We start from the raw sequence: 57,671 nt of genomic DNA, 5'->3' as shown, positions 1-57,671 counted from the left end.
ACCACCTAAAGCAACCAAAAATGGAATTCTCAATCCATAATTATCTACTAGTAGCCCCACAGAAAAAGACGATAGCAACACTCCTAGGTTTTGAAAAAAATGTACCTTACTATAATCCATAGCATAAGAATCTGGTGTACTAAATTTAAAGAGCAATACATCAAATTTTACAACTCCTTGAAAAATTGCCCAACCATAAATTATTCTACCTATTATTACTGTTATTTCTGTAGAAAGCCCTTGAAGAAATAATCCAGTAATACCTATTAATAATATTGGCACCATCTGTTGCCATACATTATTTGTTTCTTTTCTCTTCGTATTTATCCATAAAGCAATCAGCGCTACAAAACCAGGTATTGCATATACTGTTCCTGATACTAGTGTAGTATTATATACTGAAATGCTTTCCCAATAGGTTGCAAAAAATGGTCTTATCAAAAAATCGCTGAAATACAAAATCATAGTAATCAATCCAATTTTGAGAATAAAACCTCTGGGAATCATTTTTGAGTTCTGTTTAATAGACCCTTCCGGTTCCAAGATTTTGGTTGTATTGTATTTGTTACTTCTTAATAAATAAGCACTCATACCCATTTGTATAAAATCTCCAACCGCCATAATCAGAAAAATGTAACCTGCATCAATTAAATCTACTGTAGCACCTCCTATCACTGCTCCTAATATTCCACCAAGATGTACCACTACAGATAATAAACCAATGGTTTTAGGATGTTCTTTTTTAGTAATAATTTTTAGGATATACGGATATACTAGTAGATAGCTACCTTTAAATAAGATCATCACTAAAGAAATGACCCAGAAGTTTACATATGATGTAGTTGCATAACAACATAAAGCCAATATTCCTGCCACAAACTGTGTGTATATGAGAATATTAAGCTCCGTTATTTTTTTAGAAACATATGCCCAAAAAGGAAACGAAATCATCACCATAAAGCATATCGCAGCAAAATAATAACCTACCAATTCTGGATTTGTCACTCCGAATCGAGCTTCGAAAAATTGAGGATAAAAAGGATGTAATAAATAATCACTTACCACAGCTACTAAGGTCATTATGATCAAAAAGTTCTTCATTAGAATTTTTGTTAGGTTGTTGGAGTTTCTATCATAATTTCCTCTTCTTCTAACACATCAAACTGCTGGAATGCAACTCTCTTTTCTATAGCATAATAATCTGTGCCTGTTAATTCTTTGATGATATATGAATTGCGATAAGCTGCCATACCTAAATCGGGAGTTACAAATCCGTGTGTATGTAGTTCGGCATTTTGTACAAATATCTCACGCCCCAATTGATCAATAGCATAATTACGATGTACATCATATCTTCCTTTTTCATCCCATCGAATTCGATCACTAATCCCATCGACAAATGTTGGTTTTTGATATTGATATCCTGTAGCCAATACTACTCCTTCCGTTGTATGACGATAGTATTTATCTTGCTCATGCTGGTGAATTTCTAGATAAAAGGTGTTCAAAGTACTATCATACACCGCTTTCTGTAACTCTGAATTTGTTCTTAAATTTACTTTGACATCCGCGAGCAATCGTTTCGTATATATCAAATCAAATATATCAGCAATCAAATCTTGATTGATCCCTTTGTACAAATGCTTTTGACTCTTAATCAACTCATTACGTTTGTAATTAGGCAGATTATAAAAATAATCTACGTACTCAGGAGACGTCATCTCTAAAGTAAGTTTTGAATATTCTAACGGAAAGAATCTTGGCGATCTCGTAATCCAATTCAATTCATATCCTTTTTCATCTATTTCTTGTAAGAGATCATAAAAAATCTCTGCGGCACTCTGACCACTGCCAAAAACTGTAATAGATTTTTTGGATTGTAACTTCTTCTTATTTGGCAAATAAGAACTAGAATGAATCGCATCTTCTTTTAAAGAATTACAACAACTGGGTATATACGGACTTGTTCCGGTTCCCAAAACAAGTCTTCTAGCTCTATGAACTTTACGTTTATTCGTTTTTGTACATTCCGAAAGAACAGTATAATATTGCTCCTTTTCATCATAGGCAATCTCAACCACTTCGGTCCCAAATTGAACATTAGATAATTTATCAATTGCCCAACGACAATACTGATTGTATTCATTTCTTAGTAAAAGAAAATTTTCTCTAATATAAAATGAATAGATTCTTCCTTGTTCCTTGATATAATTTAGAAAACTGTATGGATTTGTAGGATCTGCTAAGGTTACTAAATCTGCCATAAAAGGGATCTGTAATGTAGTATCCTGAAGCATCATACCTGGATGCCAGTCAAATTTTTCTTTACTATCTAAAAACAGTCCATCTAACTCTGTAATTGGCTCGGACAAACAGGCTAGTCCTAAATTCATAGGACCTACGCCAATCCCAATAAAATCAAGTATCTTTTCTTCTTTCGTCATTATGCTTTCTATTTTTAATTGTGCTTTTCGCTATTGTAAGTCTTAGCTGTTTCCTTAATCATCTGAATGATATTTAACAGATCGTCAATGGTACTTTTAGGATTTAATAATGTAAATTTTAAATATGTTTTCCCATTAAATTTTGTGCTCGCTATAGAAGCTTGACCCGATTTAAACAAGGTATTTTTAATATAAAGATTCGTTTTATCAAGAAGTGCATCTGACGATACACCTGGAACTTTATATCGAAAAACTAATGTACTTAGCTCTGGTTTATGAGCCATTTCAAAATAGATATCATCTCTAACGCTATGATAAAGATCTAATGCTAGATAATGTACTTTTTCTAAAAATGCTCCTATATTTTTTTCTCCAGTCATTTTTAAGGTAAACCAGAGTTTCAACGCATCAAATCGTCTAGTAGTTTGGATTGACTTTTCTATCAAATTAGGATATTTTTCATCTCTATGTTCTAATGGATTTAGATAATCTGCGTAATATGAAACATACTTAAAGTGTTCTGTATCTCTAACTAAGAAAGCACTAGAACAAACAGGTTGAAACATTGTTTTATGAAAATCAATAGTAACAGAATCCGCATGTTTAATTCCTTCTAAAAGATGGCGATGTGTTTCAGTGAGTACATAACTACCACCATAAGCGCCATCCACATGGAACCAAATATCATATTCATTAGCGATTTTTGCAATGGTATCCAAAGGGTCAAAACTACCAAAATCGGTGGTTCCTGCGGTAGCTACAATAGCAATAGGTATATTTCCTATTTGTTTTTCTTTTTCAATGGCTTGTACTAACGCATCTGCCTCCATTTTCATCTTTTCATCCGTAGCCACAGGAATCACCGAATTGTATCCCATGCCCATAAGAGCAGCATTTTTTCTAATACTAAAATGAGCTTTATCCGAACAGAAAAAACGAAATTTAGAAACTACATCTGACCAGCCATTCTCCTTTAGATTCAATCCAAAATGTTTAAACGCATAATTATCTCGTGCTAATAACAAGGCCATAAAATTGGATTGGGTTCCACCACTGGTAAAAACACCATCAGCAGTAGATGGTAAGTTCATTTTATCACAAATCCATCGAATCATTTCCTGTTCTATATACGTTCCAGAAATACTTTGATCCCAAGTTTCTACGGCCGTATTTACGGATGAAGCGATTAAATCACCAACCAAAGCGGGAAGCAATACAGGGCAATTAAGATGCGCAACATAGTTAGGATGATGAAAAGCAATGGTATGATCGAGATACAATTCTTTAATTTCATTAAGAGCCTGATCCACTGATAAGGTTTCATTCGCGTTTGGATAGAGTAAATCTTTCTTTTCCCGAAAGTCAGATACTTCTCCTGGATAAAAATGATCTCTATCCAAAAAAGACTTTACATATTGCAGCGCTTTATGCATATATTCTTCATAGCTATATTTGGATTGAGGATCGAAAAAATGATCAACTTTTTGATCAAAAGCAAGATTGGTTTGTGTGTCGAAGAGCATATTATTTTTATTTGGTCTAAATAAGCTTGGCAAATGTAGAATCAAACAAAAGTATATTTATGACGTATTTCGGATAAAAAAAGACGTCGTAAGAATATAAAGGAGCTAATTAATCTTGAATTAACGATAGCGTAAGAGTTATTTAAAAGTATATTACGGTTTTTCACAAAAAGATCACAATACACCTATTCTATAATACTTATTAGCAAAATCACACGATCTAAAACTTTCTAAAAACCCTTTTAAATAGTATACATAACACTTTTAATCACTAAAAGATTATGAACACAAAGTAAAGTGCAACAGTAATTAGTTTTGAGCGTTTTTTTATATAATTTAGTAATCTCTCTTTATTAAAATATTTGGATAAAAAAACTACATCGAATTCTACCAAAGAAGCTAAATTCTCCAATTTGTTTGACAAGCACTATAACAGATTGTACAATTACGCTTTAAAAGTTTTAGAAGAAACCGAGCTTTCTGAAGAGTTAGTACAAGAAACATTTATAAAGCTTTGGGAAAACTTTGAGCATATTAACCAATCCGAACGTTCTATAGAATCATTTTTAATCACTACACTAAAAAATAAAATCATCGATTCTTATAGAAAGAAAAGAACTAGAGAGAAACATACAAATGTATATGCGCTCCATACTACTTTAGAAACTGAGATTGATAAACAATGGGAATTGCTAGAGCGCATCGAAAATATCTATACTACTTTGGAACAAAAAACAACAGATATTTTTAAATTATCAAGAGATAAAGGTTTCACCTACAAAGAAATTTCCCAAAAAAAAGGTATTTCTATAAAAACTGTAGAACTCCATATTTCAAAAGCCTTAGCAGCATTTAAGAAAGGCTTAAAAGATTATTTATAAAAAATAATCAAAATTTTAATAGGGTACCCCTGCTCCGCAAACGTCTTATATCTAATTAACACCTTTTGGGTATGGAGCATTTTAAAATTACAGAAACTGAACTTTGGGAATATATTTCGCAAACCGCGGATGATAATACTATTCTGAAAGTAGAAAAATGGAAAAACTCTCCCGATTTTGATAAAGCACTATTTACCAAAATAACAACCATCCATAACCATACTGCCACGAAAGACCCTTCTGTTGAAGAAGCCAAAAAACGTTTTTTTACTACAGTGAAACCCAAAACAGTAGTTTGGAAAGAAATGCTAAAGTATGCGGCTATATTTGTTATACTCATTTCTGGAGTATATTTCTACAATACCTTATCCTCCAATAAGAATCAAATAGTTGTGCAAACAACTTTTGGTGAACAAAAAAACATCAAACTATCAGATGGTTCTATTGTATGGCTAAATGCTTCTAGTAATCTATCCTATAACTCAGAAGATCCAAGAACTTTATATCTAGAAGGAGAAGCATTTTTTGAGGTAGCTAAAGATACCTTACACCCATTTACTGTAACTACAGCGAATCATATCACCGTAAAAGCTTTGGGCACCAGTTTTAATGTAAAATCATATACAGATAGTGCAATTACAGAAACAAAGCTATTAACTGGTAAAGTAGCCGTTACTTCCAATACTCAGTTCAAAGAAAGTGTATTCTTAATTCCAAATCAAAAAGTAACCTTCTACAAGAAAACTAAAGAAGTCCTAAAATCTAATATGGGCACTAATGAATCCCATATTGCCTGGAAAGAAGGGAAAATACAATTCGAAAATAAAACCTTTAGAGAAATAGCAGTCGACTTAAAAGCGCATTTTGGCACCTCAATACTCTTTAAAAATGAAAACATTGCCACTGCTAGATTTACTGGGGCTTTCGACAATACAACTCCTATAAATGAAATTTTTGAAATACTTACAATTTCAAAAAGCTTTACATATCAACTAAATACGAAAACAAATGAGTGGATAATAAAATAAAAAAAGTGGGAAAACTGGCATTTTCCCACTATAAAAGTTAAAAAATTCTAATCGCGAAATCAGTATTAATTAACAATATTCAAATGTATGAAAATATACCATTTTGGGGTCATTTCATGGCCAAAAAATAGTTATGGAAAACCCTCTTTTTTAATGAAATTATCTTTCTTTTTTTATTTGGTTTTTTGTTTTCAACTCTTGGGATTCAATGGGTTTTCTCAAAAAAATGTTACACTAGAAGAAGAAAATAGTTCTTTACAATCAATTATCAATAAAATTGAAACACAAACGTCTTACGCTTTTATATTTAGCAATGACGTAATCGATGTCAATCAAAATTTTAGTATAACTGTTATAAAAAAAGATATAACCGAAACGCTCGAGTTGCTTTTTAAGGATACTAGAATTTCTTATGAAATTAAGAAAAATCACATTATTCTTTCTAAAGCTAAAAAACAAGATGATGATTATACTATTAGCGGGATTGTTAGAGATGCGAATACAGGCGAAACACTTTTGGGTGCCAGTATTATTATCAAAAATAATAACAACGGAGTATTTACCAATGAATATGGCTTTTATTCTATAACGTTACCTAAAGGAGGCTATCTTTTGGAGATTTCTTATTTAGGCTATTCCACTAAAACCTTAGATATTCAGTTAAACAATGATTTGAGCATAAAGATAGAGCTTAGGCCATCCTCAAATGAATTAGACGAGGTAATAATACAGACAAATCAGAATAACAAAAGTCAGGTAGCACCAATTTTAGGAGGAACTACCAATTTAACAACTTCAGAAATTAAGAAATTACCATCTCTTTTAGGAGAACCAGATATTTCACGAGCAGTTTTAACTCAACCAGGTATCAGTAGTATTGGTGAGGGAACCAGTGGTTTTAATGTAAGAGGTGGAAATGTGGATCAAAATTTAATTCTACTAGACGAAGCACCTTTGTATAACACCTCTCATTTGTTTGGATTATTTTCCATTTTCAATGCAGATGCAGTTAAAATATTAAAATTATATAAAGGCGAAATACCGGCTCGCTTTGGAGGAAGAGCATCATCAGTATTAGAAATTCGACAAAAAAATGGAAGTTTAAAGAGAATTAAAGGAGAAGGTGGATTGGGATTATTGTTTTCTAAATTAACAATAGAAGGTCCTATTAAAAAGGATAAAATAAGTTTTTTAGCTTCTGGAAGACGTTCTTATTTTGATGTATTTTTTCCTTTATTTAAAGGTAACGAGGCTGTCGATAAATTTCATTTTTATGATTTAAACACAAAACTTAGCTGGAATATCAATAAAAATAATAGGTTATATGTCTCAGGTATTTTTGCTGCAGATGTCTTGAAATTTAATCAAGAAGAAGAAAATGGAGAAGGTGGATTTGATACTGATTTGGACCTAGGATGGACAAACACTACCACTACTATACGATGGAATCACACTTTTTCAAATAGATTATTTTCTAATATAACAGGTATTTATAGTAAATATGATTTCTCATTAGGGCAAAGAGAAGATCTTCGGGAAGAAGAAATTGAGGAAAACATTGAAGAAACTGTTGAGAGATCTATTGAGAATTGGATTTTTAAACCTGATTTTACTTATTATTTAAATCCTAATACCCAAATGCGATTTGGACTTTCTGGCAACTTATATCAATTCGTTCCCAAAATTACTGGTACAGCAGGCAAACAAGTTCTGGACAAAGAAAAAGCGTTAGAACTCGCCGCCTATTATAGTATTCAAAAACAATGGAATAAATTATCATTACAGACCGGTTTAAGATATTCTTGGTTTGCAAATTTTGGGGAAGAAAACATTGCTATCTACGACCCTAATCTTGCGCAAACACAAAACTCAATTGTAGGAAACAGAAGGGTAAAGAATAATGAGATATCGAAAACTTATTTTGGACTTGAACCACGCATGTCTGTAAAATATGATATTAATGATCGAAAAGCTTTTAAAATAGGATATAATAGAATTTTTCAATACGTCCATTCCATCAATAGGCAAACGATAACATTACCAAACGATAGTTGGAAACCATCTGGTGAGCATATTGCTCCCTTAAAAGTAAATCAATTTTCTGCCGGATATGCCTATGACACCAAGGATCAAAATTATAATTTTTCGATAGAGGGATACTACAAAACATTTGATGATATAATAGTTTATAAAAATGGTGCTCGATTAGGAGTCTTTGATAATTTAGAAACTGAATTAGTGGCCGCTAAAGGTTTTTCTTATGGACTAGAATTTGCCGCTCATAAGAACAAAGGAAAACTAACCGGAAATGTAAACTACACCTATTCTGTATCAAAACGGAAAACAAAAAGCAATTTCTCCTCAGAACAGATTAATAGAAATACTTATTTTCCTTCGAATTTTGATAGACCTCATATATTCAATCTTACGGCAAATTATAAATTATCTAAAAAGTGGGAAGTTGGAGCTTTTTTTACCTATCAAACAGGAAGACCCATCACCGAGCCTAATGGTAGGTTGATTATCGATGGAGATGCATTCATTACGTATTCTGATAGAAACGCTTTTAGAATCCCGAATACCCATAGAGCAGACATCTCGTTTACATATACACCTACCGATAATCCTAAAACGAACTGGAAAGGAAGCTGGAATTTTGGTTTATATAATGTGTATGGTCGTAAAAATGCGTTTTCGATTAATTCTGTTTTTGACAATAACCAATTAGAAACGTCTCAAATTTCATTTATCGCCGCACCAATTCCATTCATCTCCTACAATTTTAAATTTTAGAACCATGAAAAAACTACATATATACATAGCATTTATTTCATTATTCACATTAATAAGTTGTGTTGAGGATATTAGTCAAGATTTTGAGTTTAAAGAACAGGTATTTATCTCGGGATTATTGACTAATGAAGTGGGATTTGTTTCAATTCAGGTTCAAAAAACCGTTCCAGTAACCGACACGATCTTTAATCCTGTAAATGATGCTCAAATATCCTTATTTATGAAAGATTCATCTGATGATGTATCATTGGTTTCGGATTCTTTTACAGTAAATAATGGAACGTATACTACTTCAGAAATGATTACTCCTATTATAGGAAATACGTATTGGATAGAAACCATATTACAAGACCAAACTGTACTTATATCAGAAGAGGAAATTTTAAGACCCCCTATTCCTATTACGGATATGGAAAAGACCGATGATAGCATTCGAATTACTTTTACCGGTCCAATTGATGTACAAAATTTCTATTTAATTCAGTTAGAAATTCTTAAAGATGGTACATTAATTTCTGATGAATTGATCGTATCCAATGACAGAATCATCAATGAAGAGGAAGAAAAAATTCTTGTTATAACTGGTATGAACGAAGGCGAAACATTAAATGTAAACATCAGTAACATTAACTTCACTACGTTTCAGTTTTATAGCAATGTCATTAGTAACCAAGGAAATGAACCAGAATTATCCTCTTTGTTTTTACCTGTCAACCTAGTTGGTAATATCACCAATATGACAACAAATGAATTGGTACTAGGTAATTTTGGTGTGTCAGGATTAACTCCTATTACCATAGATTTCTAAACAACTACCTAGAATACTTTTTTAATAAATAAATCAGGATACTAACCTATCCTGATCCCATACTTTGATTTTAATCAATTACAACATTTTAGGAGGTTACCTTAATAGAGGTGTACCCTATCAGATTATTATAAACAATTCAAAAATTAAATTATTATGAAACATTACCGCATGTACACAACAGTCCTTATTTTATCATTATTTTTCATCAGCTGCGACTCTGATGATGATATCGTTATTGATGAACCTCTTGAAATATCACAAGATATTAAGGATTTAATTTATTTTAAAGGTGATGAAGATGCTCCTATCGTTCTGATCAATGTGCAAAGTGGTCCTGATACAGAACTTAGTACAGGTGAAGTAGACGAAATTTTTCAAACTTTTGATACTACCGACCTTTTAGCTGTAAACGTACACCAAGCACAAACATTAAATCCAAGCCCGTTCGAAAATGATGATATTACATTTAATCAAGCAATTAACTTTAATTCAGAAAGTGTAGAAATGCTGTACAAGGTTGTCAATTATTTTAAAAATCAAGGCAGAACAGTCTATGTATTAGGAATTTCATTTGGAGCTTTCGTGATACAAGATCTTATCGCAAAGAAAGGGATAGATGTCGCAGATAAGTATTTGATTATGGCAGGTAGATTAGATATGGAAACTGTTATGTGGGAAGCTTTTTCTGAAGGAAGGGCTGGGTATTTCGAAAACGGAACTAATCCAATTCCGGATCAAGAACCAGAAATGGATGTTATCGATAGAAACTTAAACCGATTAGCTGCCGGATTTGCAATGAATAGATACACTGAACTTCTTGATTCTTTTGATGACTTATCTAGCATTACCTACGTATACGGAGAAGTAGATCAAGCAGTTGGTAGACTTACAACTTCAGAAATTGAACTTCTACAGTCTAAAAACACAAACATAATCACAGGTTCCGGAGACCACGACCAAACGATTAATGACTTCATTGAGCAAGGTTTTGAAGAGGCGTTTGATATATCATTGCAATAATTGATAGTACTACTATCTATAAATAGTAAAAACATAGATTTTGAAGCAGTTTTAAATAAAATCGAGTATTTTACTTTAACTACAAAAAAGCCAGTTATTTTGATAACTGGCTTTACTATTATTAATAATCTTCTATCTAAAATAATCTTTTCATTAAGTGTCTTATTAATTATTTAGTAATTCTAAAGCGCGTTCTATTCCACCATCTTTTTCTTCTTGAAAGTCTAGAGTTGATAAAAATGGTACCCTGTTTTCTTGATTTTCGGGACCAATTCCAACTGCTTCAAAAACTTCTCCTTGCGCATCACTATATACTTCATTAGATAATCCTACTTCTGCTCCATTAGGTAATATATGAGTAAGAATAGTAGAAAAAGCACCTGCTGTATTTTCTCCTACTATAGTTACATACGGCAAGTCTTTTACGCATAACGCAAAGAGTTCAGCTGCACTTACACTATAAGGGCTCGTTAGTACTATAATATCATCTGTAAACTGAAAGTCCCCTTTTGGTCCTACAGAGAAAGACTTATTTTCCGTAAAGCTATCTCCTAACCTAGCTTTCTTAAAATATGAAATCCGTTCCTGATCCATAAAACGAGATACCATATCTAAAGCAGCTGTATCATAGCCTCCATCATTAAAACGTATATCGATAATTAATTTAGAAACTCCTGATTCTCTTAGGTCGTTCATTATAGTGTCTAGTACAGTATTTAATGTTGATAACTCATTACTGAAATTTGTTCCGTACCCTTCCATAGTTCCAATAACAATATATCCTACTGTATCATCGATCAATCCCCATAATATGTTCTCACTATCATCTATTTCAAAACTTCCTCCTAAATACTCCGTGACGATTGTAGTTATTTTTTGATCAACAAGATTAAAATAATCGTCCTCACTTTCTATTACCAACTCTCCAGTTAGGTTAGCATTTAATCTTTCTAATAATTTGGGGTCTCCTGAGTTAATTTCAATATCATTATCTTCATCATAGACACTTACGTGGGCATCTTCTAATAAAACAACAAGCTCTTCTAAAACATCATAAAAATTATCCTCTGTAACTTGATCTCTTAAATCTTCATATTGAGACCAGTCTACATTTCTAGTATCAAAAAAAGCATAATGGTCATTAAAAATATTCCAAAAATGATCAAAATTTACTTTTGGATCTTCTGTACTGGAAACCTGATCAGGTAAACAGTTTGGAGTTTGACTTGATAACCGAGTAAATACTATTTCTGAGTCTGATAAATCTGTAGAAGCTACAAGCTCATTTTCGTTAGCCAGTTCTAGGTGCAATCCAAAGTAATCTTCTGGAACAAAATCATCGTCCTGAATGGAACATCCTACTGTATTTATATTATAAAAAATGTTATTATCATCAGTCAACTCTAAAATGTATCCTTTTTCTTCTGACATCCAAAAACCATTCATTGGATCTTCCACAGGAAGAATGGTGGTGTCATCATCAGATTGACAAGAGAAAATAAAAAACACCATTATATATAGATACCATTTTTTACTAATTGAAAAAGAGAGTTCTTTTTTGATTGTTCGTAATATCATAATTCTGTTTTTTGATTTTTATAAAAAGTAATTTGTTTTAAAAAGATTAATCAGGTTCTATTTATTACAACTGAAGAAAATCGAACCTAATTTTTAAGGTACTCGCTGTTTTTAAAAGCGATATCCAATTTTGAGACTCACATAGGGTATCGTGTTAATACCTCTCTCCTTATCGTTCCCAAAACCAAGTCCTAAACCTAGCCCTGCTTCGTAATTAAAATGATTACCAATATTTCTTCTAATACCCCAAGTTGGAGCCAGTAGTAGATTGTTCAGTGAATTTTTATCATCTTCTGAAACATTATAAAAATGATAACTCGATCTAAACGAGACATAATTTCCACTATTACCATCTATTCTTTTACCCTTTTTCGCTCGTGCTTTCAGATTATAATACCAACGTGGTTCTAACGCTAAAGCAGGTGCAATATTCGCTGTGTTAGGGCCTCCTAAACCAATTTCACTTCGCAAAACAACTTGATTGGATAATTTTAGCTCATTATGAGCCCACATATTTAAAACTCCTATTTGAACACCAAAAATTGATGTTTCTACTGAAGCTTCTTTTATATTCTGTGAAAACCCAAAATAAGGGCTAGGAAATAACAACAAGACAAAAACTACTTTTCTCATACTTAAAATTAATTTGAAAGGTTTTATTAATAAGATTAAGTAGCGTTTTTCCATTTTTACATTTTTGAATTACTTATGTAAAAGTATAAGTGTCAAAAAAATAAAAAGTAATTTTAAGTCAGGAAAAGTCCTGAAACAATGAAATATTACGAATCAGGACTTTTGCTGAAGTTTTCTGAAGGCTCCAGGAGACATTCCTAGACTAGTATTGAAAGTTTTGTAGAAAGCACTTTTAGATTTAAAACCTGATTCCATACCAATAGCTACGATCGAATATTTATTAAATACAGGATCTTGTAATAGTTTTTTAGCAGCTTCAATACGATATTCATTTACAAACTGAATAACACTCTTACTGATTTCTTGATTTATGATCTGCGATAAATATCCTTCGCTTGTTCCCAAGCGATTTGCTAAATCTAATCTACTCAAAAGTGGATTTTTATATAACTCTTCCTCTTCGATTACTGTATATAATTCTGTAATGATTTTAGAAACAGTGGTTTCATTTATTTTCTTTTTTACAAAAGTATTAGTTGTTTTTTGTGAAACTAAATACTGGTGTATTTCATCTTTTTGGGCTATTATCTGTAGTTTAAAAATCCCATAATATAATATCCACCACGACAGAAAAGAAAGTAGTATCCACAGAAAACTAGTGATAAATTCTGAATCATATATATAAAGTTCTATGTTAGATAAAAGCCAACAAATAATAATGCATATAATAAAAAGGTTGAGTCTTAATAACCAACGCTTTTTTTCTATAGAAATCGTATTTGCTTTTTTTATCAAATATCTCCCCCAAAAAATTAATAATACATTATATAAAAAAGATAATTGATCCTTAATATCATATGTTATTGCATCAAAATCAGGATTGTAAATATTTAAAACAATATCAAAAAAAGAAACACCAAGTTCAAGAATTACAGAACCGATGAAAGGAAAGTAAAGTAATCTATACCATTTTTTTGTAAGATACTTATGTTCGATATGAATTAAAAAATATGTAAATAAAGCTACTGCAACCAAAAGCTCTAACATAATATTGTCTAAAAATTGTAAGACAAAATTCCTTATCTCATACCAACCTAAAAAGGTTAAACTTGTTAACAAGAATAGAGATAACGCCAGATATTTATTAGCACGACTTTTATAAAAAGAAGTGGTCACTAATGAGATACTTATAAAATATCCAATAATTCCACTAACAATAATCGCGAGGTCTAATAGTTTTATATCCAATCCTTGTAAAAATTAATTATAACCAATTATACTCATAACGAATTTAAAAGTATAGTGTTACATTATGTAATGATAAAAATTATAAAGACTATATCTTTAAATGTAAGATTCCTGCTAAAAAAAACAGGCATGAAAGTATTATCAAAAGAAATAGTTAAATAATAAAGCTTCATATAAATATGAAGTTTTCTCCTATAATAATTCTCAATCTAGTTTCTAATTTTAATTGAAATTGAATACCCACAATATATGCCTTCCCATTAACAAACAAAATGTTGATTACAAGCATAACTTGATAATCCTTAGCATTAAATTAAATTAAAATTCTTAATTTAAAAAATATTGGGTGTTTTAACCCTACTCTTTTATCTTCTCTAAATCTAGAATTGTATTAAGTATAAATGTTAATTTTGAATTGATAATTTCAGTTCTGGTTATATTTAAAAGTTAAAGTAAAAAATAGTTTTTTCCTATTTATTTTAAATAAGTAACTTAAACCAATAGTTCAACTACAGCAAAAATAATGGATAATCCTAAAAAAAAATTGCAACGAGCATTTAACAAAGAAGAGCAACAGTTGCTAGAAGAAATCTTAATGCACAGAAGAGATGTACGAGGAAATCATTTTTTAGATACACCAATTCCTGACGACCATATCGATACTATTTTAGAAGCTGCATTGGTAGCTCCTTCTGTAGGATTTTCTCAGCCTTGGGAATTTGTTATAATCAAAGATCAAACAACCAAACACGCTATAAAAAAAACTTTCTCTGAAAAAACAAAAGAAGCGGCTTTGTTGTTCAAAGACGAAAAACAAAAAGAATATATCAAACTTAAGTTAGAAGGGATTGTAGAGTCTCCTTTAAACATAGCTGTTTTCTACAAGCCAAAAAAAGGTCCTGTATTGGGACAAACCAGTATGCCAAACATGGGTAAATACAGTGTGGTTTGTGCAATTCAAAATATGTGGCTCATGGCTAGATCTCTTAATATTGGTATGGGATGGGTAAGTATTTTAGATCCCGAAAAAGTAAAAAAAATATTAAATGCACCATCAGAAAATCAACTAATTGGCTATTTATGTTTTGGTTACACAGACATGTTTTATAATCAACCCGAATTAAAACTTAAAAAGTGGGACCGCAAAAAAAAACAAAAAGAAGTGGTCGTTCTAGAGAAGTATAAATCTTTGTAAACGACGTATTAATCTCCCATTTATTTTACACCAGTTATTATAAGCTTATCAGGGTTAAAGAATACAAAATCTTTTACTATAATTTCTTTAGGTAAAAAATGAAGTATCAATCATTATTGCAAAATAGTGTTTAAACGAAAAATCTTTATGAATACCTTGTTAATGAAAATTGAATGCAAATAAAAAGTCAACCCTGTAAAACGGAACAGAATCCATTTCTGCTTATATCTCGTTAAGGACAAAATTCTCGTTTTATAAAGTCTTATTAAAATTATAGAAAAAAAATCTCACATTTCTGTGAAGCTCGTGCATCATCTTAATGCTACTCCAAGCTTTTTTCATGACTAAAAGTCTTCATCATTTTTTCGACATCCAGATGGATTTTTCCTTTTACTAACCAAGCGACTGCAAATGCATAAACCGCTACCCACTCTAACCAAAAGGTATAGGCAGGAAATATCTCATCCATGTTTATTTTTAGTATTTTCTCAATTGCAAAAATCACAATAAGCGCACCTACAGAAGCCCAAACGATGATACCACTCCTACGAAATAATCTGTTTCTGGATGCTGATGCATTGTGATTTAAAACAAATTTGAAAAAACTCATATAGCCTAATAAAATGAAAAATGAGGCTGCACTTAACAAATGGATAGCTCCTAGAAACCCATTAGACTCGTGCCCAAATAAATATGGAGATCCTGTAAAATATAATTGCCCCAAAGGGTTTTCTGACTTTGTAGGTATCAATACGGTAATTAAAATACAAATACCTGCAGCTGTGGTAACAAACCGATCGCTTAACAACTCTCCTTCTTTTTTAGGATAGCCTTTATAATTGATTAATATCAAGCCAAAAGCCGATAAGATTAATATAAAAAACACACTCCCTGCGGTATAATAATAATGACTCATACTAGAGAGCAAATCCTGATGTGCTGCCAGAAGTAATAATGGCAATGCCAATCCTAAAATTCCGATTGTTTTTCTTAGTGAATACAGTGATGTTTTATGTTCCATGATATACTGATTTATGTTATCCCAAAAGTAGTATCACAAGACAGCTAACGGCTATCACAAAAACGGTAAATAAAGGGAATTTTGCGACAATCTTAGAATGATCCTACTATAGGCATACTGATAGGCTACCTTCGCAGCATTTTGTACTTACTTTTATGTTTTTATTCCTAGGCCCTCATTTTTATGGTTCACTGTCGTCATTACGAAGTTGCAAACTTCGCAGAGCTGGCAGAGCTAGATCACAAAAACGGTAAATAAAGGGAATTTTGCGACATGGATATTCTATTCAGACCTGTGAGCTTTTTAATCATAAAAAAGTTAAAAGTTGATGTACTTTGATTCTTATTTGGATCATTACAATCCCTGTCACCCCTTCATATACTGTTTAGAAGTGATAACGAACTACTTCGAAGGATTAAAAGAATACTTCGAGGTAGTTCGTTAAGGCATTGATGCCCTAAGATGAAGCCCTAAAACCCTAAATCTATCTCATAAAAGCATTACATCGATCCCTAAAAGGACTTCTTTTTGGGCTCATTACCCTTGCTCTATCACTTCGAACTACTAAAGTGATTGTTGGAAGTATTGTTTTGATGCTTGGAAGTATTTAAGTAAGGGGTAGCCCCTATGGTTAGATGGGGTTGTGGGCTTTGGTAATTCTATAATATTACATTATAGAGCTACCCAGTTAAATCGCATCACTCTGTTTTTAAAACTTTTAAAAACATCTATCCCCAACCCTTCAAAAGGAAGGGTTCTTGATATAGCTTTATTAACCCTTCTCGGAAAGGAGATCAGAAAAATTTTTACAAATAAGTTGTGATCTAAATGGGTAACCCTATTACATTAATATCAACAAAATATTGCTCTTCGAAGTTTGCAACTTAAAAATTTCACGTAGCATATAATTCAACTAGTTTTCAGCTTATTCATAACGTAATACTTTTCCAAAAATCTAAATCTCTATGTGAGTATTGCAATGGTATATCAGCTTTAGTTACTTTCAACCCGTTTTATGTAATAGAAAATCTATTCCATCTTTGGGCTACTGCAAATACTACCGCTTCACTACTTTTTTTAATCTAACCATAGCGATGCTATGCTAAAATCAAGAAAAAGCCAGTATGTATTGCTTCTCAAAGCTTCATTACGAAGTGCTATTACATAAAGCGGGTTAGACTACAGACAAAGGGCTATGCGAATGTCTCTGACTTCGCAGCACTTCACCTATCTTTTTCTGTACGCAATCTCTATCGTTACTACGAAGTTGCAAACTTTACAGAGCGGTTACCCTACTCGCCACTAGCAGAAGATGCTAGCAGGAGCTCTTAGTTAAACCTCTACAGCCTTCACTACCTTAATTTTTATAATTCCTTCATCTTCCGTACTAGTGAAATCTTGCATCTTTTCACTATCTATTCTTATCTTGGTTCCTGGCAATAGCAATACCTCTTCTTCTTCTGGATGTACACTTATGCCGCTAATATCTCTACCTCCTTTACTATTTAGTTTTATTTCAATTAAAATAGGGTTTTTATACCAGTCATTTTCTGAATTTCGAACCGCAAATCCTACTGCTTTGCCCATATTTTTGCTCGTACTCATAAATTCATCAACTAACACTGTCTTTCCACTTTTTATGGAATTCCACCCCTTTACATATGTTTGCCCTGTAAAAACCGTATCATCACTTGGAGGAATATTATTGAGTCCTTCCATAGCCATATTTACATGTAATTTTAACTCAGGATAAATTTCATCGACCAATTCCGCAATCCAGTCATTAATATCATTTATGGTAAATGGCATGGCAGCTGGAACATCTCTTAAATTAATCAACCTATTCCTAATAGGTCCAAGTACCTCTAATCCTTCGACACCTTCTGTCTCTCTATTTAATCGCTGTCGTACTTGTTCCATAAATTTAGCTCGTATTGTATTTTTAGACACACGATCAGCACCTATATCAGGTTGAAGGTTCCATAAGCTTTCCTTTACTGCTTTATAAAAACTATCATTAATTCTTATAGTTGTATTTAATAAAGAATGAAGACTGCTGGAATACCCCCCTATGGCAATGGCATGTGCTTTGCTTACGTTTGTATAAGTACCATCGGTATCATTTTCCTGAGCATTTCTTAAGTTTTCTAAAGTCAAATTAGCTACATTAGCTGTTGGTGCTATTAAATGTTCAGTATTAGGATTTACCAGCGGATTTAAAGGTGAATTATATGGTATTGGTGGTAAATGAGCTGTTGCCATAGAAGTATATAATTCTTCATGTGGAAACATTTTATCATTAGCCACGTTATGCCTTAATTCTTCTGTACGTAATGGTGCTACGTTCATATACATTCTAACAACATCTTTTATATTTTTGTCTTCATTTTCACCTTTTACACCTGCAATATGAGAGCCCCTTAAAATTTCGTATAGTGAGTGATCCCAGACAGGAAGCATCCATCCCATAAGGGCAAGACGAAAATCCAAATCGCTGTTGGGTACATTCAAAAACTGATAGGCTTTTAGCATCCGCGTTGTGGTTCCAGATACCCCCGCTACTACAGGCATCCTCAATTGATCGTGTATTTTTTTATACCAACTATCATCTGGGGATATCTCAAACATGGCATTACCAGAAACCCAAGGAAGTGCTTCTTGTCTGGTTTGGTTTCTTCGAGCTTTATTTCTTGCTTTTTTACTTCTTTTTTTTCTTCCCTTGAGATTTAAGTTGTCATCTTCGTATGAGAATGCTAATTCTTCATTAGAAAGTGGCACACCCATTTCTTCAAAATCTTGGGGTGTATTCACAAATTCTCGATTAACTGGACGTGGACGATTTGTTCTATTTTTTTGACTCTCTCGAACAGAAGAGTCATTAGCCTGAATGGAAAGATTACCTAAAGCAAATACATCTTTACCAAAGGTATAACTACTATCCTCTTCCAAATTTTGACCACGCATCCCTCTGTACCCATTAAGCAATTTGGTACTAACTTTAGTTCCTAATTTAATTAGAGGTCGCATAACACCCCTATTAAGATAGTTGTTATAATACGCTACTTGCTCCTGAATTGCATCTTCTTTCAATTCCAATTCATCAATAAGGTCTGTTTGATTGTCAAAAATAATTTCATGAAGAATTTTTTTAAAACCTCTCTTTATTTCATCTCCATAGCCACTACCATAATAAGCTGCATTATAGAAAGCGGTCATTCTTTCTCTTAGGTTACCTTCTCTTAAAACTGCGTACATTTTTTTGGTGTTCAAATTAAGACCTACCTGACCTGTACTTGTTTTATCATCTCTAAAAAACACTTCTTTTAATAAATCTTCTTCATTTTCGTTCCATTCATCTTGGTAACGCCTTTCCATTATAGAAATTAGTTTATCCATCCCTGCATTTAATGCATTAATGGACAAAGGATGGGATGAACAATACGCCCCTAAACGTTGCTCATACGCTTTCGCTGTTGGAAACCATTGACTGCTATTTAAAATCTTTGCATAAGCATTTTCATAAGGTCTTTCATCAGCTTTAAATCTTTGAATTGCTTGAGTTGAAGATTGCGAAATTTTAGAAGATGACACATATTGTTTGCTAGGCAACCACCTATTAGAATTGGCTCTGTTTCCCATCACATCCGCTTCTCTCTCTAATCCAGCATCATCATTAATATTCACTTTGCTTTTTAGCTGTTTAGTAGGTTTTACACGCCCTTGTTTTTGTTGTACCAAATGCCAGGCTTCATGGGGTAGGTGTTTTTCTTGTCCTGGTGCTAAATGGATATCGGTTCCTTGCGCATAAGCATGTGCTTGTAATTGGGCTGGTTTGCTGGAGTTATAGTGCACTTTTACATCATCCATACTATAACCGGATAGGTTTTCAATACCAGATTTTAGGTTATCGGGTAAACCGGTCTTATTTTTTCGTTGGATCGGATTGTTACTATTATCCATACTATCCATTCCAGATCGTAATTTTCTTTGACTCAAAGAAGAGGTACGGTTATCTTTTAATTGTGCCGTACCTCCGTTGCTAGATTCACTAGCAACTCTCGGGGTAATCGAGTGCTGCGGTTCTTGAGTTTTATCTGTTTGTGTTTTCATAGTTTTTTGTGTTAACTATTATTCTTATACTCACTGCTTTTTACTACTAACATCTCCCTAAATCCCTCTTCAAAGAGGGACTTTACTCCCTTCCTTTGAAGACGATATCACATTAGTGATAGGCGAACTGTAGTGCAAGAAAAGGGATGGATGTTTTAATCCATTCATTAAAATTTATAATCGTATTTATATTGTGCTCTTCTCTATTACTTGGACAGCACTTGGACAACACTTCGACAAGCTCAGTGTGACTATCTAAATACTTTTACTTTGTACCTTAAAAGGTTCTCGATACAATCACCTTCCATTACACTTCAGGTGATCACTCGAACTGACGTTTTTTAACTTATAATCACTCCCTCTTTCTGTAACTCCTGCTTTATGGCTGTTTCCAGGTTCTGTTGAGAGATGGTTGTTTTTTCATTAGTTACTGCTTGCAGGGTACATTTACGTATCACGTTCATCATCAATCCACCAGAGATATCATAGTGTTCTGCAATTTTCCATAGATCTGCATTGGCATCTAATGGTAGTTTGTCTGCAAAAGATTGTTGCCATAGTTGGTAGCGTTCTTCTGTACCTGGCATTGTAAATTCAATCATGGATTGGAATCTTCTAGTAAATGCCTCATCTATATTATCTTTCAAATTACTAGCAAGAATAACCACTCCTGGAAAATCTTCTATACGCTGCAGTAAATATCCAATCTCCTGATTTCCGTATCGATCATTAGCACTGCTTACCTGAGTACGCTGCCCGAATAATGAATCAGCTTCATCAAAAAACAAGATCCAATCGTGTTGTTGTGCCTGATCAAATACTCTTGCCAGGTTTTTTTCGGTTTCTCCTATGTATTTAGAAACCGTCATACTCAGATCTATTTTATACACCTGTTTTCCTGTGCTTTTTCCTAATAATGCGGCAGCCATACTTTTACCAGTTCCTGGTGATCCATAAAACAAACTTTTGTAGCCAGGTTTTAATCGCTTGCCGAGTTCTAGAGTTTCTAAAACTGTTTGCCCATGGGTTACCCAATCCCTGATTTCCTGCAAGCTCCGTGCTGTAGATCTAGAGACGATGAGATCCTGCCACGATAACTTAGTATGCAACTTTTGTGCAGGGAAATCAGGGCTATATACTGCTTGATAGGGTATTCCCGTTAGTATGGAGGCTACATATTCATTAGATACCATCCATATACTGCTTAGTAAAGGACTGTTTCCTTTAGTCGGTGTCGTACTGATCATTCCTTGTCGAATGCCTATAAAATACTGAGTAACCAATCCATGATATATTAATCGTTTTTGGAGGTCATCTCCTGCCAATAAAAACATCGCGGTTTCTGCGGTAGGTATTAATCCCAAATGCCCTTCTACTAATACTCCTCCAAACTCACTGTACCGTCTGTCATAATCCTTGTTTTTAGTGAGTAGAATATCTAATATTTCGGGTTTTAGATGTGGTACTAATGCCAGAATTAGTAGTAGTCTTTCTGCAAAGTTGAGTTTGTGTTCTTGGATAAAGTTGGTATAACTTCCTTCCTTACTATCAATATCTGGAGGAGCTAATTCTTCAACAGATTCATATGGTGTTTCCTGTTGGAAATGTAGTTCTAAGCGAGTTTGTAATACTAAACTTAACCATGCAAGTTCAGCTTGCAAAACTTGGGCATTACTACTATTTACGTTTGTAATAGTTTTATTATGATTTTTTGTTTCTATGATTGTTGATTTTTCCATATCTCTATTTTTTTAAACTGCACTAAAGTTCTTCCTTGTAAATCGGACTTCGAGAACCTCAGCCCTCGTTTTCATATTTCTATTTTCTATTATCATTATGGACCTTCTTTTTTACATTGCCCTACACTTCGACAGCACTTCTACAGGTTCAGTGTGACAGCTCAGTATGACAACAAAATCTCAAACCCAATACCTGATACCTAACACCCTTAAATCACAACCACTCTACCACCAGAATTTCTTGCATCCATGGTAACTTTATGGTATGAAATCCCCATGGTATTTTTTCTAATGTAATATCATGAGTTTCTCTTTTTACTTGCAATAACCAATGCCCATCTCTAGTTCTCAAAGAACCTTGTCTACACAAATAAGAAGCTCTAAATCCATCAGAAGATAGATTTTTCCATTTAGGTCCTTTTGCTATCACAGCAATTATCAGACCTGCGGCGATTTCTTTTTCTTCGGCTGATAATTTAATTGGCGATACTACCGTATCGATATCTAGACCGCATACAATTTTATTGAGTAGTAAATCACCTTCAAACAATTCTTCTTCTTTGGTATCACATAAATACTGTAATACACAAATTGCTTTGTTGCGAGCTGCTTCATCCATAAAATTCTTATCCTTCATAATTCCTATATTCTCAAAAAAGCGTTCTAAAAATGGCCAGAACAATACCAATCCTGCATTTTGTACGGATATAAAATCCGTATCATCAAATGGTGAAGACAACTGTTCTGTTATGATAGATTTTGGCTTTGATCCTAAATGTTTCAATTCCCTTTGTAACCCTTGCAGATGCAATGCTAAAGGCGTCAACAAATTATTGACATCTAGTTCTTCTATAGTTTCCTTAGAAGTATTGCCTACATCGGTAAGTAATGATTTCGTCTCTTTCAACATCTTTATCGATAGTTGATCAAAAAAAGGATGATTTACCAAAGATGATACTTGCTTAAAAAATTCCTTTCCTATTGCATTTTGTGCATACAAGGCAATACAGGAATCCACTAATCTTTTGATCTGATAAGCATACCGACTATTATCTGCTATAAGTTCTTCTTTCTCATCAATATCAAGATCTAGAAGTACCTCTTTTGTACATTCTTTTAGGAATGTGAAATCGGTAGTAGCTACAGAATATTTTAAGAAAGCTATTTTCCAAAAGCTATTAGTTGTTTTCTCCCTTTCTAAGGTATATCTCTTCTGAATGTTATCCAGAATACTGTTTTTAATCCTCAATATCTGAGAAGATGAAAGATCAGTAACAAGTCTAAAAGAAGCTAATAATTGATCTTCTGTACTCGCATATATAAAGCGGTTTAAGTAGGTAGGATTCCATGGAAACTCTCTTAACAATCTCATAAATGTGCTACTTGGTTGTTGTAACAATAGTGACAATTGCTCCTGAAAATCATTTTTGTTTCCTTGTTTTGACCACCAAGGTAATACACCTGTCTTTAGATAATAAATGATAGCTCTTAATGGTGTTTCTTCATGAGTATTATCACTATTTTGTTTTTCTAAAGCTGCATTTGCTCGTTGATATGCTATGAGTTCTTCTTGTAATTTTTCGGTAAAAGCAGTTTCGAAATTTTGCAAAGACACATTTCCTAAATCCAATGTTAACCGATCGATCTGAAGCGATGATTCTGATACATTCGCTTGGCTAAGCACACGATCCAGCACAGTCGTCAATTGATTTCTACACAACGAACTCAATTCATGCTGTATCTTCGATGTATCCGAATGTTTCGGTACATGTATTTCTAAAATCTGTTTATTAACTATGTGTTTTTGCTGTACCATAATCCGTTCTTTTATCCGTTTTGAATTTCAGTAAGGAAACGATGATACGCATGATCAAATTCTTGCATCTCCTTTTCATCCAACCACTGAATATTGGTTCTGATATGCACAGGAGTTTCTTCTCGAATGGTTAAGGCAATGAATTTTTTGAAGTCCTCATCCTGATATCTTTCTATCCATGAAGGAAGCATAAACGTGAGCTGCAAAGAATACGGATCTTGTGGAGTATTATTGGACATCCATCGTCCTGTTTCCTCTTCCTCAGCAAAAGGCACATCGATTTCAAAACCATCGTTGGATATAGAAATAATGGTATGCTCTCCATTATAATGGGTTGTTTTGGTAATTTCTATAAGGTCTCCAACTTGTAAAGAATGTGCTCCTATATGACAAAAGGTATGATTGGAATTAGTTGCCGCTCTAAAACTTTGAATCGCAGCCGAGCGTAAATAATATCGTATATCATGCATACGCTTCCAAACCGCTCCTGTTTCTGATTCCTGAAAAGGTGCTTTGATCTCAAAAAAGTCATCACCAACTGCTAATACAGTATAGATACTATTATAACTATCATTGTTGGTAATTTCTACTTCTTCTCCTGGTAGCACATCATGATCACCGATGACACATCGTGTAAACTCTTCTGTGATAGCAGCCTCAAATGTTGTGATTGGTGATGTACCGTAACCCGCTACAAAAGGATAGGGATAGGATTTTCTAGATCGCAACAAAATATGTTCTACCATATGTAAACCTGCGGCTTCCCCATTTCCGAGATTTCTACGACTGTAATCCTCGATCCCTATCTTTAATGAAATTCTTTTTTCTAACCCAGAGACATTTTTGGTATCCCAAAGATCACTTTTGATATCATATCCTTTTGCTTTGCAACCACTAACCACAGGATATTCTTTTAAAAATCGTGCTTTGTCTTTAATCAATTTTTTATCCGAAGTATCCTGATTATCAGTAGTATCTTTTAATACCATTCCGTAAGAGGTAAACTTCTCGGCAAATCGAGCTAACAAATGATTCAAGAATTTATTTTTTCTTAATAATCCTGTATTGGTATCAGCAGTCATTTCCTCTAAATACGAAGTATAACTACCTGGACTGTCTAGCAACTCTGAAATTCCAGGAACACAATTCAACAAATTTTGATTAAAATATGTACTGGTATCGTTCCCATCAAAACTCATTAGTTTTTTGAAATTTGCTAACTGAGAAAAATAATTAGCAAGGGTTTGCTCAAAAAACAGTAGATATCCACTCAATTGTTTTGCTTGTGCTTTTCTGATAGCAGAAGCGGTATCTGGTAATCCTATTTCTCCAATACCATAATTCATCGGAAATTGATTTTGAATCGGATAGTATTGATCTAATGATGGTGCATCGGATATAGGTAGAACGATGTCTTTTTCTATTAACGATCCTAATCTAGAGACTTCTTCTGTTCTTTTTTGATTATATAACTGTTTGATTCGTTCTATATCAACACTTACTGTAAGGCCTTTAGACGTAAAAGATAATTGCGATAAGGTGCCATCAACATCTAGAATAGGTGTTTTGGAAGTATCTAATGGTAAGAGCCAATTTTTTATCGTATTAGTTCCTGTAGCAAGTGCCAGTTTATCGATAACCAAAATACCCGGTTGATCCATAATTTCTTTAATCACATCCGAGGTTTGGATTTCCTCTTTACGATAGGCTTTGGCGATATCCTGATCTTCCATAAAACCATGATGTAATCGAGGGCCATCAAAAATTTCATCCGTTGTTTTACCTTTTTCTAGTTGTTGTTGCAAGGTGTAAAAAGGAATACGAGGCGAAAAATGAGTGCCAACACGATGTAACATATTTGCAATAAGTTCATGGATATCGTCTACGTTATCAGCAATTTCGATCACACCTTGTAATCTTACCCCTTGTGTATCCAATAGTTTGATTTCTTCAAAATCTTCACAAATAGAACGACAACTATATAATTTTTCTCGAACTGCAGTTATTATTTTACTACCAGGAATATCAAATAATCCATCTTTTTCTATAAACACACGAAACAATCCTTTGGGAATACTAGGTACAAGTTCATTAGCATTTTTGGGAACTACTTTTTCTACCCATGCATTCTTAACTCCTTCTATATCAATCACCATCTTACGAATATCCATAAGGGTCACAGGATTTGTAGTCAAAATGGTCGCTGGACTATATAAACTCTTATGGTCATTCCCTATCAAATCCTGGATATCAAATTCCATACGATATGCAAGATCGGTTACGGCATAGCATACTTGTTCTAAAATCGTAATACCAGGATCATGGATATTATGATCGGTCCATGTATCTCCTGCCATTTTTTGGATCAATTGTATTCCTTCTGTTCTCAGGAATTCATAGCTCAACGCACTGTCTTGCGGTACTGCTTTAGGTATGGTGATGGTATCTGTCATTGTAAAAGGTAATTATTGTTCGTATTCTCCAAATTGATATGTAACTGTCGCCGTAGTTTTTGAAATGATTATAATTTCATGATGTATGCTAATACAAAATATGGTGGACGGTTTTCATGAGCTTTATTGCCTCCTGTTGATTGTAAATTTGCTTTGGCAGTTTTAATAGAAACACCTGTTTTATTGCTCTGAATTGTTCCAAAATTATTTAATGCAAACTCTTTACCAGCACCTGGATTATTATCCATTGTATCAGTAGTATCCCTACCAGTAAACCTAACCAATCCATTAAAACTTCCATGATTATGGTTATGACCAGGATCCGTTATGTTATGGTTATGCCCTTTATCTAAATGGGTATGACTTGGCATTTGTGCTTCAGTAAGCGTTACTTCTTTTGCACCTCCTTTTTTCCCAATTTGATACTCTGGATTGTTCTTTTCCATTCCTACGATAAATTTTCCTGATAAATCTGGCGTATTATTGGTTCCATCACACAATACCCAACCTTTTGGGATATCTTGTCCAGACCACATAGAAATCAATCCTTTAGGCAAGCGTGTATCTACATAGGTCTTTACTGCTTTTTGGGTAGCAAGCTTATCATGACTGGTTGTAGTATTATCCAATTCTTCGTCATCAGAGATATTTGATGCTTTTAGATCTCCTTCTACCTGCAATGTTCCTTTTATAGCAACTCCTTGTTTTTGAGAAACCTTAAAAATAGTAGTGGGGGTATTGGTGGTATCCGTTATAGAAATTAATGGAGCTGTATCTTTCCCTTCAACTGTAAGTTTGGCTGTTGGCTCTATAGTTCCTATACCAACATTTCCCTCTCCTGACTTAATAAATAGTCTACTTTGTCCCGTAGTATCTTTGATATTAAAACCAGGCTGATTGCTATTGGGTGTATCAGAATTTACTCTTGGATTTAGGTTAATAGACCATTGCGGATTGTCATCAGAAAAACTCTCATATAGATCCAACACTTCTTGCGTACCCACTCGCTCTCCTTCTGCCTGCACAGATAATGGGTTTCCTTGTACTTTTGCGACACCATCTTCTGCTTGATTCAACACAGCTTCTATAAAATCTGCAAACTCCTCTTGTGTAGGTTTGTCATTAATCTTAAAATATCCTTTAAGTTCTGTTCTATTTTTCTTGTTGATTTCCACTTCTTATTTTTTTAGGATGTTAACTTTTAAATACCAGTAGTTGTTTTTTATTACTAGATTATAATTTCATGATATATGCCAATGCGAAATACGGTGGGCGATTTTCATGAGGTTGATTGCTTCCAGTCTTATTGGTATTAAAGGAATGTCTATGCTTACCTGCAGGTTGGGTAGTTCTGGTGAATGCTTTGTAATAATCATTAGAACTTCCTGTACCAGATCCATCTCCTCTTTTAGCAGCACCTGTAAAATTATGTGCGTGTTCGCCAGCTTCTCCAGTAGTTCCTGAATGACTATGTGATGGTAATTGGCCTGTCGTTAAACTAACTTCTTCTTTCCCTCCTGTTTTTCCTATCTGATATTGTGAATTTCCTTTGTCAAATCCTACAATAAATCTCCCTGATAAGTTGGGAGTACCTTGCTGTCCATCACACAATGCCCATCCCACAGGAATACTACTAATATTTCCGGACCACATCACAATTACTCCTTTTGGCATCCTTGTATCTACATAGCTTTTTACCGCCATTTGGGTAGGAATTCTATCATGGCTAGCACCTTCTTTATCCAAATCTGTACTCGTAGAAATATTCTCTGCCTTCAATTTTTTTACCGTCATATCACCTTGAACTGATACTGCTCCTTTAATATGAGTTCCTCCATCTGCTAGAATCTCTAGCTTTCTAGTGGTAGGATCACTATTCGTTGATTTTCCAAATAATTTTAAAGTAGTAGTACCTACCTCAATCTTTGCAGATTCCTTATGCTCATTCGCATTGTTACCTCCAAAAAGAAGTGTGTTTTCAGAAATTTGCATCGCAGCGATAGGTTTGTTAGAAGTAATATTTCCTTTGACCGTAAGGGGTGCCACAGGTTCTATAGTACCAATCCCAACAGTACCTTCTCCAGATTTTATAAACAAACGACTCTGTCCTGTTGCGTCTTTGATATTTAATCCAGATTGATTGCTCGATGGTTCTTCAGCATTTATCCTTGGGTTTAAGTTTATAGACCATTGCGGATTTTCATCTGTAAAATTTTCATAGAGATCGACTACCTCTTGTGTTCCTATTCGCTCTCCTTCGGCTTGTATAGACAAGGGATTACCTTGTACTTTCGCAACCCCATCTTCAGCTTGATTAATACTAGCTTCTATAAAATCTGAAAACTCTTCCTGAGTAGGTTTATCATTAATCTTAAAATATTCCTTGAGTTCTGTTCTGTTTCTTTTATTGATTTCCATAAGACTGTATTTTATTACTTTGGTTTTAAGATTTTATTTCACAATAAAGTCTTTACTGATTTCCATATAATTAATTCCTTCAAAGCTGTCTTCTTCGAATCCATTTTCGTTAACTACATAGACTTCGTGTATTTGGGCAGCTACCATAATCATGTCGGGTTGCGAGGGCGTTACGATAGATTTTCCGTCATTCAGACTTCGTACATCGGTAAATGTCTTTCCGTCTTCGCTTTGAAATAATTTTAGGTTTGCTACATAATCGATATACGGACGTTCTGCAATGAAGTTGATAATCATACTAGCATGGAGTGATCCTCCGATTTGAATTTCGCTATCTTCTCCATATGCCCAGGGAGACATGAATCGTTTGATTTCTTCTATTAACTTGTCTTTATAAAAAACTTCATCATATCCAGAATAAAATTTCACAACACATTCTGTAGAAACTTGTAAATAAGAAGGATTCGAAACGGATATCTCGGCATAGGTCGGAGCCAGATTTTCTAGATACGAATTGATCTTAAGAAGTGTATCTGCTGCTACTTTTGGAGCAAAAGGATTAAATGGTAATTTTCCTTTAATATCCGGAACTACAATCACATCTACGCCACCGATACGATCCGAAGCAGGAAGACATTTGGTCTTATAAATTTCTGGAAACTTATGTAATATCATATGTTCATAATCCCACATGGTCAGCGCTCTGTTCTTGTGCCTTAAACGTTCACTGATTCGCTTATATAAGGCATCTCCTTTTTCTACCGGTTTCCCCTTACTAGATGTAAAAGGTTGGGCAATTTTTGCTACTTCAGGTATTTGGTTGAGTTCTTCGCTAATCGTATCTACTGGCAATGGATTTTCGAAATGTACTGGCGCTACTGTTTCACTAGCGAGTGTAGCACTAATCACCTGACTCCGAATATCAATAGTGTCAGATACTCCTTCAATATTTTTAAATGTACTTATCTTGATCCAATGTAAATGAGATGGCATTAACGTACCGCCTTGGGTAGCATCTTCGGGTATTCTAATTTTTACAATTCCTGTATTTAGTAATCCATTTGTACCATCCTGTAGTAGATTAGATGGCGCTAATGTTATCCATTCATTATTTCGCAGATAACTCCATTGCACTACTGGTTTTTCTATTTCAGGATCTGCGCTCCCTTCTGCCATTTGAAATAAAATTGAAAGTACCTGTGGTGTATTTGCCTCAGTGATTCCCAGATATAATGAGCCTTCATCCTTATACGCAGGAATTAGCGTACTTTCTTCTCCAGGAGTTATATCATCATATCCAAATGGGTGTATATGAAATATCTTATTCGTAGTCCTAGGTATTGCTGTATTTGCTAGAATAGTATCACAAGACGTATATGAAATTCCTAGTTTTTTAAGCTTAGGATGATATGGCGGATTGATCTTTAGATTTTTTATTTCTACCTTCTCCGATATTGCTTGTTTGACAGACAAGGTATTAAAGACCGAATGCTGAAAGTTTATTGGAGTCAATTCTATTCTAAAATAGCGATCCCAAAGCAATGCTTCTTCGTCATCTGTCTGTATTCCAAAACGTTCTTTATATTGATAATCAGGACTTGAATTTTTAATCCTTGTAGGAATATCATTGATAGATATACTTTTTTCTTTATTAAAAAGAGGAAAACCTTCTGTTACCTCATTACCTTGTTCATCTTCAACCTTGACAGAAAGTAACAGCTCTGCATTGCGATCATGTAAAAATACATCAGCCTTAAAATCATGTTCATTCTCAATGATAGCAGCATCAAAACCTAACTTTTGATCCATAAGTTCGGCCAATTGTTCATCATTTAGTGAAGCAAGTTCTTCCTCGGTATGATCTGCCTGAATAAGCCAATAATTTTTGTAATAATCCACAAAAGATGTTGGTTGTTTTATCCATTCTAAATGTAACTGTACATCTTGCAACCGTTTCTGTGATATTTCGTCATTAGCGATGTAAAAACTGGTTCCTATTTCAGGTTGAAAGCCAAAAGGTTCAAATGGTTTGTTGGTATCGATTGTTCCTTCATCATTCTCTACAATACTATGCTGCATCTCCTGAACATCTACTCGAATATGGGCTTTTTGTAATGCCACATCTACTAAATGTTGATAGCTACTTCGTATCCTGTTTTGATCATCTTCCTCTTCTATTGAAGACTGTAATGTACAAACCATAACAGGATAATCCGATGCTATAAAAGCAGAAGAAGATGGAAATGAAATAATAGGCAAATCATTATCCTGAAGCTTCATTCGGATTCTCAGCGCATTTAGGTATACTTGATCCTTGCTGTATTTTTGCGTATTTTCTATAGGTGTTTCTAATACTCCAACCTCTTTAATTTCTACAATTTTCACATCCTTAAAGTCTACAATCTCATAAATTTTTTGAGAGGCATCTACGATGTAATCGCCTATATCGGTTACAGTAAAATTAGTAGTATCTAATCGGGTAATGGTTTGATCCTTTATTTCAACGTTTAGATTATTCTCTGATGAACTGCCTACATAATTCCCTAAAGAATACTGAACCTCATCTGGTGTAAACCATTGTTCTGCACTACTTAGGTAGGTTTGAAAAGGATCTTTTGTATCAAAAACAGCTCGTAAATCTTCTATTTTTTGGTTGCTCAGATTCAGATCTAATAATACTTCAATAGTACGTTTTCCGTCTTTGAGCAATAAGGTTGGAGAACTAATCGCAAATCCAATTTCTGATGGTTTTAAGGAATTATCTGCAATAGCAGTTAGTCTATCCCCAAAAGTTTTGAACCTTTTACTTTCTTCTTCCTCATCATACTGACTAAAAAGAAAATCCTTAGCGTTCGTAGTATCATAAATATCAGATAATTGTTCCGTTTCTGGAGAATGAATTACCACAGAACGCAGCTGACGTTCAGAAAATTCTAAAATACGGTATACTTTATTTTTATCTTCTTCGGAAATACTACTATCACTATTAGTTTGCATAACATGAATAAAATCTTGTTTTCTCAACAATAATTCTACTTCCACATATTCTAATGCTTGCTCAGAGTTCTCATTGGAGGCCTGTAAATCTTGAAGTACTTTTTCTAAAGATGTTGTTTCTCCATTGTATAAAGGCAAAGAATCTCCGGGATTTGGATTTCCATACACTTTCTTTAGCATGGCATCAAATCCATTGGTATTGTGTAATTCTTTTAAATCTAGTTGTCTCTGATGAATAATTTTTCTTTCGTACGCCTTTTCTAATAGTTCGTACTCAGGTACCCAATCTATAGGAATACCTTCTTTGTCTTGTTGATGCTTTAAAAAAATACGATCAAATTCATCTCTCTCTAAAAACAAGACTTCTTTTACATAAGCAAGTGCCTCAGCATTCTCGTTTTTTACCGCTTCCTCTAATTGAAAAAGATCTTCTATCTGTAATGCTTCTGGAAAATCTGGTAGTGCATCACCAGGATTTGGATGTCCTAATGCCATTTCCATCATATCTACAAAAGCAGCATCTTTGCTTTTTCTTCGCTCCTGATGTACATTTCGGATAGTGCGTACTTGCTTGGATACAAAAACACTTTTTAATTGTGTAATTTGGGCTTTGCTAATCACCGTATCTTCATTGGTTACATACTGTAATTCGTTCCCTTCAGTGTCTTCTCCCGCCTGTAAGATGGTTCCTTTTTCTACTTCGAGATATTGAGTATTCTCTTCTAATTCTAAAAGTACATTCACCACATCTGGCACTGCCTGTTTTGGGTCTAATTGTAGATACTTTCTGTAGTAAAAATCGAGATGCTTTTCGGTAAGTCCATTCATTTTAGACTTTACATGATTCATTAACTTAAGAAAGGTGATAAATAACACTACATGAGGCTTGGATAATTTTGCCTTCTTTTCGATGTTATTGTAAAACAACTCTGGGTTTTCTACATATGCCGCTAGTTCTCTTGCCCATTGTTTTTGTTGTATTTTTCTCCCTTCGAGAGAGTTTTGATTAAATACATTGGGATCATCTATAAGAAATGATTCCCAAGTACCCGTAGGTCTATTTTGTTCATCAAAAAACTGAAGTTCTTTGGCTAACCGCTGTGCTTCTGTAATCAATACTTCTAAACTACGCCCTTCGATAGCTACGTAATCAGTGCTCAGAGCATCCAAATTGCGATCGTTCTGACTGGTTCCATCTCTAAGAAGTATGTTATCTATATTTTGAATAGTACCCATTGTTTCTACTATTTATTTTGTTTAGGTGGCTTTTATTTTTTTATTTCCCGGTATTAACTTTCCAGTTCCCACGTACATCGGAACAGGATCTGGTGTATTAGGAGGTGAGGGTAGCGTAGCTGGAGAATCAACCTCAAAAAGCGCTATAAATAATTTCCCTTTTAGTATTATTTTTTTATTACCACTTGTCGCTTTTCTAGTTAATTGATTAGGAGCTAGGTTCATTATTTTTAATGTTCCAGATCCAGGAGTTGAAAATGGTGGCACAGTATATTGACATGTTATCTCCACTTTTTTTTCATCTCCCTGTACACAAACTTTTTTACCATTAATAGTTGTCTTTCCCGAAGCTTTTATTGTTGTTTTTGGAATTGGTGGTATTAGCGTGAGTAATCCCACTTTAGAAAACTCTACGGTATCGTCATTCATAATTATCACATCCATAATCCTAGTGTATTTGTATTCATCATTTTCTTCATTATAAATCAAATGCCACGCTAGAGGCTTCGTTGATATAGAATGGATAGATAAGATTAAATCGATTATTTGTTGATCTTACCATATAATCTATATCGATATGTACTACGCCATTTTTGGGATCTATATCTGTTACGGCAACATTATTCACCTCAATTCTTGGTTCGTATAATAGCACGGCACGAGATACCATATCACTTAACTCATTGGCAAATTTCTCATCCAATTCTTCAAACAAAAATTGCGTAAGATCACACCCAAAATCCGGGTGCATGATTCGTTCCTTTAGCGACGTGGATAACAAAATCTGAAGACTTTGCTTGATATCTTCTTCTCCTGAGGTAAGTTTGACCTCAGCGCCTCCAATTCCAAAAGCAGGAGGAAATGACCATCCGTTTCCTAAAAATTTATTATTCATAGCTCTTATATTAAATCCACTTTTTTTCCTTTTACTTTTACTTTTCCTTTAGCATTGATATCAAAGTCTCCTGCAGCTTCTATTGAAAAATCCTTAGTACTAATTATTTTAATACCATCTTTACCCATTAGAATACTATTACCATGAGCATCTTCTAATGTGATTGTTTTCTCCTTCTGATTGATAGCTAATAGCTGCTCATTGGACTGGTCTTTATCCGCTGTAGATAGTGTTATCACTTCTTTTTCCTCATCAAAAAGCAATTGATAATTAGACTTGGTAAAAATCCCTTTGTATTTATTTTTTTTCTTTTCGGTATGTGGTGCTTTGTGGCTGTGCATTGCTCCTAAAACAACTGCTTGCCTGGGATCATCATTTAAAAAACCAATCACTACGCGATCTCCTTTTTCTGGAGGAAAGAAAATTCCATGATCTACTCCAGCATCTAATGTCGTATACATGGCTAATACTTCGGCAGCTTTAGCTTCTTGATCAAAAGCTGGTATATGTACTTTAATTAGAAATCCGTGTTTCGAATCTTCTACATGTTCCAACACTGTTCCTACTTGTAATCCATTTACACCTGGTAATAAACCAGCAGCTTTTGTATCTATAATATCAGATTGCGAACTAAACCAATTGGCATCCATTCCTATTTGTAGGTAGGTATACCATCCTGAACCCATTACAAATCCATGTCGAACTCCAGTAATGATATGTTCTCCATTAAATCGACTTACATTTTCGATTTTCAACGTCTGACCTACTTTTACTTTTCCATTTCCATTCATCCTAATGGTTCCTTGTACCAGAGACAGTCTTGACTTTACAAGTTGTGCATCTGACCAAGATTGCAATTCTAATGGATCTGTAGGTACAGCATGCACCAAGTTTGTTTCTTTAGCTCCAACTGCATCTGACAATTGTGAAGTTTTATAATCAATACTAGTTAATAATTGCTCTTTACCTTTTTTGGGAATACTAAGTGCTAATTCATCCTTTTTTGTATCCAAACCAAATGAATGTACTTTCTCATATTGATGACGACTACTAATTTTTAGATCAAAATGCGCCAGATCTATCCCAAAGGTTAGGGTATGATCGGTACTTCCAATTTGTGGCGTAAAAACAGAAACCTCTCCATTATCAACTTGTACTAATTGCCCATTCGCTTCAGCTCTCGATACTATAAAATCCCAATCCGAAACATAGTACTGTACCATCTGTGGATGTGCCAAAGAAGTATTTTCTATATTCTTAGTTTTTACATCTCTGTAGGTACTGATAATATCTTTTATAAGTTTGCTATCCGTTTTATTCTGAAACACTTTGTTTTTTCGTAAAGTGGTCATTTTTATGGACGGATCGCAAAGCTCTATCGTAAGTACTGATTGGTATTGCGAGCGTTCGATTTCCTGATTGATCACAATACCTTCAAAAACCTTCGTCTCGTTTGTATTATTTCCTTCGTACCGCAAAAAGATTTCAATTTCAGCGCCTGGTATAAAAGCATTACTTTCTAAGGTAGTAAACTTTTGATTTGCTACACAACCATCGGATAGCTTAAGTTCGGCTAAAGGTATTTTGTTAAACTCTTTGCTTGTATCTATCGACAATAATTCATACAATCCTAATGGCAGGATCTTGCCGTTGCTTTTAATCGTACTTGTTACTACAGTTGATGACATCTTTTATTTTTCTATTGGTGGAAAGTAAATTTCTTGACCTGGTATTAGATTTCTTAAATCCGTTAGTTTATTTGCACTTGCTACTAATGGATAATACATCGGAGAGCCATATATTTCTTGACACATCAATGGTAATTGATCACCTGATTTTACCATACGGTAATGCGTAAGATCAGGAGATTGTAAATTCAACTTAGCTAATTGCGCTTTGGGCGTATCATCCCCAATGAAGGATACATTGAGCTCGGCTCGCAAAGGATCTCCATTTCTTTCGAACAATGTGTAATTAATATCTAAGCTAGAAAGTCTACAATTAAACTTTAATGTTTTTCCCCAACTAAGAACTAGATAGCGTGGTTCATGAATTTTACCTTTTATTTCTGTAATGTCTTTTCGAAAATTATCTATTCTTTCTGCAACACTTTTTTGGGTACCTCTTAACAATCTAAGTGCTATCTCTGCCCCATATTGATCTACATCGGTTCCATCAAAAATTAGACTCATACTAACCGTAGATGAATCGCTGTGCATAAACTTAGCATCACTCTTATTCTGAGGATTACTCGCCTTATCGGTAAACTTATTTATAAAACTTCGTCTAACGGATTCGGGATTAAACATCACCTCTAATTTCTTCTTACCAACGGTTCTTTCTTCATTATCAAAAGAAAAAATGGTAAGCTTTTGTAGTTTAAAACTTAATTCACTTAGTAATGCCATGATCTATCTATGGTTTTTCTTTTTCAATATTTTTAGTACTTGATGCACGCATTCTTGTACCACATCACATTGTTCTTTTCTGGTATCCAAAGATGAGCTACCTTCATCTGTCTGTGAAGCATCTGATATAATTGCTCGAATGACAATTTCTTTGATCTCTACTGCCATTTTTATAATCTTAAAATTTGAAATCGTGTATATGCCAACTCCATTGTATCGATGGCCACGGAATTGGATTGTGCATCCAAATCAGATACGGACCATTTTACTGGATATGCTTTTAGAAATAACCATCCTCCAATAGGAATCCCATTTTCGTTAAATAATGTGACTAGTACATTAGAAGGATTAAACTTAAAAAATGAAAATGTCGCATTGAATTCAGAAATCAGCGGAGAGCGCATCTGACCAAAACCTGGTAGACTAAAACTATCTAAACCATCGGCTAAACTACTAGCTACGAAACCTCGTTCCAGTACCAAATTGTTATAGTTAATCTTTTTGGGTACACGATGTGCATGCAGGTTTTGTCCACCTTCATTTATAGTATCCAATTGTACTTCGGTATTGATACCGCTAACTTTTTGAAATCTGACATCTATTGGATTAGGAATAACACCTCCTGATAGAAAGAACACTCCAAATCTGTGTGATAATGTAGGCTCTTTATCTGCAAAATTCATTGCTCTTAAAACATCTAACATATGGTAACTCTTTAATTGTATTTTACTCGTAAGTCATGAGCTATTAAATCGAGACTCTCTATCGCTACTTCACTGGCGCTAGCGCTAAACGATGGAGCATCTAATTTGAAAGGTAATGCTCGGGAAACCTCCCAAACTACGATGCCCATCCCAGCTTCATCACAGAGTTCTATTCTAATGTCTTTCTTTTCTCCAGATTTAATCCAGTCATATAAATCACTCCTACGTTTGATCAACCCTCTTTTTAAAGAAATATTAATCGGTTTTCTTTGGCCACGGATCAAATGATCTCCAACTGCCCAACTAAAACCATGTCGATACAACACATGATCATGGTCAATTTCTAAACCTGAAATCTCTGAGAACGACATGATTTCAACTCCGTTAATCGTTACCTGATAATTGTATACCGGTAACGGATAGGTTTCGCTAATTTTCTGTTTATCAATTGCCACAATACTTTGGTTTTTTGAATTTATATTGACTTACAATTCTGGTTTTGTTTCCTAGAATAGAACTTGCTTAGTTTATTTATTTACTATGCTTCTTCCATAGTCACTCTAAAAGCCATTAAATCCATAGATTCTATAGCTACATCATTAGAGCTTGCATCAAAAGAAGGAGCTGTTAATTTAGTTGGAAAAGCATCTATAACTTTCCAGCTCACTACAGTACTACCGGTCTCATCTAAAAGATGCACTACGATATCTCTTTTATCTACCTGATTCAATTGTATATCATTGATCCAATCATAAAAGACAGGAATGCTCTTTCCTTTTACCAATCCTTTCTTCATAGATATATTTACCGGTTGAATCTGCCCAGGCATATACATAATATTCGGTCCTACTTTTCCTCCTGTAGCGAAGCTTTCCTTATATGTTGTTGTTTCGAAGGATAATTCTAAACCAGATACCTCCGAAAAACTTATAGATACTCCATTGATATCTACCCTATAATTATAGGTTACTAAAGGGTAATCTATCTTTATTTGTTCTTTAGTTAAAGCCATTGTTTTACTTTTTACTTATTCATTAAATTTTGTACGCTTATTATGCTTCTTGTAGTTTATGAGAGAATTTCAGTATGATAAACTCTGCAGGACGCACAGCTGCTAATCCAATTTCTACAATCATCTTTCCTTCCAAAATATCCTGTTGCGTCATAGTTTTTCCCAATCCGATATTCACAAAATATGCTTGCTCTTCTGTCGCTCCAGCTAATCCACCTTGTTGCCAAACTCCGTATAAAAAACTTTCGATCATAGCCTTCATCTTCAACCAAGTCACGGCATCGTTAGATTCAAAAACTGCAAACTGAGATGCTTTCTTGGTAGATTCTTCTATCATATTGAATAATCTTCGTACTGGTACGTATCGCCATTCATTATCATTTCCGGCAAGTGTACGAGCTCCCCAAATCATGGTTCCTTTTCCAACAAAACTTCGTATAGCATTGATGGATTTACCACTTGTAGCATCAACATTTAGTTTTTCCTGATCTTTAGAAGTAATTTTCGAGATAGGACCGATAACAGCATTTAAACTTACGTTTGCTGGTGCTTTCCATACACCTCTTTCTCTGTCTGTGGTAGCGTATGCACCAGCTACTGCCGCACTTGGTGGTAACGTGATACGTTGTTTTGATACTTCACTGATAATTCTGCTGTATAACTCAGAACGAGATTCCTTGAAAGTTGATAAACTAACAGAAGCATTATCACCACCAGTAGTAATAAGATCAGTGGTTCCTGTAGAAGATTCTACAACTGTTGCTCCATCTAACAAAATAATATCAAAATCACCTTTGTTTGAAAATGTATTCCATTCATTTATAATCTCACTAGCAGGAGTTCCTTCTCCAACATTGATGGTTAATACAGCGTCAGCAATACTAAAAGAAGGTATGCTCCCTGTTCCTTTATTAATCTTAACTTTTGGTGCATCTTGAGAAGATCCACTGTACTCAACTCTAATCGCGCCAGCTATTTCTAATTGTAGGGTTTCAGTTGCCGAAGAACCTGATACTTCTACAAGATCTTCTTCATAACGATAGGTAAGTGATGTTTGTAAATATGGGGTATAAGCAGCACCATATTTTAGATTATTTGTACCTATTCCATCTCTAAAAGATGTTCCGTTTTCATCATCTTTTTTAATATCGAAAATGCAAAACCTGTCCTTTAAATCCTGGCACTGTGCCAAGGCATTTTGACATACTTCATGATAATCGGGCGCATCTAATTTTGTTGCTTCTCCAAGCATAATCAGAGTAGGTTCGTCTTCCTTACTCAAAACTTCTAACCCATTTAAGAATGATTCCTTATCATAATCATCATTATAATTTCCTACTGAAATGATATAACAATCACCACCACCATTTTTAAAATATAAATCGATTGCATGATATAAAGTATGCTTCGGAGCTTCTACTTCTATATTTTCTACAGCATCATCATCCGAAATGCTTACCATAAAAGATGCTGATTGTGCACCTCCAAAAGCTTCTTTAAACTCTAATAGAGTAGATACTCTAATCGCTTTGTTTCTAATATCTTTTCCGTTTTTTACTGCTTTTTCCGTATATCCAATAAAAGCTGGCACCGCAGTGGAAACTTCTGCTACAGATTGTGGTAATAGAGGTACCTCCTCAGTGTACACATCTGGTGTTAAAAATCTAGACATATTCTAATAGTTTTACATGTTTATAATGGGCTTTTCTAAAAAATCAATTGATTCTCTCGAAATGCCTTTTCTTACTTAATTTTAATTATTTGGATTCCTTGTTGTTCTGCTCGCGGATTGGGTAAATGATTGATAAGAACATCACCGTTTTGAAGTAGTTTTATATTCTTAATGGGTTTGTTACTGTAGGGAACCAAATCTTTAGATTCGAAAATTTTAACTTGGGTATCGGGAAAATTTAATTGAATAGAATTTATAATCTGGTCCGTTATGTTTTCATCGACCGCCACTTCATTGAAACTGATTTGATTATCTCTAGACTCCAAACTGATATCAATATCTTCAGTATTGGATACAAAATAGTACTTCCACTTTATCGACTTTGCTCCAAATACAGCTTTAAATTTTATCGGTTGTTCTAAAGAAGTAAGATTAATTTTATGACCTATAATTTGAATACTACCTAATGCAGGATATCCTCCAAAAATCCCTTCCTTTACTACTTGGTTACTTACTAATTCCTGACTGTTTTCTGGAAGATCTTGATTAGAAAATAAGATTATATTACCTTCATCTATTTCAGAAAAATCTGTAACCTCTTGAGTAACATCAGAAGTGGGATATATATAAAAAGTAAAGTTGTCATCTTCGCTCAAAGGCTGAAAATCGCCATTTCTTCGAGACATAGGAGCTAAAATCTTTATTCCTTTTTCTGTTTTCTTTACCACAAATCCAAGGTTGCTTAGGTGTTTTCTCGTTTCATTTTTCGGGACAAGCACTACATCATTAGATTCTGATAAAACAGGGTGAATAACTTCTATGTCAAAAAATTCGCGATATTCCATTTTATACTTTATTTAATTCGTGATATTGGGCTTGTTTATAGATATATTCATTACTAAAAGCTTATACTTTTTGATGAAGATTAAGATTCGTTGTGGATATTGGTTCTCCCACGAACTCCATACTTTGATCATCGATAAAAGACAGTAAACGCACTTTATATAAAACCGATGGTAGATAGGATGTGTTTAAAGAATGCCATACTTGATTTTGTTCTTCTAATGGGAGTGATATTAATTCTACGATCAACTTCTCTATATTTTCATCTGATAATTGCGGTGAATTTAGAGGATCGAAGATTCTGTTGACCTGAAAAAACTTAATGACATGTGATAAAAACTTGAGTGCCTGCTCATATTTATTGAATTTAGATACGAACAAAATCAATAACTCAATTCTGATTTCAGGATTCGCCTGGGTTTTGATACCATTTCTTATCACACCAGCATATTGATCTGCATTTCTAAATTTTCTATCTTCAGAAATATTAATGAGAAAAGGAGTTATTTTATCATTAGTAAAAGAAACAGGATCGTTATTATTCGTACTTATAAAGTCTATAATATTAGATTCTGTAGTACCTACTACATTTTTAAAATATTCATTGAGTTTATCCTTTAAAACGGTTAATACAACATCGACCATGGTGTGATAGGTTTATTGATTTTTGATGTTTCAAAAGTAGTTCAAGAAGAGTATCTACTTATAGAAAAAACACGCCAAATCTGCGAAGATTACCGACATTATCTTGGGGAAAAATAAGTAAGCCATATAACTTTTCCGACACCAAGAGAAGAGTCATATTGATAATTTGAATACAGTACCCATAAATACATAAGATCAAGTAATCTTATTAATAGTATTAAAAAAAGAGCACTTATTTTTAGGTATATTCTAGGAAGACAATAAAAAAAGCTTCACATTTCTATGAAGCTTTTGCTTTGTAACGGAAGAGATTGAAATACCTAATCGTTCTATTGGTCATTTATATGAATTACAATCGTTTACAAAAACCCATTCGATGTTATTAATAGCTTCATAAGGGTTACCTCTTTATTTACAGTCATATATTTTATTTAATATTTAGGAAATTGAATCTTATTATCTCCAAGTTCGAATCCTTCTTGGGTCGCGAGAAAACCCTTTAAATATTGAAGTTTTGGCACCAGACCTGGGACAGAATCTGTTTTTTTTGAATCAAGAGCAATTGTTGTGTTTGTGAAAATATTCTGGTTAATCTAAAGTCGAAGAATTCTACATTTTTATCTAAAAGTTAAGTAAATCACGATTACAATTACACAAATAGATACTCCTACTGGAATAGTATATTTCCACGGTTTAATATCAACTTCTTTTGTATATATAATTTCAAAAGCTTCTTTACGTGGATACATTTTACCAATTATAATCATTATTAAAATGTTAATGGCAAATAACACTCCCTGCACGTGTAAAAAATGAGGAAATGTACCCTTCATTACCGTATTATCAAGAATAACATAAATCAAGTAGACAACCGCACCTAAAATGATCGCTATTTTGGCTGCAACAGGAGGAATACGTTTCGTTAAATATCCCATAATAATGATTGTTAAAATAGGAATTGTATAACATCCATTAACTTGTTGTAAATACCCAAACAAACCAGCAGGTGCATTTGCAATCAATGGTGCGATAAACATGGATAATACGGCGAGAACGATTCCGAATATCTTTCCAGATTTTACAATCTGTTTTTCAGAAGCATTTTTATTGATATAGCCTTTATATATATCTACGCCAAAAAGAGTAACAGAACTATTTAAAGCACTGTTAAATGAACTCAAAATAGCTCCAAAGAGAACTGCCGCAAAAAAACCAATCAATGAAGTCGGTAAAACTTTGCGAACTAAGGTAGGATATGCTTCATCTGGATTGGTAATACTATCCCCATACAAATGAAATGCGATAATCCCTGGTAACACCACTAATACTGGGCCTAATATTTTAATAAAAGAAGCTAACAGAATTCCTTTTTGTCCTTCTTTAAGGTTTTTCGCACCCAATGCTCGTTGAATAATTGCCTGATTTGTTCCCCAATAAAATAATTGAACCAGCATCATTCCTGTAAAAATTGTACTAATCGGAACAGAAGAATCTTCTCCGCCCATTGACTTAAATTTATCTGGATTCGATACCCATAACTCTGTAAATCCTTCCACCATATTACCATTACCCACTAACATCAACCCTAAAACAGGAATGATCGAACCTCCTATCAATAATCCAACTGCATTAATTGTATCTGAAACTGCAACTGCTTTAAGTCCTCCAAAAATCGCATAGATAGAACCAATAATCCCTATCGAAAAAACCGTAATCCATAAAGCGGTTGTTTTATCTACATTAAGTAGTGTTGGAATATCAAAAATAGTACTAATGGCCAAAGCTCCAGAATACAAAACAATCGGTAAAAGCACTACCACATATCCTGTAAGAAACAATCCAGAAGTAATCGTTTTAGTTCCGACATCATATCTTCTTTCTAAAAACTGAGGTACTGTTGTTAATCCTTCTTTAAGATATCTTGGTAATAGATATAAGGCGGTTACTACCATAGCGATTGCGGCTAAGGTTTCCCAAGCCATTACCAAAATTCCTTCTGAAAAAGCCTGTCCGTTTAACCCTACAATCTGTTCTGTAGATAAGTTAGTTAGTAATAATGAACCTGCAATCACTGGAGCTGTTAAGCTTCTACCAGCCAAAAAATAACCGGTATATGATTTCTCATCAGTTTTTTTTGTTGCTAAATATGAAATCAAAGCTACCAGCAAGGTAAAGCCTAGAAAAGTGATAATACCCATAAGATTTTGATAGAATTATTTAAAATTGAAAACAGCAGTATTCTTCTTTTCTCTGCTTTTTATCCCATTGCGTTTCCTGAAGCAATTACGATTACTCCTAATATCATTGCGGTCAATCCCAGATAAAGAATTTTTCTAGGTTTAGAACTTGTACTGCTCCACTCTCCAGTAAGTATTCCGGTGATTATTGCTACAGCAACACATACTGTATTAAAAATCGCATATCCAACTGTATTCCCAGAAGATCCTAATTTATACGCAGCAAAGGCAAAGGTTCCTGAGGCAGCAAAGTTTAAAAGTGCCATAATAAAAGTATAAAACAAATTTTTAGGAGTATGTGGAGAACTGAATTTACTCCATAACTTTTTAGCACTTAGTTGGTATATAAAGTAAGGAATTACAAAAATAGCTCCTGATACATATATAATAACCATCACCATTACCGCCGTAATCCATTCCGAATTTCCAGCTTCCTGACAAGCTTCATGCAGATATGGTCTTCCATACGCATTCGCATAACTAAATCCAGTAGCTAACAAACCTCCAATAACAGCAATAATAATTCCTATGGTCATCGAAGACGCTTTACCATCTACCTTTTCTCTACTATTTTTTTGATCTTCAGCTTGTCTTAGCATTCCTGCTTTCCCATTAAAAGACACCCCAAAAAGTACTATCAAAATCCCTAAAAGAATTACCATAAATACATTATTGGAAGGCAATCCGTCTACTAAGAATGGTAATAAGGATCCGACAAGAATAACGGTGCCAATAAAAATTGAAAAACCTAGAGACAAGCCAATGTAATTAATTGCTTTTCCCCACATCATCACACCAATACCCCAAAGAATACTGGCTAATCCCATTTTCCAAAGAATATCTGTAGGTATATTAGAAACGATAACATCAAAATCATTCACTAATAAAAAACCTGCGGCGATTGGAATAATGAGCATATTGATAAAAAACATCATTCCCCAAGTATTTTCAAACTCGTATCCTTTGGTATATTTTTCTGGCAATGCATATAATCCAAGCATTAATCCAGCGAGGACCGCAAATAATATTCCTATAGTCATAATTATTAATTTTAAAAGTTGAGTGTTGCGCTGTTAATTTTATATATCTTATTTACTACTCGATTGTAGAAAATTTGAAAATCGTAGTACTGGTAAATGGTTCTTCAGGATAGGTAATCGTTTTAGGAGCATCTTCTAAATTTACTCCATTCGGATATCGATGGGTTTCACAACAAAAGGCCTTGTATTGTCCATATTGATCTCCAGTTTCTCTTTTTAGAACATCCGAAGTGAAATAACCCGAATAGAACAACATTCCTGGTTCTGTGGTTAAAACTTCCATGGTTCTTCCGGATCCTTTATGCTCAAAAGAAGCCACTTTTCTTAATTCAAAATCTTTTGGGAATAAAAAATAATGATCAAACCCGGTTTCCATATGATCTAAAGCTTCTTTAAAAAACTTCCCATTCCTGAAATCCTCTAATCTTCCATCCACATTTATCACACCTCCTTGTGCTACTCCTTTCTCATCACCTTCTAAAAAGGCATCTGAATGAATGGTAACTTTATGATCATGTACAGTTTCTTGGAAGCCAGATAAATTAAAATAAGAATGATTGGTTAACGAAATTGGAGTGGCTTTATCCGTATTCGCCTTATAAGATATAATCAATTCATTTTCATTAGTAAGTGTAAAACGTGTATTAATTTTTACATTTCCTGGATATCCTTCTTCCATATCTGGGCTTTGTAAACTCATGATGACGATAACTTTATCCTTCATATTATCATAACTTTCTACCGTCCATATTTTTCTATCAAATCCTTGAGTTCCTCCATGTAAATGATTTCCCCTATCATTACCAACTAATGAATATTCTTTGCCTTCTAGTGTAAACTTACCTTCATGAATCCGAGAAGCACACCTCCCTACTGTACCACCGAAATACGGAGCGTTATTCTTATACTCTTCGGAAAAATAACCATCAATATTCTCAAAACCACAGGTAATCTCTCTAGAGGCACCCTGATTATCTGGTGTAAGAATTGCCGTAATCGTTGCTCCGTAATTCGATATTTTTACTACCACGCCATTATCATTAGACAATTCATATAGGAATACCTCATCGTTTCCTATGTTACCAAAATTTCTTTTTTCTACTTTCATTGACTATTAAAATGTGTGGGTTATTAAATAATTCATGTGAATCTTATTAGAATTGTTCAAACGGCTCTAATTTTCCCCAATTGAAGACAACACCAATTCCAGGAATATCAGGAGCTACCGCTCTATAGTTTTCTACAATCAATGGACTGATTGTATATTCATCTATTGGAAAACTATGCACCTCTAACCATCCAGCATTTTCTTGAGAAGAAACCAAACTTACATGCAATTCTTGCATTCCATGTGAACACACAGGAATGTTATGTTGTTTTGCCAATTTGGCAACACGTAACCATCCTGTGACACCTCCACAATTAGAAGCATCTGGTTGCACAAAGGACAATTTAGATTGCTCAAATGCATACTCAAACTCGTGAATAGTATGCAAGTTTTCTCCCATTGCTAGAGGGAAACCTGTTTTTTCTACTATTTCTCCATAACCTTTATAATGGTCGGGAATAATAGGTTCTTCAAACCAAGTAATATCGAATTCTTTGAATCTATTGATCGCTTCAATAGCTTTATCAATACTCATAGAATAATTAGCGTCTACCATAAAAGTAATATCAGGACCAATATGCTCTCTTACTGCTTTTATGCGCTCAATATCTTCATCTAAATTTTCCCTTCCGATTTTGATTTTTAACGCATTAAAACCATTGGCCAAATAGGTATCCATGTTTTGTAATAACTTGGGTAGTGGAAATTGCAAATCGATACCTCCACAATACGATTTACAAGTATTATTTGCTCCTCCAGCAACTTGCCAAAGTGGCTCTCCAAGTTTTTTACAGTGTATATCCCACAAAGCTATATCTATGGTAGAAATGGCAAAAGAAGCAATTCCTCCTCTTCCTACATAGTGGATATGCCATTCTAAAAAATCATAGATTCCTTCAATATCAGCACCGTTTTTTCCGATTAGAGCTTCTTTAAAATCATACTCTATCATAGCTTTTATAGCTCTACCTCCTTTACCTCCGGTATAAGTATATCCAGTGCCTTGACTTCCGTCATTTAGGGTAATGGTGGTAGTAACTAACTCAAAATGATAATGATCTCCATGTTTGGCATCAGAAAGTACTTCTGGAAGAGGCACTTCGAATAATCTAACTTTTATATCTTTTATTTGAATATCCATTAATGAAACCTCTTTTATTTATAATTCATATAAAAGGTTTTCTTTTCTAGGTACTGCTCGAATCCGTACTTTCCATCTTCTCCTCCGCTTCCTGACAGTTTATATCCGTTATGGAATCCTTGATGTTGTTCTCCATGACCTCGGTTTACATAGATTTCACCAAACTCTAATTCATCATTGCATCGCAATATGGTTGCCATATCCTTGGTAAAAATCATAGCCGCTAATCCATATTCGCAATCATTTGCATATCCGATCACTTGATCAAACTCTGAAAACCTAATCACAGGTAATATAGGACCGAATGATTCTTCGTGTACAATAGTCATATCTTGGGTTACGTCTGTAAGTACTGTAGGTTCGAACCAATGTCCTTTTTCAAATTCAGAACCATCTGGCCTTTTTCCTCCAGTTGCAACGGTAGCTCCTTCTTTTACGCTCACTTCTACTAAATGCTCCATATTTTTCAATTCTGAAGCATTTACTTTTGGTCCCATGGACACACTTCTATCTAATGGATTTCCTACTTTGTAAGTCTTTAGATGTTCCATAAATTTCTCCATAAATGCATCATATATATCTTCATGTACATACATACGTTCATTACAGGTACACACCTGTCCACAATTATCAAATCTGGAGTGGAACGCGGCTTCTGCCGCCTGATCTAAGTTTGCGTCTGCAAATACTATAGCCGGAGCTTTTCCTCCAAGTTCTAATTGTACATGTGTAAGATTTTGTGCCGCAGCTTTGAAAATTTGTTGACCTGCAGGTGTACTACCAGTCATGGTAACCATTTTGGTAATTGGATTTTCAACCAATGCATTACCAAGTACCCTTCCTGAACCAGTAACAACGTTCAATAACCCTTTAGGCAAGCCTACTTTTTCGGCAATAAAACCTAATTCTAACGTAGCTAAAGGAGTCTCCTGTGTTGGCTTTACGACAATTGCATTTCCAGCTACCAGAGCTGGACCTATTTTTCTTCCAGCCAAAGCTAAAGGAAAGTTCCAAGCAGTAATTGCAACAACTACTCCTCTAGGAATTTTATGTATATAAATATGTTCGTTTTCATTATCAGAAGGCATAATATCGCCTTCTATATGTCTCGCCCAATCACAAGCATATTCAATAAAAGTTGCGGTAACTTCTACTTCTATTTCTGCTAAAGAAATAATTTTACCTTGTTCTCTGGTTAATAATTCCGCCAGATATTGTTTATTAGCTCTTATTTCGGCAGCAAACTTTCGCATGAGTTCTGCACGCTTTCTTGGAGGAACTTTTCTCCATTCTTTTTGTGCTTTTTCAGCTGCTTCTAGTGCAATTTTTGCATCTTCCTCCACACCCATTTGCACTGTGCCGACAATGCTTTCATCGATTGGACTGGTAATATTAGCAGTACTTCCAGATGTAGCATTCGCCCATCCTCCGTTAATAAAAAGTTGATATTCTTTTGCTTTCATCTTTTCTTTTTTTGAGGTGTTTTTAATTTAATTATCTACCCATCCATCCACCATCAACAACCATGATGGATCCATTCATATAATTGGCAGCTTCGGAAGAAAGGAACACTACAGGACCAGCAAAATCCTCAGGATTTCCCCATCTATTAGCAGGGATTCTTGCTAAAATTGAGTTAGCTCGATTAGGATCATTTCTAAGCGCTTCTGTGTTATCAGTTGCTATATATCCAGGAGCTATGGCATTTACATTAATCCCTTTTGATGCCCATTCATTGGCAAATGCCATTGTCATTTGTCCTATTGCACCCTTACTTGCCGCATACCCCGGTACAGTAATTCCTCCTTGAAAGGTTAATAATGAAGCTGTAAATACAATCTTTCCATTCTCTCTTTCTACCATCTCTTTCCCTATTTCTCTAGTAAGGATAAACTGAGCATTCTGATTTACTTCTATTACTTTATCCCAATATTCATCTGGATGTTCTGCTGCAGGTGCTCTTAAAATTGTTCCTGCATTATTAACGAGTATATCTATTACTGGAACATCTGATTTTACTTCTTTGATAAATTGATACAAAGATTTTCTATCTGAAAAATCACATTGATATGCTTTAAAGTCTTTTCCTAATTTCTTGACTGCGTTTTCTACATCACTTCCTTCTTTTTCAAGACTTGCAGAAACACCAATAATATTAGCTCCAGCTTCGGCTAAACCAATGGCCATAGCTTTTCCAATACCTCTTTTACAGCCTGTTACTAAGGCTGTTTTACCTTCTAAACTGAATTTATTTAAAATACTCATTAATTATATGTGGTTAATTTTATTGTTGGCAATCCATTAATACCTTAAGTCCATCAGGATTGTTATCTATATTTTCAAAAACTTCTTGAATTTTGGTTAAGGGTTGAACATCGGTAATTAGTTCTTCAAAAGGAAGTTCATTGGCTGTTATCAATTGAATTGCTTTTTCGTAATCTTCTTTTTCGTAAACTCTTGCTCCTATGAGTTTTAGTTCTTTCCAAAAAAACTTAAACAAATTCACTGGTTTTGGTTCTCCATGGATAGCTACCATAACAATTCTTCCTCTTATACCAGCCACTTCCGTCATTACATCCAACGCTGGTTGAACGCCTGCTACTTCAAATACCACGTCTGCTAATCGACCTTCAGTATTACTTCTTACATAAGCTACCAAGTCGACTTCCACAGGATTCACTGTATCAAAACCTAATTCTTTTGCCTTCACTATACGAACTGGATTTACTTCCGAAATAATAACATTTGCACCAGCATCTTTGGCTACCATTGCGACTAATAACCCAATAGGTCCTCCTCCTAAAACAATAGCAGTTTCTCCTTCGTTTAGTTCACTCAAACGAACATCATGTACCGCTACCGATAATGGTTCTATCAATGCCGCTAATTTTAGATCGGTCTCTTCTTTTAATTTATGTAATGTAAAAGCAGGTACGTTCCAAAACTGTTGCATAGAACCAGAACTGTCAATCCCAATAAACTTAAGCTCTTCACAGATATGATTAAAACCTTTATCTGAAGGTTTTACTGCGCGATCATCTAATGGTCTTACCACAATCTTATCACCTAATTCGTATCCTGTTACTCCTTCACCAATAGCATCAATAGTACCTGACATTTCATGACCTATTGTTTCTGGAATATTTACTCTTTTATCCATCATACCATGATAGATATGCACATCGGTTCCACATACTCCAGAATATGCTACTTTGATACGAACTTCTCCTTCTTTAGGTACTGCTACCTCCTTATCAATTACACTAAAGGTTTTATTGCCTTTATATATCGTTGCTTTCAATTTTGTCTACTTATTAATTATCTTTTTGCTTGTCTTTTTTCTTTTCCCCATCTGGCGCTTTAGCCCCTTGTGCTACATGCGATGTTTTTCGATAAGAGTCAAAACGCATAATACTCTGGTAGTTCCAACTATTATACATGTGAGATAATCCCCAATCAAAAATTGCAGTTGGATTGTCTGTTGTAGCTTCAATAGTTCTATTCAGACCAATAGCATGAGGCATATTTGCTCCTTTTACAGCACCACGAATCTCAAAATTGATCCCATCTGGTGACCATTGGAATGTATTTCGTTCGGGTCCATCCGTAGTAATCAAAGAAGCTATTCCACCATCTACTGGCCATACACATATTTCATGTCCAGAATTGGAAATAGGATTGTATTTAGATTTTACGTAAGGCCCTTTTGGATTATCTGCTACAGCAACACCATGTCGAATCTGACGTCCTCCATATAATATTTCTTCTCCCATTTGCTCTCCTTTGTAATACAAATAGAATTTTCCTTTGTAAGGAAGAATACAAGGGTCATGAACTTTATGCGAATCAAAATCTCCTTTCTTTTCTACCATAAAGCGATTTTGTTCTTCCCCTTTCCAAATACCATTATCAGCTGGTTTTAGAACAGGTTCTTTACTTTTTGTCCAAGGACCAAAAGGAGATGAAGACCGTGCTAAACCAACTTCATTTTTGGTACGAACATCATATGGTGACTTGATGGTTTGGTAACATAGATAATACATCCCATCCCATTCCATAATTTCTACCGTAAAAATGGATCTATCGTCATAAGATCCTTTCTCTCCTAAAGGAACGGCAGCTTCTTTATCTTCTTTCCAAGTCCATCCATCTTCGGAGGTTGCATGCCATACGGTGCAACGATCCCAAGGAAAAACTTTATCGTTTTCAATATCCCCACCAAATCCATCTGTTGGACCCACACTTTTTGAATACCAAACATGATACAACCCATCTACTTTAATGATTGCGGAAGGATCTCTACGAACAACACCTTCTTCATAAGCTAAATCGCCTTTCAACGGTTTCATTGGATTGAAAACTCGATACCAGTCATTCTCAAAATACTTCCACTGAAGTGCTCTTTTTGAAGCTGCGCTTAAGTATTCTTTATTGGTGATTCCAAAGCGATCTAATTTCTCTGGAGATACATCAAGTACAGTTTCACAAGGCTTATTTTTTTCCTCTTCCACAATTTCTTGTTTGTCAGGTTGATTGCAACCGATAACAAGTACAGTTGCTAATAAATGAAATACGATTTTATGATTTAGCTTCATATGATATATGCTATGGTTAGATACTGTAAAGTACAAGAATCTACTTAATATTTATGGTTAACTTATTACTGGTTAGCTTTTCTGATGTAGCAGATATTGTGATATCTCCTTTATCTTTTTGGGACTGAATAAGAAGTAAACATTTTCCGTTATTGGTTTTAACTGAATTTGATTTATAATCCTGAACACTAAAAGCAGATCCATTATCTACCCCCAGTATGCTAACATTTCCATCCACAAAAAACATTATCTTATCTTCTATATTTTTAACAGGATTTCCGTCAACATCTTCCAATTGTGCAATTATGTGAGCGACACTATATCCATCCGATTGCATCACGGTTTTATCAGTTATTAGTTTAATATTTTTGGGTTCACCAGTAGTTTTTACTGTCTTGATTTCTTCAATCTCGCCATCTTTTTTTCCAATGATTTTTAGTTCTCCTTTCTGGAAAGGAATGATCCATTTATAGATTCTATCTTCGAAATCTTCTAGTTTTTTTGTCTTGTAACTTTGTTCATTGACACATAACTCTACCTCATCATAATTAGAATACACTTCTATGACTACTTTTTGCCGATCTTCATAATTCCAATGTTCATTTACATCGTGCCATACCCATAAAGCTTTTTTCCAAGCTCCTTTTTCTTTTTCTACTGGCTCTCCTGTTTTTTCGTCTTCCTTAAAGATTGATTTTTCTAGTTTTTGTGTTGCTACATAAATATGAGGTTCATCATTCCAAAGGGTTTTCATCATATGATAGGATGGTTTTTCGAATCCCGCAACATCTAACATCCCGCTTGGCGTTGCTTTTCTTGGCCATTGCCCATTAGATTCTCCCATATAGTCAATTCCTGTCCACAAGAATGTCCCGGAGATGAATGGACGATCCTCAACAGCCTTCCACTCATGCCATTGCACTAAGTTTTCAGTTCCCATAATAGGCTTGTCGGGGTAATTCCTATGTCCATAGTCATACAGTACTCTTCTATAACTATATCCTACAACATCAAGTTCATCAGCATAACCAGACAGATGACTAGCAGAAGGTAAAATACAATTAGCTGTTATATATCTTGTGGTATCTAATTCTCTAGTCCACGCTGCTAGTTTCTTAGCTGTTTTTCCAATATCATATTTCCCACGTGGAAGTGTTTCCAATTTTTCTTTAATCTGTGCTGTAGAATGTGGGGGTTCCTCCCAAAAGTAGTTTCCGCTCCAGTCCATATTATTAAAAAAGCCAGTTGCATCGGCATTCCTAGGGTATGTCCATTCTATTTCATTTCCTATACTCCATTGAAAAATTGAAGGATGATTTCTATGTGCCAATATGGTATTTTTAAGATCTTTTTCTGCCCACTCCTGAAAATATTCTGTATAACCACGAGTGATATCATCCACGCTTCTTTCATTCATGTTCAATCTTTTATCTTTGGGATTGTCCCATTCGTCAAAAAATTCGTCTTGTACTAAAAATCCCATTTCATCACATAGCTCCAAAAATTCCTCTGATCCTGGATTATGTGAAATTCTTATCGCATTACAACCTGCTTCTTTTAATTTCTGCAATCTTCTTCTCCAAACGTCCTTCGGTACAGCAGCTCCAACAATACCTCCATCGTGATGTAAACAAACCCCTTTTATTTTGGTATGCTCTTTATTTAAAAAGAAACCTTTATCTGCATCAAATTCAATCTCGCGAGCACCAAATTTTATAGTATTCTTATCTACAATATTGTTATTCTGAACAATGGAAACAACAGCTTTATACAATCTTGGGGAATCTAGTTTCCATAGATAAGGATTGGATATTTCGATGGTACTTTCAATCTTCAAATCATTCTGGGAATCTATGCTCTTGGATTCACTGAATTCAGAAACCATATCACCTTTATCATCATAAATTTTAATCATTAGATCAAACTTTTGATCTTCTGTAAATTTATTTTTTATGGAAGAAGCAATTTTCACTACTGCTTTTTCATCTGTAATCTTGGGAGTAGTTATAAAGATTCCCCAAACCGGAATATGCAAATTGTTCTTTCGAATTAGTTTTACATTTCTATATATACCGGAACCAGTATACCATCTGCTGTCCACATATTTCTTGCGATTGACATCAACTTTAAGTTGGTTTTTTCCTGTAGTCGTGTTTAAATCATCTGTGATATCGAAATAAAAAGGAGAATACCCGTAAGGATGAAAACCTAATAATTTATCATTCAGATAAAACTTACTATTATTATAAACTCCATCGAATAATAGATAAGTAGTAGTTTCTTTTTTTTCACTTATAATAAATTCCTTCCTATACGAACCTTTTCCTCCAGGCAAATATCCAGTGGCTCCTTCTCCCTTATCTGCATCAAAAGAAAAATCTACACTCCAATCGTGTGGAATGCTGATTTTTGTCCAATTATCATATTGTTCAGTATCATATATTCCAGTATTTTCTACTAATTTAAACTCCCAATGTTGATTAAAATCGTGATTACCGATTTCTGAATAATTTTGAGCATTCGATGAGAAAAAACCAAGAATAACGCTAATTTTAAGAATAGATCTTAAAGCCTTCTTCATAATTATAAAAATTAAGGTTCGACAAATATCACATATACATCAGAATCTTGATTTAAAACACACTAGACATAAACTGAACAAGTGGTATTTTAGGTTGAAAAGTACTAGACAAAAACACTATTTTTGCCTAGACCTCTTAAAACACAACTTTAATGCTTCTATATTTTTGTTACTTTATGTGAATTACGTAAAGTATTCGGGCTTTAATAAAGAATATGCCAGTAAACAAAGAAGAAATAAAATAATATTTCAATTATAACCCAAAAGCGCCTTAAGCTTACTTGATGAAAAAGTTATGTTTAAAAGAACCCCAATTTCAATAATTTTTATAACGTTTTGCGTTAGTATCTCATGGTCGCAACAACTATATAAGCAAAATCAATATCTCGAAAAAGCTAGAGAAAACAGGTTTGTAAACTTTGAAAAAGCTGTGCATAACTATGAAAAAAGTATTGAGTTTTTTACGTTCAAAAAAGACACGTTCAATTTAATCAATAGCATCAACGAGCTTTCTGAATTGTATGGACATAATCTTAATTATGGAAAAGCGTATGATGGTTATTGGAAAGCATTATTTCTTGCGGAAAATAGTAATGATTCATTCTCCAAATCCAGAGTATATCAATCTCTTGGATGGCTATATAGTTTTTATAATCGAAACACAAAGGCATTAGAAAATTTTGGTAATGCTCTTACTATTAGCAAAGAGCTTTCTTCTCAAAAAGGTTTTAGCATAGATTACACCATTAGTGACTACTTTTCTATAGCCAACTTTTACCGATATAATAAAGACTATGAGACTGCAAGAACTTATCTCGACAGTTGCTATTTATATTTTAAGGCTAAAAATGAAGGAATTCGAAACTATTTTTTAGAATCAGAAAGAGGTTTTCTATTAGCAAATGAAGGGCAATTTGAAAAGGCTGAAGAAATACTTTTAAAATCACAAGAATATTTTAAAGAAAATAACGAATCTTATTTAGTGATTATTCATTACTTTCTTGCTAGATTATATCATCTTAAAAAAGACTACAAGCAAAGTAAATTTCATTATAACAAATCACTTGAGGTATCCTATGTACATAATAGTCATATGAACTACCAAATTATTAATCACAAAGAAGTATCCCAATTATACTATGACTCTAAAGATTACCAACGTGCATTTTCTCATATCAAGGAAGCTATTGATCTAGAAAACAAAATATTTGGTATTAATAGTAAAAACAATGAGTACTTATTTGAAATTAAAGATCAATATCGATTACAAAAGGAAAAGCAAGAAAAAATCCTTAAAGAGCAGCGTTTATCTGAATTAGAGAGTAGACAAAAAATATCTCTGCTTAGTGCTTCACTATTATTTGTCACACTTTTCTTTTTAATTATTGTTGGCGTTATGACCTTTAAAAATTTAAAAAGAAAACACAAGAGAGAACAACGCTTATTAAAACAAAAACAACGATTGAAGCTAAATGAAAGTAAAAAAGCAATAGAACTAAAAAATAAAGAATTAGCGAAATCAGCTCTTCAGCTTATCGAAAAAGATGAATTTATTGTTGGCTTGAAAAATTCATTAGCAGAAAATAAAGATAATTTAAATTTAAACTCTGTAAATAAAATCATTAAATCCATTCAATCCGGAATGGGAAGTAACTGGAAAGAGTTCGAAGCAAGGTTTATCAATATAAACCAAGGTTTTTATAAAAATTTAAAATCTAACTTTCCAACATTAACCCAAACGGATCTAAAAATATGTGCCTTGATAAAACTGAACTTTTCAAGTAAAGATATGGCTTCATTACTTGGCATATCAGTAGAAAGTGTTCATACTTCCAGATATAGATTGCGTAAAAAGTTACATCTCGAAAGAAATGACAACTTGGTGGAATTTATATCTAATTATTGATTGAGAATATATAATACAATCAATTGCTAAAACAGTTTAATAATTAGCATTTACTAAACGCTAATTTGCAGCTAACAATTATACTTTTAGAAATGTTAGCAAAAGCAGCGATTACTAATGGAAATGGAAATTTCTCTATTGAAGATATAAGAATACATAAACCAGAAGGTGATGAAGTTGTTGTAAAAATAATGGCAGCAGGGGTGTGTCATACCGATTATGATTCTCTGCATTGGGGTAGACCAGTTATATTAGGTCATGAAGGTGCTGGAATTGTAACCGATATTGGACCTAACGTAACCTCTATTTTACCAGGAGATCATGTAATTCTTAACTGGGCAATTCCTTGTGGAACTTGCTTTCAATGTCAAGAACAAAATCAACACATTTGTGAGAATAATTCTCCAGTAGTTGCGGGAGACGCATTACCAGATGGAGAAGTTTCAGAAGGACATGCAAGATTAGAGAGTACTACTTTTAATAATAAAGGCATCGAACGCTCTTTCAATATTGGTACCTTATCCACACATACCGTTGTAAGAGAACAAGCTGTCGTAAAATATCAAACCGAAATTCCTTTCAGTTCTGCATCTATTGTTAGTTGTGGAGTAATGACTGGATATGGTTCTGCTGTAAATACCGCAAAAGTAACTCCTGGATCGACTGTAGCTGTTATTGGAACTGGTGGCGTAGGTCTTAATGTAATTCAGGGAGCTAAAATATCCGGAGCAGCTAAAATTGTAGCTATAGACATTAATGAAACAAGATTAGAAATGGCAAAGCAATTTGGTGCTACTCATTTTGTATTAGCAAAAAAATCTGATAAAGGGTTAAAAAAAGCTACTATAAAAGTTAAAGAGATTGTGGGCAAAAGAGGTGCCGATTTTGCATTTGAATGCACCGCTATACCAGAATTAGGTGCTGCACCTCTAGGAATGATTCGTAATGCTGGAACTGCAGTTCAGGTAAGTGGTATCGAACAAGAAGTAACAATCGATATGCAATTATTCGAATGGGATAAAATATATATCAATCCGTTATATGGTAAATGCAGACCCCATATCGACTTTCCTAAGATTTTGGAGCTCTATGATAAAGGCGATTTATTATTAGATGAAATGGTAACCTCAACCTACAAATTCGAAGAATTACAACAAGCTTTTGATGATATGCTAGCCGGAAAAAATGCGAAAGGTGTCATTGTTTTTGAAGCATTAAAATAAAAATTGATATGCCATCAAAATTTAGAACAACAGAAATATCAGATCCTCGCTTTGAAGCCAATCACCTAAGGCACATTACAGTAAAAAGTGGTTATCTTAAACAAAGAGGAGATATTACCGTATATGTACCTTCGGGTAAAAATCTGAAAGATTTACCGATAACTATTTTATTGCATGGTGTTTATGGAAGTCATTGGATTTGGTCGCAGAAAACTGGTATTCATTTAAAAATGGAATCCTGGATTCAAAACGGTGAAATAGAACCCATGATTATCGCAATGCCATCAGATGGATTATGGGGTGATGGTAGCGGATATCTTCTGCATACACATGCTGATTATGAGAAATGGATTACCGAGGATGTTATAAATGCTGTTATAGAATTGATCCCACAAGCTAGTGCCGACTCAAAATTATGTATAGCTGGTCTATCCATGGGAGGATTTGGTGCTTTGCGATTAGGAATCAAAAACCATCAAAAATTTGATGCAGTATCTGGATTATCCACTATAACAATACTAGAAGAAATGAAACTTTTTGTAGAAGAATCCTTGAATGCATATTCTCAAGAAGAGAAAGAAAATGAATCTATCTATCAAACCATCTTAACCTATAAAGAACACCTTCCTAAACTAAGGTTTGATTGTGGTGTAGATGACCTCCTAATTGAAGGTAATCGAAAATTACATCATCAATTAAAAGAATTAAAAATAGCGC

Annotated in this window: 43 protein-coding genes (2 of these 43 running past the window's edge); 9 read left to right on the top strand and 34 right to left on the bottom strand. The window is 34.0% G+C overall.

Annotated features, from left to right (window positions below; genetic code table 11):
* The 3 genes in view from H526_RS0123705 to H526_RS0123695 are tightly spaced (at most 14 nt apart) and all read right to left on the bottom strand, a layout consistent with a single transcriptional unit that may run on beyond the window.
* Positions 1-1,101 carry the 5' portion of an MFS transporter gene (locus H526_RS0123705; RefSeq protein ID WP_245591230.1) on the bottom strand. It extends 81 nt beyond the left edge of the window, so 1,101 of the gene's 1,182 nt are visible here — the first part of the coding sequence; it begins with the start codon at positions 1,099-1,101; the stop codon falls past the left edge of the window.
* A gap of 11 nt (positions 1,102-1,112) precedes the next feature.
* Positions 1,113-2,444, bottom strand: a complete 1,332-nt coding sequence (locus tag H526_RS0123700) for a lysine N(6)-hydroxylase/L-ornithine N(5)-oxygenase family protein (protein WP_027395236.1) — start codon at positions 2,442-2,444, stop codon at positions 1,113-1,115.
* 14 nt (positions 2,445-2,458) lie between these two features.
* Positions 2,459-3,967, bottom strand: coding sequence for a pyridoxal phosphate-dependent decarboxylase family protein (locus H526_RS0123695; protein ID WP_027395235.1), 1,509 nt, complete (start codon positions 3,965-3,967; stop codon positions 2,459-2,461).
* Positions 3,968-4,329: 362 nt separating this feature from the next.
* On the opposite strand from H526_RS0123695, the gene H526_RS0123690 reads away from it, so the two are divergent.
* The 5 genes from H526_RS0123690 to H526_RS0123670 all read left to right on the top strand — a co-directional run bounded on the left by H526_RS0123690 (position 4,330) and on the right by H526_RS0123670 (position 10,500).
* Positions 4,330-4,848 (top strand): sigma-70 family RNA polymerase sigma factor, encoded by a 519-nt coding sequence (locus H526_RS0123690; protein ID WP_027395234.1) that lies wholly within the window; start codon positions 4,330-4,332, stop codon positions 4,846-4,848.
* Positions 4,849-4,919: 71 nt separating this feature from the next.
* Positions 4,920-5,876 (top strand): FecR family protein, encoded by a 957-nt coding sequence (locus H526_RS0123685; RefSeq protein ID WP_027395233.1) that lies wholly within the window; start codon positions 4,920-4,922, stop codon positions 5,874-5,876.
* Between the two features lie 87 nt (positions 5,877-5,963).
* Positions 5,964-8,669, top strand: coding sequence for a TonB-dependent receptor (locus H526_RS0123680; protein ID WP_051336308.1), 2,706 nt, complete (start codon positions 5,964-5,966; stop codon positions 8,667-8,669).
* A 4-nt stretch (positions 8,670-8,673) separates the two neighbouring features.
* A complete protein-coding gene (locus H526_RS0123675; protein ID WP_027395231.1) occupies positions 8,674-9,477 on the top strand; it encodes a DUF4249 family protein in 804 nt (267 codons plus the stop codon).
* Positions 9,478-9,633: 156 nt separating this feature from the next.
* Entirely contained in the window at positions 9,634-10,500 is an 867-nt protein-coding gene (locus H526_RS0123670; RefSeq protein ID WP_155839764.1) for a hypothetical protein, read from the top strand.
* A 165-nt stretch (positions 10,501-10,665) separates the two neighbouring features.
* Here H526_RS0123670 and H526_RS0123660 read toward each other — a convergent pair whose 3' ends face one another.
* The 3 genes from H526_RS0123660 to H526_RS0123650 all read right to left on the bottom strand — a co-directional run bounded on the left by H526_RS0123660 (position 10,666) and on the right by H526_RS0123650 (position 13,959).
* On the bottom strand, positions 10,666-12,078 hold the full coding sequence (locus H526_RS0123660; RefSeq protein ID WP_027395229.1) for a S41 family peptidase: 1,413 nt from the start codon (positions 12,076-12,078) through the stop codon (positions 10,666-10,668).
* A gap of 111 nt (positions 12,079-12,189) precedes the next feature.
* Positions 12,190-12,711: a hypothetical protein gene (locus H526_RS0123655; RefSeq protein ID WP_027395228.1), complete on the bottom strand. Its 522-nt coding sequence runs from the start codon at positions 12,709-12,711 to the stop codon at positions 12,190-12,192.
* A 153-nt stretch (positions 12,712-12,864) separates the two neighbouring features.
* Positions 12,865-13,959 (bottom strand): helix-turn-helix domain-containing protein, encoded by a 1,095-nt coding sequence (locus H526_RS0123650; RefSeq protein WP_027395227.1) that lies wholly within the window; start codon positions 13,957-13,959, stop codon positions 12,865-12,867.
* A gap of 523 nt (positions 13,960-14,482) precedes the next feature.
* Between H526_RS0123650 and bluB the strand changes: the two genes are divergently transcribed.
* Positions 14,483-15,154: a 5,6-dimethylbenzimidazole synthase gene (gene bluB / locus H526_RS0123645; protein ID WP_035086315.1), complete on the top strand. Its 672-nt coding sequence runs from the start codon at positions 14,483-14,485 to the stop codon at positions 15,152-15,154.
* A gap of 322 nt (positions 15,155-15,476) precedes the next feature.
* Here the strand turns inward: bluB and H526_RS0123640 are convergent, their stop codons facing one another.
* The 28 genes from H526_RS0123640 to H526_RS0123505 all read right to left on the bottom strand — a co-directional run bounded on the left by H526_RS0123640 (position 15,477) and on the right by H526_RS0123505 (position 53,825).
* The gene (locus H526_RS0123640; protein WP_027395225.1) at positions 15,477-16,175 is read right to left on the bottom strand and encodes a hypothetical protein; all 699 of its coding nucleotides are present in this window, start codon (positions 16,173-16,175) and stop codon (positions 15,477-15,479) included.
* A gap of 1,332 nt (positions 16,176-17,507) precedes the next feature.
* A complete protein-coding gene (locus tag H526_RS32130) occupies positions 17,508-20,285 on the bottom strand; it encodes an eCIS core domain-containing protein (RefSeq protein ID WP_081415679.1) in 2,778 nt (925 codons plus the stop codon).
* Positions 20,286-20,626: 341 nt separating this feature from the next.
* On the bottom strand, positions 20,627-22,024 hold the full coding sequence (locus H526_RS0123630; RefSeq protein WP_051336306.1) for an ATP-binding protein: 1,398 nt from the start codon (positions 22,022-22,024) through the stop codon (positions 20,627-20,629).
* A gap of 214 nt (positions 22,025-22,238) precedes the next feature.
* Complete coding sequence (locus H526_RS0123625) at positions 22,239-23,840, bottom strand: contractile injection system tape measure protein (protein ID WP_035086313.1); 1,602 nt, start codon at positions 23,838-23,840, stop codon at positions 22,239-22,241.
* A gap of 11 nt (positions 23,841-23,851) precedes the next feature.
* Positions 23,852-26,293 carry a hypothetical protein gene (locus H526_RS0123620; protein ID WP_027395222.1) on the bottom strand — a complete coding sequence of 814 codons (2,442 nt, stop codon included), beginning with the start codon at positions 26,291-26,293 and terminating at the stop codon, positions 23,852-23,854.
* 68 nt (positions 26,294-26,361) lie between these two features.
* Positions 26,362-27,468: a hypothetical protein gene (locus H526_RS0123615; protein ID WP_027395221.1), complete on the bottom strand. Its 1,107-nt coding sequence runs from the start codon at positions 27,466-27,468 to the stop codon at positions 26,362-26,364.
* Positions 27,469-27,526: 58 nt separating this feature from the next.
* Positions 27,527-28,711 (bottom strand): phage baseplate protein, encoded by a 1,185-nt coding sequence (locus H526_RS31230; protein ID WP_051336305.1) that lies wholly within the window; start codon positions 28,709-28,711, stop codon positions 27,527-27,529.
* A 33-nt stretch (positions 28,712-28,744) separates the two neighbouring features.
* The gene (locus tag H526_RS0123605) at positions 28,745-32,944 is read right to left on the bottom strand and encodes a baseplate J/gp47 family protein (RefSeq protein WP_027395220.1); all 4,200 of its coding nucleotides are present in this window, start codon (positions 32,942-32,944) and stop codon (positions 28,745-28,747) included.
* A 21-nt stretch (positions 32,945-32,965) separates the two neighbouring features.
* The gene (locus H526_RS0123600; RefSeq protein WP_147404043.1) at positions 32,966-33,388 is read right to left on the bottom strand and encodes a hypothetical protein; all 423 of its coding nucleotides are present in this window, start codon (positions 33,386-33,388) and stop codon (positions 32,966-32,968) included.
* A gap of 34 nt (positions 33,389-33,422) precedes the next feature.
* Complete coding sequence (locus H526_RS0123595) at positions 33,423-33,839, bottom strand: GPW/gp25 family protein (RefSeq protein WP_027395218.1); 417 nt, start codon at positions 33,837-33,839, stop codon at positions 33,423-33,425.
* Between the two features lie 5 nt (positions 33,840-33,844).
* Positions 33,845-35,527, bottom strand: coding sequence for a phage baseplate assembly protein V (locus tag H526_RS0123590; protein WP_027395217.1), 1,683 nt, complete (start codon positions 35,525-35,527; stop codon positions 33,845-33,847).
* 3 nt (positions 35,528-35,530) lie between these two features.
* On the bottom strand, positions 35,531-36,247 hold the full coding sequence (locus H526_RS0123585) for a CIS tube protein (RefSeq protein WP_035086311.1): 717 nt from the start codon (positions 36,245-36,247) through the stop codon (positions 35,531-35,533).
* Positions 36,248-36,250: 3 nt separating this feature from the next.
* A complete protein-coding gene (locus H526_RS31950; RefSeq protein ID WP_155839763.1) occupies positions 36,251-36,415 on the bottom strand; it encodes a DUF5908 family protein in 165 nt (54 codons plus the stop codon).
* A gap of 2 nt (positions 36,416-36,417) precedes the next feature.
* Positions 36,418-36,951: a phage tail protein gene (locus H526_RS0123575; RefSeq protein ID WP_211237856.1), complete on the bottom strand. Its 534-nt coding sequence runs from the start codon at positions 36,949-36,951 to the stop codon at positions 36,418-36,420.
* A gap of 11 nt (positions 36,952-36,962) precedes the next feature.
* On the bottom strand, positions 36,963-37,406 hold the full coding sequence (locus H526_RS0123570) for a phage tail protein (protein WP_027395214.1): 444 nt from the start codon (positions 37,404-37,406) through the stop codon (positions 36,963-36,965).
* An 83-nt stretch (positions 37,407-37,489) separates the two neighbouring features.
* Entirely contained in the window at positions 37,490-37,963 is a 474-nt protein-coding gene (locus tag H526_RS0123565) for a phage tail protein (RefSeq protein ID WP_027395213.1), read from the bottom strand.
* Positions 37,964-38,003: 40 nt separating this feature from the next.
* Entirely contained in the window at positions 38,004-39,635 is a 1,632-nt protein-coding gene (locus H526_RS0123560) for a phage tail sheath family protein (RefSeq protein ID WP_027395212.1), read from the bottom strand.
* Between the two features lie 71 nt (positions 39,636-39,706).
* On the bottom strand, positions 39,707-40,480 hold the full coding sequence (locus H526_RS0123555; RefSeq protein WP_027395211.1) for a hypothetical protein: 774 nt from the start codon (positions 40,478-40,480) through the stop codon (positions 39,707-39,709).
* Positions 40,481-40,541: 61 nt separating this feature from the next.
* The gene (locus H526_RS31225) at positions 40,542-41,123 is read right to left on the bottom strand and encodes a Pvc16 family protein (protein WP_051336303.1); all 582 of its coding nucleotides are present in this window, start codon (positions 41,121-41,123) and stop codon (positions 40,542-40,544) included.
* Positions 41,124-41,740: 617 nt separating this feature from the next.
* Positions 41,741-43,321: a solute:sodium symporter family transporter gene (locus H526_RS0123545; protein ID WP_027395210.1), complete on the bottom strand. Its 1,581-nt coding sequence runs from the start codon at positions 43,319-43,321 to the stop codon at positions 41,741-41,743.
* Positions 43,322-43,380: 59 nt separating this feature from the next.
* Positions 43,381-44,400: an L-rhamnose/proton symporter RhaT gene (locus tag H526_RS0123540; RefSeq protein ID WP_027395209.1), complete on the bottom strand. Its 1,020-nt coding sequence runs from the start codon at positions 44,398-44,400 to the stop codon at positions 43,381-43,383.
* A 55-nt stretch (positions 44,401-44,455) separates the two neighbouring features.
* Positions 44,456-45,508 (bottom strand): aldose epimerase family protein, encoded by a 1,053-nt coding sequence (locus H526_RS0123535; protein WP_027395208.1) that lies wholly within the window; start codon positions 45,506-45,508, stop codon positions 44,456-44,458.
* Between the two features lie 46 nt (positions 45,509-45,554).
* Complete coding sequence (locus tag H526_RS0123530) at positions 45,555-46,649, bottom strand: mandelate racemase/muconate lactonizing enzyme family protein (protein WP_027395207.1); 1,095 nt, start codon at positions 46,647-46,649, stop codon at positions 45,555-45,557.
* A gap of 14 nt (positions 46,650-46,663) precedes the next feature.
* Positions 46,664-48,112, bottom strand: coding sequence for an aldehyde dehydrogenase (gene aldA, locus H526_RS0123525; RefSeq protein ID WP_027395206.1), 1,449 nt, complete (start codon positions 48,110-48,112; stop codon positions 46,664-46,666).
* A 31-nt stretch (positions 48,113-48,143) separates the two neighbouring features.
* Positions 48,144-48,908, bottom strand: coding sequence for an SDR family NAD(P)-dependent oxidoreductase (locus H526_RS0123520; protein ID WP_211237859.1), 765 nt, complete (start codon positions 48,906-48,908; stop codon positions 48,144-48,146).
* A 25-nt stretch (positions 48,909-48,933) separates the two neighbouring features.
* Positions 48,934-49,950 carry a (R,R)-butanediol dehydrogenase gene (locus tag H526_RS0123515; RefSeq protein WP_027395204.1) on the bottom strand — a complete coding sequence of 339 codons (1,017 nt, stop codon included), beginning with the start codon at positions 49,948-49,950 and terminating at the stop codon, positions 48,934-48,936.
* A 13-nt stretch (positions 49,951-49,963) separates the two neighbouring features.
* Complete coding sequence (locus H526_RS29990) at positions 49,964-51,244, bottom strand: glycoside hydrolase family 117 protein (RefSeq protein ID WP_051336302.1); 1,281 nt, start codon at positions 51,242-51,244, stop codon at positions 49,964-49,966.
* A 40-nt stretch (positions 51,245-51,284) separates the two neighbouring features.
* The gene (locus tag H526_RS0123505) at positions 51,285-53,825 is read right to left on the bottom strand and encodes a glycoside hydrolase family 2 TIM barrel-domain containing protein (RefSeq protein ID WP_027395203.1); all 2,541 of its coding nucleotides are present in this window, start codon (positions 53,823-53,825) and stop codon (positions 51,285-51,287) included.
* 295 nt (positions 53,826-54,120) lie between these two features.
* Between H526_RS0123505 and H526_RS29985 the strand changes: the two genes are divergently transcribed.
* From H526_RS29985 to H526_RS0123490, 3 genes are all read left to right on the top strand, one after another.
* Entirely contained in the window at positions 54,121-55,731 is a 1,611-nt protein-coding gene (locus H526_RS29985; RefSeq protein WP_051336301.1) for a tetratricopeptide repeat protein, read from the top strand.
* A gap of 92 nt (positions 55,732-55,823) precedes the next feature.
* The gene (locus tag H526_RS0123495) at positions 55,824-56,954 is read left to right on the top strand and encodes a Zn-dependent alcohol dehydrogenase (RefSeq protein WP_027395202.1); all 1,131 of its coding nucleotides are present in this window, start codon (positions 55,824-55,826) and stop codon (positions 56,952-56,954) included.
* An 8-nt stretch (positions 56,955-56,962) separates the two neighbouring features.
* A protein-coding gene (locus H526_RS0123490) for an alpha/beta hydrolase (RefSeq protein WP_027395201.1) crosses the window boundary here: on the top strand, positions 56,963-57,671 show its 5' portion. 104 nt of this gene lie beyond the right edge of the window; only the first 709 of its 813 coding nucleotides appear in the window; it begins with the start codon at positions 56,963-56,965; the stop codon falls past the right edge of the window.

Origin of the sequence: Aquimarina latercula DSM 2041, assembly GCF_000430645.1 — a bacterium.
GTDB classification, from domain to species: Bacteria; Bacteroidota; Bacteroidia; order Flavobacteriales; family Flavobacteriaceae; genus Aquimarina; species Aquimarina latercula.
This window is presented reverse-complemented; position numbering and strand designations above follow the sequence as displayed.

Coding starts and splice junctions, on each gene's coding strand:
- H526_RS0123600 (WP_147404043.1), bottom strand. CDS start 33,388: ATGGATGTGATAATTATGAATGACGATACCGTAGAGTTTTCTAAAGTG.
- H526_RS0123660 (WP_027395229.1), bottom strand. CDS start 12,078: ATGATATTACGAACAATCAAAAAAGAACTCTCTTTTTCAATTAGTAAA.
- H526_RS32130 (WP_081415679.1), bottom strand. CDS start 20,285: ATGAAAACACAAACAGATAAAACTCAAGAACCGCAGCACTCGATTACC.
- H526_RS0123565 (WP_027395213.1), bottom strand. CDS start 37,963: ATGGCTTTAACTAAAGAACAAATAAAGATAGATTACCCTTTAGTAACC.
- H526_RS0123625 (WP_035086313.1), bottom strand. CDS start 23,840: ATGGTACAGCAAAAACACATAGTTAATAAACAGATTTTAGAAATACAT.
- H526_RS31230 (WP_051336305.1), bottom strand. CDS start 28,711: ATGGAAATCAATAAAAGAAACAGAACAGAACTCAAGGAATATTTTAAG.
- H526_RS0123575 (WP_211237856.1), bottom strand. CDS start 36,951: ATGTTAGATGTTTTAAGAGCAATGAATTTTGCAGATAAAGAGCCTACA.
- H526_RS0123605 (WP_027395220.1), bottom strand. CDS start 32,944: ATGGGTACTATTCAAAATATAGATAACATACTTCTTAGAGATGGAACC.
- H526_RS0123495 (WP_027395202.1), top strand. CDS start 55,824: ATGTTAGCAAAAGCAGCGATTACTAATGGAAATGGAAATTTCTCTATT.
- H526_RS31950 (WP_155839763.1), bottom strand. CDS start 36,415: ATGGCAGTAGAGATCAAAGAAATTGTCATTCGAGCAATTATATCAGAT.
- H526_RS0123585 (WP_035086311.1), bottom strand. CDS start 36,247: ATGGCATTACTAAGTGAATTAAGTTTTAAACTACAAAAGCTTACCATT.
- aldA (WP_027395206.1), bottom strand. CDS start 48,112: ATGAAAGCAAAAGAATATCAACTTTTTATTAACGGAGGATGGGCGAAT.
- H526_RS0123700 (WP_027395236.1), bottom strand. CDS start 2,444: ATGACGAAAGAAGAAAAGATACTTGATTTTATTGGGATTGGCGTAGGT.
- H526_RS0123555 (WP_027395211.1), bottom strand. CDS start 40,480: ATGGAATATCGCGAATTTTTTGACATAGAAGTTATTCACCCTGTTTTA.
- H526_RS0123595 (WP_027395218.1), bottom strand. CDS start 33,839: ATGAATAATAAATTTTTAGGAAACGGATGGTCATTTCCTCCTGCTTTT.
- H526_RS29985 (WP_051336301.1), top strand. CDS start 54,121: ATGTTTAAAAGAACCCCAATTTCAATAATTTTTATAACGTTTTGCGTT.
- H526_RS0123630 (WP_051336306.1), bottom strand. CDS start 22,024: ATGGAAAAATCAACAATCATAGAAACAAAAAATCATAATAAAACTATT.
- H526_RS0123670 (WP_155839764.1), top strand. CDS start 9,634: ATGAAACATTACCGCATGTACACAACAGTCCTTATTTTATCATTATTT.
- H526_RS0123560 (WP_027395212.1), bottom strand. CDS start 39,635: ATGTCTAGATTTTTAACACCAGATGTGTACACTGAGGAGGTACCTCTA.
- H526_RS0123655 (WP_027395228.1), bottom strand. CDS start 12,711: ATGAGAAAAGTAGTTTTTGTCTTGTTGTTATTTCCTAGCCCTTATTTT.
- H526_RS0123590 (WP_027395217.1), bottom strand. CDS start 35,527: ATGTCATCAACTGTAGTAACAAGTACGATTAAAAGCAACGGCAAGATC.
- H526_RS0123675 (WP_027395231.1), top strand. CDS start 8,674: ATGAAAAAACTACATATATACATAGCATTTATTTCATTATTCACATTA.
- H526_RS0123685 (WP_027395233.1), top strand. CDS start 4,920: ATGGAGCATTTTAAAATTACAGAAACTGAACTTTGGGAATATATTTCG.
- H526_RS0123540 (WP_027395209.1), bottom strand. CDS start 44,400: ATGACTATAGGAATATTATTTGCGGTCCTCGCTGGATTAATGCTTGGA.
- H526_RS0123640 (WP_027395225.1), bottom strand. CDS start 16,175: ATGGAACATAAAACATCACTGTATTCACTAAGAAAAACAATCGGAATT.
- H526_RS0123620 (WP_027395222.1), bottom strand. CDS start 26,293: ATGACAGATACCATCACCATACCTAAAGCAGTACCGCAAGACAGTGCG.
- H526_RS29990 (WP_051336302.1), bottom strand. CDS start 51,244: ATGAAGCTAAATCATAAAATCGTATTTCATTTATTAGCAACTGTACTT.
- H526_RS31225 (WP_051336303.1), bottom strand. CDS start 41,123: ATGGTCGATGTTGTATTAACCGTTTTAAAGGATAAACTCAATGAATAT.
- H526_RS0123680 (WP_051336308.1), top strand. CDS start 5,964: ATGAAAATATACCATTTTGGGGTCATTTCATGGCCAAAAAATAGTTAT.
- H526_RS0123530 (WP_027395207.1), bottom strand. CDS start 46,649: ATGGATATTCAAATAAAAGATATAAAAGTTAGATTATTCGAAGTGCCT.
- bluB (WP_035086315.1), top strand. CDS start 14,483: ATGGATAATCCTAAAAAAAAATTGCAACGAGCATTTAACAAAGAAGAG.
- H526_RS0123505 (WP_027395203.1), bottom strand. CDS start 53,825: ATGAAGAAGGCTTTAAGATCTATTCTTAAAATTAGCGTTATTCTTGGT.
- H526_RS0123695 (WP_027395235.1), bottom strand. CDS start 3,967: ATGCTCTTCGACACACAAACCAATCTTGCTTTTGATCAAAAAGTTGAT.
- H526_RS0123545 (WP_027395210.1), bottom strand. CDS start 43,321: ATGGGTATTATCACTTTTCTAGGCTTTACCTTGCTGGTAGCTTTGATT.
- H526_RS0123535 (WP_027395208.1), bottom strand. CDS start 45,508: ATGAAAGTAGAAAAAAGAAATTTTGGTAACATAGGAAACGATGAGGTA.